Annotated in this window: 56 protein-coding genes, 2 tRNA genes and 1 riboswitch (2 of these 59 cut by a window edge); of the genes, 32 read left to right on the top strand and 26 right to left on the bottom strand. The window is 36.5% G+C overall.

The genetic code is table 11. The annotated features are described in order from the left end of the window. Positions 1 to 384, bottom strand: partial view of a pyridoxine 5'-phosphate synthase gene (locus tag IW15_RS07145; protein WP_034710231.1) — the 5' portion only. 336 nt of this gene lie to the left of the window's left edge; only the first 384 of its 720 coding nucleotides appear in the window; it begins with the start codon at positions 382 to 384; the stop codon falls past the left edge of the window. 162 nt (positions 385 to 546) lie between these two features. Further along, a complete protein-coding gene (locus tag IW15_RS07140; RefSeq protein WP_034710230.1) occupies positions 547 to 1,809 on the bottom strand; it encodes a mechanosensitive ion channel family protein in 1,263 nt (420 codons plus the stop codon). Between the two features lie 252 nt (positions 1,810 to 2,061). On the opposite strand from IW15_RS07140, the gene IW15_RS07135 reads away from it, so the two are divergent. The 3 genes from IW15_RS07135 (at position 2,062) to IW15_RS07125 (ending at position 4,332) form a co-directional block, all read left to right on the top strand. Further along, positions 2,062 to 3,243, top strand: coding sequence for a carboxypeptidase-like regulatory domain-containing protein (locus IW15_RS07135; RefSeq protein ID WP_034710229.1), 1,182 nt, complete (start codon positions 2,062 to 2,064; stop codon positions 3,241 to 3,243). Between the two features lie 76 nt (positions 3,244 to 3,319). Then, positions 3,320 to 3,811: a DUF456 domain-containing protein gene (locus IW15_RS07130; protein ID WP_034710228.1), complete on the top strand. Its 492-nt coding sequence runs from the start codon at positions 3,320 to 3,322 to the stop codon at positions 3,809 to 3,811. A gap of 11 nt (positions 3,812 to 3,822) precedes the next feature. Next, the gene (locus tag IW15_RS07125) at positions 3,823 to 4,332 is read left to right on the top strand and encodes a hypothetical protein (RefSeq protein WP_034710227.1); all 510 of its coding nucleotides are present in this window, start codon (positions 3,823 to 3,825) and stop codon (positions 4,330 to 4,332) included. Here the strand turns inward: IW15_RS07125 and IW15_RS07120 are convergent. From IW15_RS07120 to IW15_RS07110, 3 genes are read right to left on the bottom strand one after another with little or no spacing between them, the layout of a single operon-like run. Then, entirely contained in the window at positions 4,319 to 4,960 is a 642-nt protein-coding gene (locus IW15_RS07120; protein ID WP_034710226.1) for a uracil-DNA glycosylase, read from the bottom strand. The two genes, IW15_RS07125 and IW15_RS07120, sit on opposite strands and share 14 nt — an antisense overlap. 28 nt (positions 4,961 to 4,988) lie before the next feature. Beyond that, positions 4,989 to 5,291, bottom strand: coding sequence for a hypothetical protein (locus tag IW15_RS07115; protein ID WP_034710225.1), 303 nt, complete (start codon positions 5,289 to 5,291; stop codon positions 4,989 to 4,991). A 44-nt stretch (positions 5,292 to 5,335) separates the two neighbouring features. Next, positions 5,336 to 5,845, bottom strand: coding sequence for a GNAT family N-acetyltransferase (locus tag IW15_RS07110; RefSeq protein WP_034710224.1), 510 nt, complete (start codon positions 5,843 to 5,845; stop codon positions 5,336 to 5,338). Positions 5,846 to 5,931: 86 nt separating this feature from the next. Here IW15_RS07110 and IW15_RS07105 point away from each other — a divergent pair, with 86 nt between their 5' ends. Beyond that, positions 5,932 to 8,079 carry an endonuclease MutS2 gene (locus IW15_RS07105; protein WP_034710223.1) on the top strand — a complete coding sequence of 716 codons (2,148 nt, stop codon included), beginning with the start codon at positions 5,932 to 5,934 and terminating at the stop codon, positions 8,077 to 8,079. Between the two features lie 55 nt (positions 8,080 to 8,134). Here IW15_RS07105 and IW15_RS07100 read toward each other — a convergent pair whose 3' ends face one another. Continuing rightward, positions 8,135 to 9,217 carry a GEVED domain-containing protein gene (locus IW15_RS07100; protein ID WP_034710222.1) on the bottom strand — a complete coding sequence of 361 codons (1,083 nt, stop codon included), beginning with the start codon at positions 9,215 to 9,217 and terminating at the stop codon, positions 8,135 to 8,137. A gap of 235 nt (positions 9,218 to 9,452) precedes the next feature. Between IW15_RS07100 and IW15_RS07095 the strand changes: the two genes are divergently transcribed. Both IW15_RS07095 and IW15_RS07090 read left to right on the top strand, forming a co-directional pair. Then, positions 9,453 to 10,253: a hypothetical protein gene (locus tag IW15_RS07095; protein WP_034710221.1), complete on the top strand. Its 801-nt coding sequence runs from the start codon at positions 9,453 to 9,455 to the stop codon at positions 10,251 to 10,253. 52 nt (positions 10,254 to 10,305) lie between these two features. Next, positions 10,306 to 10,485, top strand: a riboswitch (cobalamin riboswitch). 113 nt (positions 10,486 to 10,598) lie between these two features. Continuing rightward, positions 10,599 to 10,982, top strand: coding sequence for an acyl-CoA thioesterase (locus tag IW15_RS07090; protein ID WP_027385876.1), 384 nt, complete (start codon positions 10,599 to 10,601; stop codon positions 10,980 to 10,982). A 150-nt stretch (positions 10,983 to 11,132) separates the two neighbouring features. Here the strand turns inward: IW15_RS07090 and IW15_RS07085 are convergent, their stop codons facing one another. After that, complete coding sequence (locus tag IW15_RS07085; RefSeq protein WP_034710220.1) at positions 11,133 to 11,723, bottom strand: HD domain-containing protein; 591 nt, start codon at positions 11,721 to 11,723, stop codon at positions 11,133 to 11,135. A 1-nt stretch (position 11,724) separates the two neighbouring features. Then, a complete protein-coding gene (locus IW15_RS07080; protein WP_034710219.1) occupies positions 11,725 to 12,414 on the bottom strand; it encodes an FG-GAP repeat protein in 690 nt (229 codons plus the stop codon). A gap of 124 nt (positions 12,415 to 12,538) precedes the next feature. Here IW15_RS07080 and IW15_RS07075 point away from each other — a divergent pair, with 124 nt between their 5' ends. The 6 genes from IW15_RS07075 (at position 12,539) to IW15_RS07050 (ending at position 18,736) form a co-directional block, all read left to right on the top strand. After that, complete coding sequence (locus IW15_RS07075) at positions 12,539 to 13,879, top strand: cytochrome P450 (RefSeq protein ID WP_034710218.1); 1,341 nt, start codon at positions 12,539 to 12,541, stop codon at positions 13,877 to 13,879. A gap of 211 nt (positions 13,880 to 14,090) precedes the next feature. After that, on the top strand, positions 14,091 to 14,420 hold the full coding sequence (locus tag IW15_RS07070; RefSeq protein ID WP_034710217.1) for a PadR family transcriptional regulator: 330 nt from the start codon (positions 14,091 to 14,093) through the stop codon (positions 14,418 to 14,420). Between the two features lie 10 nt (positions 14,421 to 14,430). Next, on the top strand, positions 14,431 to 16,152 hold the full coding sequence (locus IW15_RS07065) for a PspC domain-containing protein (protein ID WP_034710216.1): 1,722 nt from the start codon (positions 14,431 to 14,433) through the stop codon (positions 16,150 to 16,152). Positions 16,153 to 16,471: 319 nt separating this feature from the next. Beyond that, complete coding sequence (locus IW15_RS07060; RefSeq protein ID WP_034710215.1) at positions 16,472 to 17,071, top strand: 1-acyl-sn-glycerol-3-phosphate acyltransferase; 600 nt, start codon at positions 16,472 to 16,474, stop codon at positions 17,069 to 17,071. Between the two features lie 43 nt (positions 17,072 to 17,114). Next, the gene (locus tag IW15_RS07055) at positions 17,115 to 17,546 is read left to right on the top strand and encodes a PaaI family thioesterase (RefSeq protein WP_034710214.1); all 432 of its coding nucleotides are present in this window, start codon (positions 17,115 to 17,117) and stop codon (positions 17,544 to 17,546) included. A gap of 221 nt (positions 17,547 to 17,767) precedes the next feature. After that, entirely contained in the window at positions 17,768 to 18,736 is a 969-nt protein-coding gene (locus IW15_RS07050; RefSeq protein WP_034710212.1) for a chorismate-binding protein, read from the top strand. A 107-nt stretch (positions 18,737 to 18,843) separates the two neighbouring features. Here the strand turns inward: IW15_RS07050 and IW15_RS07045 are convergent, their stop codons facing one another. From IW15_RS07045 to IW15_RS21920, 11 genes are all read right to left on the bottom strand, one after another. Next, complete coding sequence (locus IW15_RS07045; protein WP_034710211.1) at positions 18,844 to 19,044, bottom strand: hypothetical protein; 201 nt, start codon at positions 19,042 to 19,044, stop codon at positions 18,844 to 18,846. A 5-nt stretch (positions 19,045 to 19,049) separates the two neighbouring features. After that, positions 19,050 to 19,652 (bottom strand): MarC family protein, encoded by a 603-nt coding sequence (locus IW15_RS07040; protein ID WP_034710209.1) that lies wholly within the window; start codon positions 19,650 to 19,652, stop codon positions 19,050 to 19,052. Between the two features lie 44 nt (positions 19,653 to 19,696). Further along, on the bottom strand, positions 19,697 to 21,433 hold the full coding sequence (locus IW15_RS07035; protein WP_034710207.1) for a BatD family protein: 1,737 nt from the start codon (positions 21,431 to 21,433) through the stop codon (positions 19,697 to 19,699). Then, a complete protein-coding gene (locus tag IW15_RS07030) occupies positions 21,433 to 22,176 on the bottom strand; it encodes a tetratricopeptide repeat protein (RefSeq protein ID WP_051881818.1) in 744 nt (247 codons plus the stop codon). The genes IW15_RS07035 and IW15_RS07030 overlap by 1 nt, the downstream gene beginning before the upstream one ends. Before the next feature lie 100 nt (positions 22,177 to 22,276). Continuing rightward, positions 22,277 to 23,284, bottom strand: coding sequence for a vWA domain-containing protein (locus IW15_RS07025; protein ID WP_034710206.1), 1,008 nt, complete (start codon positions 23,282 to 23,284; stop codon positions 22,277 to 22,279). After that, the gene (locus tag IW15_RS07020) at positions 23,284 to 24,282 is read right to left on the bottom strand and encodes a VWA domain-containing protein (RefSeq protein WP_034710204.1); all 999 of its coding nucleotides are present in this window, start codon (positions 24,280 to 24,282) and stop codon (positions 23,284 to 23,286) included. The genes IW15_RS07025 and IW15_RS07020 overlap by 1 nt, the downstream gene beginning before the upstream one ends. Continuing rightward, positions 24,275 to 25,171 (bottom strand): BatD family protein, encoded by an 897-nt coding sequence (locus IW15_RS07015; protein ID WP_394331239.1) that lies wholly within the window; start codon positions 25,169 to 25,171, stop codon positions 24,275 to 24,277. The genes IW15_RS07020 and IW15_RS07015 overlap by 8 nt, the downstream gene beginning before the upstream one ends. Before the next feature lie 61 nt (positions 25,172 to 25,232). After that, positions 25,233 to 26,096, bottom strand: a complete 864-nt coding sequence (locus tag IW15_RS07010; RefSeq protein ID WP_034710202.1) for a DUF58 domain-containing protein — start codon at positions 26,094 to 26,096, stop codon at positions 25,233 to 25,235. A gap of 53 nt (positions 26,097 to 26,149) precedes the next feature. Then, on the bottom strand, positions 26,150 to 26,608 hold the full coding sequence (locus IW15_RS07005; protein WP_034710201.1) for a GNAT family N-acetyltransferase: 459 nt from the start codon (positions 26,606 to 26,608) through the stop codon (positions 26,150 to 26,152). Further along, positions 26,608 to 27,612, bottom strand: a complete 1,005-nt coding sequence (locus IW15_RS07000) for an AAA family ATPase (RefSeq protein ID WP_034710200.1) — start codon at positions 27,610 to 27,612, stop codon at positions 26,608 to 26,610. Before IW15_RS07000 ends, IW15_RS07005 begins: the two co-directional genes overlap by 1 nt. Positions 27,613 to 27,853: 241 nt before the next feature. Further along, positions 27,854 to 29,149 (bottom strand): hypothetical protein, encoded by a 1,296-nt coding sequence (locus tag IW15_RS21920; RefSeq protein WP_131368517.1) that lies wholly within the window; start codon positions 29,147 to 29,149, stop codon positions 27,854 to 27,856. 136 nt (positions 29,150 to 29,285) lie between these two features. Between IW15_RS21920 and IW15_RS06990 the strand changes: the two genes are divergently transcribed. From IW15_RS06990 to IW15_RS06960, 7 genes are all read left to right on the top strand, one after another. Further along, the gene (locus tag IW15_RS06990; protein WP_034710199.1) at positions 29,286 to 30,623 is read left to right on the top strand and encodes a peptide-N-glycosidase F-related protein; all 1,338 of its coding nucleotides are present in this window, start codon (positions 29,286 to 29,288) and stop codon (positions 30,621 to 30,623) included. Between the two features lie 368 nt (positions 30,624 to 30,991). Next, a complete protein-coding gene (locus IW15_RS06985) occupies positions 30,992 to 31,462 on the top strand; it encodes a DinB family protein (RefSeq protein ID WP_034710198.1) in 471 nt (156 codons plus the stop codon). 1 nt (position 31,463) lies between these two features. Beyond that, positions 31,464 to 32,219, top strand: coding sequence for a 23S rRNA (guanosine(2251)-2'-O)-methyltransferase RlmB (rlmB, locus tag IW15_RS06980; protein WP_034710196.1), 756 nt, complete (start codon positions 31,464 to 31,466; stop codon positions 32,217 to 32,219). Between the two features lie 164 nt (positions 32,220 to 32,383). Continuing rightward, positions 32,384 to 33,433, top strand: coding sequence for a DUF6263 family protein (locus IW15_RS06975; RefSeq protein WP_034710195.1), 1,050 nt, complete (start codon positions 32,384 to 32,386; stop codon positions 33,431 to 33,433). Positions 33,434 to 33,458: 25 nt separating this feature from the next. Further along, positions 33,459 to 33,683, top strand: coding sequence for a hypothetical protein (locus IW15_RS06970; protein ID WP_034710194.1), 225 nt, complete (start codon positions 33,459 to 33,461; stop codon positions 33,681 to 33,683). A 30-nt stretch (positions 33,684 to 33,713) separates the two neighbouring features. Next, positions 33,714 to 36,248, top strand: a complete 2,535-nt coding sequence (locus IW15_RS06965; protein ID WP_034710193.1) for a YfhO family protein — start codon at positions 33,714 to 33,716, stop codon at positions 36,246 to 36,248. A 36-nt stretch (positions 36,249 to 36,284) separates the two neighbouring features. Further along, positions 36,285 to 37,595: a glycosyltransferase family protein gene (locus IW15_RS06960; protein WP_034710191.1), complete on the top strand. Its 1,311-nt coding sequence runs from the start codon at positions 36,285 to 36,287 to the stop codon at positions 37,593 to 37,595. Here the strand turns inward: IW15_RS06960 and IW15_RS06955 are convergent. Together IW15_RS06955 and IW15_RS06950 are read right to left on the bottom strand one after the other, a co-directional pair. Next, entirely contained in the window at positions 37,588 to 38,229 is a 642-nt protein-coding gene (locus IW15_RS06955) for a hypothetical protein (RefSeq protein ID WP_034710190.1), read from the bottom strand. The genes IW15_RS06960 and IW15_RS06955 overlap by 8 nt on opposite strands. Positions 38,230 to 38,324: 95 nt before the next feature. After that, positions 38,325 to 38,738: an EVE domain-containing protein gene (locus IW15_RS06950; protein WP_034710189.1), complete on the bottom strand. Its 414-nt coding sequence runs from the start codon at positions 38,736 to 38,738 to the stop codon at positions 38,325 to 38,327. Between the two features lie 57 nt (positions 38,739 to 38,795). Between IW15_RS06950 and IW15_RS06945 the strand changes: the two genes are divergently transcribed. The 4 genes from IW15_RS06945 to IW15_RS06930 all read left to right on the top strand — a co-directional run bounded on the left by IW15_RS06945 (position 38,796) and on the right by IW15_RS06930 (position 43,884). Continuing rightward, positions 38,796 to 39,761, top strand: a complete 966-nt coding sequence (locus IW15_RS06945; RefSeq protein ID WP_034710324.1) for a YpdA family putative bacillithiol disulfide reductase — start codon at positions 38,796 to 38,798, stop codon at positions 39,759 to 39,761. 237 nt (positions 39,762 to 39,998) lie between these two features. Continuing rightward, positions 39,999 to 40,757, top strand: a complete 759-nt coding sequence (gene bla, locus IW15_RS06940; RefSeq protein WP_034710188.1) for a subclass B1 metallo-beta-lactamase — start codon at positions 39,999 to 40,001, stop codon at positions 40,755 to 40,757. Between the two features lie 219 nt (positions 40,758 to 40,976). Then, positions 40,977 to 41,855: an AraC family transcriptional regulator gene (locus IW15_RS06935; RefSeq protein WP_034710187.1), complete on the top strand. Its 879-nt coding sequence runs from the start codon at positions 40,977 to 40,979 to the stop codon at positions 41,853 to 41,855. 88 nt (positions 41,856 to 41,943) lie between these two features. Beyond that, positions 41,944 to 43,884, top strand: coding sequence for an oleate hydratase (locus tag IW15_RS06930; protein WP_034710186.1), 1,941 nt, complete (start codon positions 41,944 to 41,946; stop codon positions 43,882 to 43,884). Between the two features lie 76 nt (positions 43,885 to 43,960). Here IW15_RS06930 and IW15_RS06925 read toward each other — a convergent pair whose 3' ends face one another. Both IW15_RS06925 and IW15_RS06920 read right to left on the bottom strand, forming a co-directional pair. Then, entirely contained in the window at positions 43,961 to 45,154 is a 1,194-nt protein-coding gene (locus IW15_RS06925; RefSeq protein ID WP_051881833.1) for an MFS transporter, read from the bottom strand. Positions 45,155 to 45,286: 132 nt separating this feature from the next. Then, positions 45,287 to 46,960, bottom strand: coding sequence for a glutamine--tRNA ligase/YqeY domain fusion protein (locus tag IW15_RS06920; RefSeq protein WP_034710185.1), 1,674 nt, complete (start codon positions 46,958 to 46,960; stop codon positions 45,287 to 45,289). A gap of 173 nt (positions 46,961 to 47,133) precedes the next feature. On the opposite strand from IW15_RS06920, the gene IW15_RS06915 reads away from it, so the two are divergent. Both IW15_RS06915 and IW15_RS22720 read left to right on the top strand, forming a co-directional pair. After that, positions 47,134 to 48,261, top strand: coding sequence for an alpha/beta hydrolase (locus IW15_RS06915; RefSeq protein ID WP_034710184.1), 1,128 nt, complete (start codon positions 47,134 to 47,136; stop codon positions 48,259 to 48,261). 428 nt (positions 48,262 to 48,689) lie between these two features. Beyond that, the gene (locus tag IW15_RS22720) at positions 48,690 to 48,851 is read left to right on the top strand and encodes a hypothetical protein (RefSeq protein WP_165585164.1); all 162 of its coding nucleotides are present in this window, start codon (positions 48,690 to 48,692) and stop codon (positions 48,849 to 48,851) included. Here IW15_RS22720 and IW15_RS06910 read toward each other — a convergent pair. Both IW15_RS06910 and fbp read right to left on the bottom strand, forming a co-directional pair. Then, the gene (locus tag IW15_RS06910; RefSeq protein WP_034710183.1) at positions 48,848 to 49,864 is read right to left on the bottom strand and encodes an o-succinylbenzoate synthase; all 1,017 of its coding nucleotides are present in this window, start codon (positions 49,862 to 49,864) and stop codon (positions 48,848 to 48,850) included. The genes IW15_RS22720 and IW15_RS06910 overlap by 4 nt on opposite strands. Next, positions 49,865 to 50,881 carry a class 1 fructose-bisphosphatase gene (gene fbp / locus IW15_RS06905; RefSeq protein ID WP_034710182.1) on the bottom strand — a complete coding sequence of 339 codons (1,017 nt, stop codon included), beginning with the start codon at positions 50,879 to 50,881 and terminating at the stop codon, positions 49,865 to 49,867. Between the two features lie 322 nt (positions 50,882 to 51,203). Between fbp and IW15_RS06900 the strand changes: the two genes are divergently transcribed. The 7 genes from IW15_RS06900 (at position 51,204) to IW15_RS06870 (ending at position 56,876) form a co-directional block, all read left to right on the top strand. Continuing rightward, positions 51,204 to 52,442 carry an aspartate kinase gene (locus IW15_RS06900; RefSeq protein ID WP_034710181.1) on the top strand — a complete coding sequence of 413 codons (1,239 nt, stop codon included), beginning with the start codon at positions 51,204 to 51,206 and terminating at the stop codon, positions 52,440 to 52,442. A 23-nt stretch (positions 52,443 to 52,465) separates the two neighbouring features. After that, a complete protein-coding gene (locus IW15_RS06895) occupies positions 52,466 to 54,307 on the top strand; it encodes a lysophospholipid acyltransferase family protein (RefSeq protein ID WP_034710180.1) in 1,842 nt (613 codons plus the stop codon). Between the two features lie 107 nt (positions 54,308 to 54,414). Continuing rightward, positions 54,415 to 54,487 (top strand) — tRNA-Phe (locus IW15_RS06890). Positions 54,488 to 54,600: 113 nt separating this feature from the next. Then, a tRNA-Phe gene (locus tag IW15_RS06885) sits at positions 54,601 to 54,673 on the top strand. A gap of 198 nt (positions 54,674 to 54,871) precedes the next feature. Next, positions 54,872 to 56,047, top strand: a complete 1,176-nt coding sequence (locus tag IW15_RS06880) for a thioredoxin family protein (RefSeq protein ID WP_034710179.1) — start codon at positions 54,872 to 54,874, stop codon at positions 56,045 to 56,047. Further along, positions 56,048 to 56,665 carry a DUF3575 domain-containing protein gene (locus tag IW15_RS06875; RefSeq protein WP_228384316.1) on the top strand — a complete coding sequence of 206 codons (618 nt, stop codon included), beginning with the start codon at positions 56,048 to 56,050 and terminating at the stop codon, positions 56,663 to 56,665. A 4-nt stretch (positions 56,666 to 56,669) separates the two neighbouring features. After that, positions 56,670 to 56,876 carry a hypothetical protein gene (locus IW15_RS06870; RefSeq protein WP_034710178.1) on the top strand — a complete coding sequence of 69 codons (207 nt, stop codon included), beginning with the start codon at positions 56,670 to 56,672 and terminating at the stop codon, positions 56,874 to 56,876. A gap of 87 nt (positions 56,877 to 56,963) precedes the next feature. On the opposite strand, the gene IW15_RS06865 is transcribed toward IW15_RS06870, so the two are convergent. Beyond that, on the bottom strand, positions 56,964 to 57,671 hold the 3' portion of the coding sequence (locus IW15_RS06865; protein ID WP_034710321.1) for an exo-beta-N-acetylmuramidase NamZ family protein. It continues 489 nt past the right edge of the window; 708 of the gene's 1,197 nt are visible here — the last part of the coding sequence; the start codon falls outside the window, past its right edge — the gene reads right to left on this strand; its stop codon occupies positions 56,964 to 56,966.

Raw genomic sequence — 57,671 nt, 5'->3', positions numbered from 1 at the left:
GGTACGGATGCCGGCATTTTTAAATTCAGCAATCACATCTACAAGAAAATCATACTGCTTCTTGGTATCCCAGCCTGCATTGGAGGTAATGGCGTCATCAGCATCCGGAACCAGTGTTACCTGTTCAGGTTTTACTTCCAGGACCATATCGATAAACTGACGGTGTGGATTTCCTTCAATATTAAATTCTGTTGTCACCAACGGCTTCAGGTCATAAACATCTTTTCTTGTGATATGTCTTTCATCGGGTCTTGGGTGAATGGTAATTCCCTGCCCTCCAAATTCCTGAATTTTTACGGCAGCCTCTGTTACGCTTGGCGTTTCGCCTCCTCTCGCATTACGTATTGTCGCAATTTTATTGATGTTTACGCTTAGTTTTGTCATTGTTATTTAAGATGATATTAATGTAAGATGGAAGATTAAAACAGAAATTTTCATTACAGACTTCTAATTTCAATCTACTCATTTATTTTAATTATTTATTATTGAAAACGCTCATGAGTAGACAAGGAATCTTCCTGCTTCTGACGACCAGCTTCCTGCTCTTTATACTTTTACACTCACCTGCATTACCTGCAGATCAAATTCTTTGGAAGCGACCAGTAAATGGTCGAAAATATCCGCCTGGATCTGTTCAAAACGTTCCCATTTGGAATCATTGGCAAAACAATAAATTTCCAACGGCAATCCCTGAGGAGTTATATCCAGCTGACGCACCATCATGACTCCTTTTTTTTCTACATCAGGATCATTTTCTATATATTTCTGGGCATAATATCTGAAAACTCCAATATTCGTTAGCTGTCTTCCATTCACAATCTTATCCTTATGGGCCAGCTTTTCTTTTTCTTTTCTGATCTCAATACTTTTCCCCTCCAGATATTCGGAAATCAGATTAATATCTTTCAACCGCTCAATTTCTTCATCATCTAAAAATTTAAAGGAATTGATATTAAAATAAATAGATTTTTTAATTCTGCGGGTATTGGATTCAGACATAATCTGAAGGTTTTTTATTTCAGTAGTCAGCAAATCATAGGTTGGAATCGTGGAAACCGTTTTATCGAAATTGGTGATTTTCGTAGTTAAAAGACTTATATCAGAAATATTTCCTTCTATATTATATTTAGGAATACCAATCCAATCCCCTACTTTCATGCTTTTGGAAGTAGCAACGTGAAGACCGGTAACAAACCCCAGAATAGTATCTCTGAAAACCAGGACCAGAACAGCCGTTATAGCTCCCAGACTTCCTAAAATGGTTCCGCCCTTGATGCCAAAAATCACACAGATTCCCACTACGGTAAGGATAAAGATTCCAAAAATCTTAACCGATTCTGAAATAGCGTTTAATGCCATTATCTTATAGTAATCCTGCTTGATGACAAAATAGTTCCTCAACGCGGTTAATGCCCTGAATAACATACCTGCGATAACAAAAATAATAGCTACGCTTACGATTACGCCTAAAAATTCAAAACTTTTAGGATGTCTCCAGAATACAGACCGCAACGCAGTTTCTGCAAAACTCAATGCTCCCAGATGAACAATGGAATTCGTTATTCTTGATTGATAGATTGATTTTAAAACCGGAAATTTTTCTTTGTCAAAAAAATATTTAAAAACGGTATTGACCAGAATTTTAAAAAGAAAATCCAACAGATAAACCAGTCCTGCTAAAAATACGAACTTAAGGATAATCTGACAGGTCAATGCCAAATCACTCGGCACATTATCTCTGACGAAATAATGGATCTTGTCACTTATATCCTGCAAAAAATCTTTGGTATCTTGTAGTTCGTCTTTCATGTACAGCAAATTTAGGAAATTAACGTTGGTTTTAATTAAAACTTAACCATCAATTTTCATCCCAAAATGATTTCTTTTTTTATTATTTATTGAAAATTATGAAATCCTCTTAAACTTTGATGAATAAATGGAAAATTCGCCAAAAATCAGTAAACAAAATAAATAATATTAAAAGTTTATCACATTTTATGATTTTATATTTAATTATTTATTAAATTTGGTTAAAACTAAACAAACCAAAATCAATTAGATATGAGAAAACACTACTTATTTATTTTGTTGTGTGTATTCACACTTTTAACGAATTGTACAGGAGGTGAAGATCCTGCAATAGTTTCCGAAAATATAGGTCCGGCGGTGATAAAAACCGGAAAACTTACCGGAACAGTGATATCACAAAACGGCGCCAAACCTATTGGAGGTGCTTCCGTTTTCACTTTTGATGACAAGTATAAAATCTACTACACCACTTCTGATGCAGACGGTAACTTTACGTTGGAAGCTCCGGTTGGAAATCGCACCATTCATATTCAAACAGGGAATGGCAGCAACTTCCGCTCTGAAATTTCCGCGAGTGTAAAGGATAATTCAACTGTAAATCTAACAACGACTCAAACCAAACTGAACCAGGTTGCAAAAATTGCTTATGTAAAAGGATCGTATGATAAAATCGAAGATATCATTCAGACTTTGGGGTATACTGCTACAGCAATTACCAATAACGATCTTGCGAATTTAACGACGATCTCACAGTATGATATTATTTTTCTTAATTGCGGCTCAAGAAATTATTATGTAAATCAATCACTTTATCCTGCAATTGATGCCAATTTAGCCACTTTTGTTGCTAACGGCGGAAGTATTTATGCTTCAGACTGGGATGTTGCTTATTTAGTAGGTGGTACAGACAATACTTCCAACTGTTCACCTGCAGGTGGATTTGTTCCGGACACAAAACTCTGCTCTATGAATCAGGGAAGCCAGGGCATTGTTCCGGCAGTAGTAACCAATACAGCGCTTTCTTCAGCATTAGGATTTACTTCATTTAACATCGATTTTGATCTGGGAGCGTGGCAGAGAATTACAAACTATGATCCCAATTATTGGGAGGTATTAGTTAAAGATACTTCAAACAGTGCCTTGATGATCAGAACCAATCATTTTACAACCACAGGTGCTGCGACTACTCCGATAGGAAATGCTCCAACATCAACATTTGTAACGGTTTGCATTACACTGCCGGGAAATATTCAGGTTAGTATTTCAGTTCCTCAGGTATTGGTTCCTTATCTGGTAGCATTGGGCGCAACAGTAGGACCTTGCTCAGGGTCTTCAAACAGCGGATATATTTATTACACTTCTTTCCATAATCATGCTTCAGGAAACATTGGAAATGCGGGCGTAATTCTGCAATATGTAATCTTAAACTTATAATAAAATTTTTAACTTAAACTGAAAGGTGGCTTTTTTAAGGCCACTTTTTTTTATCTTGCATGTATATATTTTAAGAATGGACACTGCACTTATTAATCTTCTCTGTCTTATTTTACTGTTCCTGGGAATGCTGGGAACATTTCTGCCCGTTTTACCGGGCCTATTATTAAGCATCTGCGGATTGTTGATTTATAAATTCGGGACTGATGCCGATCTGCCTATGATCTACATCTGGGCATTTGGGATTCTTACGGCAGTTTCTATCATTTTAAGTTATGTAATTCCTGCTAAAACCAATCAAAAGTATGGCGGAACGCGCTGGGGAAGTATTGGTTCTATTGTCGGAACTATCGTCGGAATGTTTCTTCCTATTCCGCTAGGATTTTTAATCGGAATGTTTGCCGGAGTTTTCATCGGAGAACTTCTTCACGACAGCAAAGACATGAATAAAGCCCTGAAATCTACCAAAGGAGCCTTTATTGGCTTTATTTACGGGACAGGATTCAGCCTTGTGGTTGGAGTGGCAATGTTTTTGGTGGTAGTACTCAATATGATTGGTCTCATTTAAAAAAGAAAATTATGCTACATAAAACCCTATTAATCAGCCTCGGGTTATTAACTCTGGCTAACTGTAATGCTCAAAAGGAAGCTAAAAATGCCACCGGAGTACCTGTTACCCATAATAATTCCCATCCAACAAAAACTGCTCAGAACAAAATAAATGTGATTTACTTTAACGAAGGGGAAAACAAATTCCTCAAAGAATATGACATGAATGTCACCTTTAAGGGGATATCTGAGGACAGCCGCTGTCCTCAAGGCGTCAACTGTATATGGATAGGTGCTGCGGTAGCACAGGTAGAAGTAATGGGAGTGGCAACAAGACCTACGACATTATCCCTTTCCACCATAGAAAAAGCTGATCGAAATTATCATCAGTCAGAATATTTTAACGGATATACCATTTCATTGGCAGAAGTAACGCCCTATCCTACTTCCGAAAAAGACTCAAAAGCTCTTCAGGGAAAGTACAGAATCGGAATCATCATCAGCAAGGAAGATATGCAAAAAGGATCTACCACGAAATAGGTTTCTTTCCTTTTGAAATCAGATATTCATTAATTTTTGAAAAAGGTTTGCTTCCGAAAAATCCTCTGTATACAGAAAATGGTGACGGGTGCGCCGATTTAATAATAAAATGCTTAGCCGGATCAATGAATTCAGCTTTTTTCTGTGCAAAAGCTCCCCACAAAACGAAAACTACATTTTCTTTTTTATCGGAAATTTCTTTAATGATAAAATTGGTAAATGTTTCCCAACCGAGATCTTTGTGGGAATTGGGTGTATGGGCACGCACTGTTAAGGTAGCATTCAATAACAAAACTCCTTGTTTCCCCCAATCGTCAAGTTCTTTGGAAGTTCTTACGACTCCAACATCATCTTTCAGTTCAATAAAAATATTTTTAAGAGAAGGAGGTGCGGTTACCTGTTCAGAAACAGAAAAACACAATCCATTGGCTTGAAAATCATTATGATAAGGATCCTGCCCGATGATTACGACTTCAATATCATCAAAAGGAGTAATCTCCAGCGCTCTGAAAATCTGATTTTTAGGAGGGAAAACTTTTGTGGTTGCGTATTCATGCTTTACTTTTTCCCACAGGGTGGTAAAATATTCGGTGCTTTTTATGGGAGCTAAAATATCGGTCCAGGTCATGCGTATTGATTTGATAATTTGAAAATATTTAATTTATAGGTATCAATTCTAAATATTGATCTTTTCCAAATGTGATATAAAATAATGCCAAAAATGGATTTCTCCCACTTAAATTAAACCTTAAAGTTTCATCAGAATTTATTTTTAAATTAATCGGATTCGAACGGCACCAATCAATCTTAGCTCTTAATCTATGTTCTCCTTCCTCAATCTCAAATTCCTTGGATTCACCATCCGCAATATCTCCTATTTTTTTATCATCCAAATAAATTCCGATTGATCTCAGTTTGTTTGAATATTCTGATGAGCGATTGATAATTATTTTTGCCATTTTTACAGTAATAGATTTAATAAACTCACTTACAAATAACAAAATTATACGTTTTTATTCAAACTAAAAATAATATTATCAGGAAAACCTTCATCCTTCCTCCCCTCTTCCAACACAAATTGATGCTTTAGAAGAAGTCCTTTCGAATTTTCATTGAACTTATTGGTCATTGCAACAATTTCCTGCAATTGTAAAGTATTAAAAGCAAAATGTAAAACCGCAGCCAATGCTTCCGACATAATTCCTTTTCTGTGATACTCAGGTAATAATTCATATCCTACTTCTGCTTGTATTCTGTCTTCGGTAAATTTCCAAAGACAAATAGTTCCGATAAGATTCGGCTGGTCTTTTAAAGAAATTCCCCAATAAAAAGTCTCCTTATTTCTGGTTCTTTCTTTAATGGTCAAAATAAACTGCAGGGCATCGTAATTATTTTTCGGAGAATTTCTCTGAACAAATTGATTGATCACTTCATTGCTTCGAATCCGTAAAATATCTTCAACATAGCTTTCATTAATTTCTTTTAAAATCAAACGGTCTGTTTCTATTTTCATATTTCAAATGTACTAAAACCATCACATTCAAAGATTATCTCAATTTCAAATTATTGCATTCATAATTTTCTCACTAAATTTGCATTGTGTATATAAATAAAGAAGATTTAAACGAATTAGAGTTTCCGCAATTGCTCGCGGAAATTTCTCCTTTGGCCTATTCTCCGAAAACGAGAGAAAAAATTCTTCAACTTCGTCCCATGGAAATTGACGAGGCAGAACTTTCATTGAAAAAAACGTCCGAATATCTGTCGAGTTTTGAAAGTTCAAATGCGATTCCGTTTGATGAATATGAAGATATCGAAAGTGAGCTGAAGCTAATGCTGATCGAGAATTACCGTCTTGAAAATAATGCTTTCATCAGAATAAAAACCATCACGGAACAAATAGGAAAACTGAAGAAGTTTTTCCCAACCATGCCGGACACCTTCCCTAATTTAATGGGAGATGCAGCGGTACTGGAATTCAGAAAAGAAATCATTGATAAGGTTGATAAGGTCTTTAACCGTTTTGGTGAGGTAAAAAGTGAAGCTTCCCCCATTTTAAAAACATTGAGAGCAGAAATCCAGCAGGCTAAAAAAGCCATTCAGGAAAATTTCAACCGTGTTTTATTTAATTATGGACAGAGTGATTTTCTGGATGATATCCGGGAAAGTATTATTGAAGATCAAAGGGTTTTAGCAGTAAAATCTGCCTACAAAAAAAGAGTTCCGGGAAGAGTGCTCGGACTTTCTAAAACAGGTTCTATCACGTATATCCAACCGGACAGCGTGGTAAAACACTATTTCAAACTTCGTGAAGATCAGGAGGAGGAAAAGAAAGAAATTGATAAAATTCTGAGAAATCTTACGGCAGAATTATCGGAGTTCCAGCCTCAGCTATGGAAATATCAGAAATATATTTTTGATCTTGACCTTACGAGAGCCAAAGCCAAATTTGCAGAGATGATTAATGGGATTTTACCCAAGATCAACCGTCATAAAACGCTGCGGTTAAAAGATGCCTATCATCCTTTGTTATGGCTGAGAAATAAAGTGGAAAACAAAACGATTTTCCCGCAAAGTCTGACATTGACGGATCATAACAGGATTATCTGTATTTCTGGGCCGAATGCGGGTGGAAAATCAATCACGCTAAAAACAGTCGGATTGTTGCAGCTGATGATCCAGAGTGGCCTTTTAGTTCCTGTACATCCAAAATCTGAAATGTTTTTCTTTAAGAAAATAATGACGGACATTGGGGATAACCAATCGATCGAAAACCATCTTTCCACTTATTCTTCAAGATTGAAGAAAATGGCAGGAATCATCCGTGAATCGGATGCTGATACGCTGTTACTGATCGATGAATTCGGAACAGGTTCTGATCCTGAATTGGGTGGTGCCCTCGCAGAAAGTTTCCTTGAATTTTTCTACGACAAGAAAAGTTTCTCCATCATTACCACGCATTATACCAATATCAAACTCGTAATAGAACAACTTCCAAATGCTGAAAATGCTGCAATGCTGTTTAACGAGGAAACATTGGAACCATTGTATAAACTTGAAGTGGGACAGGCAGGAAGTTCATTTACGTTTGAGGTTGCTGAGAAGAATAAAATCCCAAGATTTATTATTCATTCTGCAAAGAAAAAAGTAGAACACGACATCGTGAATCTGGATAAAACGATTGTAAAACTTCAGCAGGAAAAATATGAGGTTGAAAAACTGAAAACGGATCTTGCGGAACGAAAAGAATCTGTGGAAGACAAGCGAGATAATCTCCAAAAACTTAACGAGCAGCTTCAACAAAAACTGTTCAGCTTTCAAAAGCTGTATGAGGATGAACACCGCAAACTTCAGTTCGGAAATAAGATCGAAACTTTTATTGACAGCTATGTAAAAGGGAAATCCCGAAAAGATGTGGTCAAAGATTTTGTAAAACTGTTGGAACAGGAAAAATTCCGTAAAGTAGGTGCCGATAAAGATGAAACGAAACGCATGCAGGTGGTAAAAAGGAAAATCACTCAGCAGCTGAAGAAAGAAGACGTCATTGAAAAGATTGCCGAAACCAACGAAAAGATTGAAGAAAAACGTAAAAGCGACCGTGAAATCTGGATGAAAATCGGCCAACGGGTACGTATTACGGGAAGCACCAGTGTGGGAACCATAGAAAAGATCTCAAAGAATAAAGTTATCGTGAATTATGGAACATTCAAAACCACGATTAATGCTGATGAACTGGAAAGGATTTAATGGTTTACAAACTATTTTATAAACAAAAAGCGCTGATGAATCAGCGCTTTTATTGTTATTTTTTAATCAATTTTAATCGTTTAAGATTTTCTTTATTTTTAATCTGGATAAAGTAAACTCCTTTTGCAAGATGGCTGATCCTAATTGTACCATCAGAAGTTTTTCCTTCCATCGCTTTTTGTCCTGCCGCCGTAAAGATTTCAAAATCTGCTTGCGAACTGACCCCGGAAATATGGACAACATCTGAAGCAGGATTAGGAGATATGGTTATTATCTCTTTGAATGCAGCGGTTTCTTCTACGGCAAGCGTATGGCTTTTAAGTATTACCCCATAATCTTCTACCTCTCCATACATAAATGTACCACATGAAGGAATACTAACAGTCTGACTGGAAATTACCCTCATGGTAACTCCACAAGGTGAAATGGTTGAAATGACAGACAATGCTGGAATATTAAATGTAGAAGTAACAGTAGATGTTGTACTCAAATTGGTCAACAGTAAAGCTTCGGAAGACTCAAAAATTCCATTGCCATTAAAATCTATCCATGCCCGAACTGCAGCTGGCGTTGGAACACCAGCGGACCAGGTCTGACTGACAGAAAGTTTATTATTAGCAGTCCCCAGTTCGAACTGTATTTGGCGCGTAGGATCACTCCTGTAATCTGTATAGTTAGAGGCACCGGAATTACTGATCATCTGCGGAAGTCCTGCGGAAGGAATAACCGTTACATTAGAAATATGCATCACACTGGTGTCTGAAGAAGCTGCTGTACAGTAATTTAAATAGGTTGAAAAAATAACAGAACCTGAATTACCTCCTGAAATGACATCAATAACCTGAACTTCATAAGCTGTGCATGACTGAAGACCTGCCAAGGTATATTGAGTATTATTGATTACCTGTATGGAAGCCCAGGCACCAACCCCACCGGGTCTGTATCTTATCATATAATCCGTGGAACCGGGAACAGGATCCCAGGTTACTTTTCCAGCGCTCGTGGAAATATTCGATACGGCAACATTTGTAGGAGCAGTAAATGATTTTTCAACACAAATTTTATCAGCTACAGTTTTGGCCTGAAGATGTGTCATTACCGGTAATAAAAGGAAAAGATAGAGTAGATTTTTTCTCATAGTTTTCGATGGTTATAAATTTTTCTGAAAAATAGTTTAAAATCCAAATATAACCACACTTTTTAGTGAAATATTATACTTAAATTGAATTTTGTTAATTTATTATCATAAAATCAGAAATTGCATCATTATCTTAACTTTTCAGATTATCCTTTCAAATATGGCATTAGAATTATGATTTAGATACCTACCGAAAAGCATTTAATTTATATATTTGAAGAGTCAAAAATTTTTCATGATGATTTCTGTAAACAAAGCATTCTGTGTATCCATTTTCAGTGTTTTTTCTTTGGCTTCAGTCAAAGGCCAGCAAAAAGTTCCTTTTGGAGTAGTAAAAGCTGAAGAAGGATATGCCAACGTACGTGTTCATAAAGATAACTACAGAAAAATTGTAGACAAGATCCGTATGCGCAAAGGGGATGTTTTTGTATATGTAAAACCAGCTCCGGGAGAAACGGAATGGATATGGATTAAATATCCTGAAAAACAGGATGCTGACAAGCCTTTTGTACGGTATGAGGATCTCGACAAAGAAGGTATGGTGAATAAAGAACGTATTGCTTTTATAGACCAGCTGCCTCAATACACCCCTTCAAAATCCAAAAACGGAAGATCACTCATTTTTGTAGACAATAGCAATCCGAAAATACCGACTGCGCAAAGAAGTAAAGTAGTCATCGATGTATATCCTTCGAATGCCGGCTACCGTAAACAGGAGAAAGATGCCAACGGAAATATTCTTACGATTGATAAAGTAAAACCATGGGGAATCAGCAACGAACTTCCTGAAGGAATGACGGAAATCAAATCCATAAGGGTTCAGCAACCGGGCCGAGGTTCTGTTTTTGTACGGGAGGCCATCAAAAATATGTTTATGCCAACCATGGATTTCAATAATGTCGGAGTAACCGCACTGGACAACGATCATATCTTTTTGTATATGATTAATGGAACCGGAGAAAACAGGTATACTTCACTTTGGACCATCAAAGAAGGAAGAGTCATCAGCCAGATTATTTATAAAAGTCCGGAATAATACTTCGTTATATTCTTATTATTCTTATTTTTGCCACTGAAAAGCATCATGCTTATTCATCATAGAAATGGGTTCTGCTTAACCGCAGATTAAAAGGGAACTGTGTGAAAATCACGGACTGTCGCGCAACTGTAAGTAACTAAAGTCTTGATCAAAAAATCCACTGTGCACGCCATGGGAAGGAGATCAGGATGTTACAAGTCAGGAGACCTGCCTCTTTCGTTATACAAGAAACTTTCGCGGTTTGAAGTTTATTGGTCTGATGGATTGTTCAGGGATTTCATTATTCCTGTCTATATTCTGTTTGTCCCGATACTGTTCATTCTGCATTAATTAATAATGAATATGACTACAGAAGAAAGAATTGAAGCATCCGAAACCAGAATTTTTAAAGCGGTTTTCCCCAACACAACGAATCACTACGATACTCTTTTTGGAGGTACTGCCATGCAGCTAATGGATGAAGTAGCCTTCATCACCGCCACCCGTTTTGCAAGAAAAAGAGTGGTAACAGTAAGCAGCGATAAAATAGATTTTAAAAAACCGATTCCTGCAGGAACTATTGTGGAGCTGATCGGAAAGGTATCCCACGTAGGAAAAACGAGTATGAAAGTAAATGTTGAAATCTACACTGAGCAAATGTACTCTTATGAAAGAGAAAAGGCCATTGTAGGAGATTTTACTTTTGTGGCGATTGATGAATTTAAAAAGCCTATTCAGATCTTGTAAGGATTTATTTAACAATAATGTTATAATCCTTTAGTCACTGTAAAATACTATATAAACCTGTATGAAAAGTGCACTCTAAAATAAATTCTAAGAATCAGTTTCGGCGGCCTTTGGCCGCCGAAACTGATATAGAATAAAAAATTCCTACAATTATTTCAATACTTTTTCAGTATCCAGGCTTTTGATCAACAATAACTGAAAAGCTTCTCCCATTTCATCAGAAGCTCTGGTAATGGCATTTTCAAGCATATTCCGGATTTGATTTTCGGTTACTTTAGCTTCGGTCCAGCTTTTCCCGGAAGTATGGGAATTCAGAATAAAAGGCATAATACGGTCTATAGCACAGGCAAAAATAGCATCTGGAGTTTCCTCTTCTTCAAATTCAAGCCATAAATTAAAAAATTCTGAACGTAAAGGTTCATCCAAAATCCCGAAAATATTTTGTGCTGATTGTTTCTCTCTTTCAAACTTACCGATCATCGCTTTTTCATCAAAAAGAAAGGTGTCACCTGCTTCAATCTCCACAAGATCATGAATGGAAAGCATTCGTATTACCCTTAGTAAATCAATATCTGCTCTGTTTTTCGCATAGGGAAAAAGAATCTGTGCCAGAATAATAATCTGCCATGAATGTTCAGCCGTGTTTTCTCTTCTTGAATCATCAGCATTGTAATTTCTTCTCTGTACATTTTTTAAAGCATCGACTGCTAAAATAAAATCAATTTCTTTCTGTATTCTCATCTTATTTTCCTTTATAATATTCTTTTACCGTATATTTCTTTGTTTTGGTAACCCATTTATTGTTTACTTTTTCTTTGGTCGTCACTTGTACAGTTTCTTCTTCGCTGGTATCTTCTATTTTTTCAAATACTTTATCCAGGCCTTTATTGGGAATTACGGTGTATTCGGTAGTGAAAATCCTGCAGCATCCTGATTTCCCGTAAGCAATGAGGCGTTTGCGTTTCGCATCAGTTTCAAACATATCCATATTTACCGTCGCGAGTTCGGTAAGTCCTTTACTGAGCACAAATTGTTTTTTTGTAGAATTGAATACATAGACATCATGAGAAGCACTTCCGTAATTACCCATGTTTCCGTTTCTGACAGCTACATCTTCGGTTCCGTCAAAATTAAAATCCCCAAAAACTAAGGGACTTTGATCTGCATCCAGCCGAATATTCGTTCCGGAGACTGGTTTTTGATTTTCATTGATCCTAAAAACCAGATCTTCTGAGATAAGAGACTGGATTTTTTTATTGTTTTTATCCAATAAATCAATTGTGGCCTTTCCTTTACACTGATCGGTATCGCAATTTTCAACGTTGATTATGACATTATATTTTTTTGAAGAAGCGTTTACTTCAAAATGATTTTGTCCCCAAACAACGACTCCCAAAAACATAAATGGTAATAAAAATCTGTAATGTGTCATACGTATATTTTAATTTATACTATTGTAAGTAATTATTTCAACTCAACATTACAAAAATAAGGGTTTTGATTTCAAAGTTAATTTATATAAAAGATTAATTGTATTTTTAATAGAAATATACAAGATGAATTCAGAGTTTAATTATCCGCCAGAAATTACAGGAAAAAGAAAGGTATACTCCTTGTTTAAAGGCCTTAATCACCCGTTAGAAGTTATCAGCGGAAACCATCAGTCTTTAGGTGATAATTATTATATCAAAGCAAGTTTCACCGATAAAAATTTTATTTTTTCCCAGGATAAAGAATTCGTTGAATATATTTTAAAACAGAATCACAAAAATTATCAAAAATCAGAAATACAATCTGTCACATTAAGCAAATACCTCGGAAAAGGCTTATTGACAAACAATGGAAAAGACTGGTTACGACAAAGAAGACTGATTCAGCCTGGGTTCAGTAAGGTGAAAATTGCCAATCTGGTTTCCATTATGGAAGAAGAGATTGATACCTCTCTAGAAGTATTCAAGACCGAGCATGATGTAGATCTGTATGATTTTTTTCATTCTCTTGCCTTTAACATTGTTGCTAAAACACTTTTTAGTTCTGATGTTGACGAAAATACCGTGGGCGAATTAAGTAAAATCATTACAGAAATACAGGAAGTGTTCACCAAAGAAGTTCGTCTACCTTTTTACACCAGTATATTGAATATCTTTGGCGTAATTGATAAAAACATTGAAAAAAGTAAAGCAGCAAAAGCTATTATTCAAAGTATTCTAGATAAAAGAAGAGCTTCGGAAGAGGAAAAAAATGATCTGCTGGATATGCTTATTCAAACGAGATACGAAGACACGCAGCTTCCCATGTCCGATGAACAGCTCGTTGATGAAATGCTCATTCTTTTTATTGCAGGTCATGAAACAACGGCTAATGCTTTGAGCTTTATCTTCTTTGAAATCAGTCAAAATCCAAAAGCTGAAGAAAAAATAAAAAAGGAAATAGAAAACGAAGGAGAAATGGTTTTTACTCCAGAAAACTTAATGAAGAAATCCTTTACCGTCAATGTAATCAAAGAAGGAATGCGTCTCCACTCTCCGGCCTGGGCAATTGATCGGGAAGCGTTAGAAGACGATCATTTTAAGGAATATTCCTGGCCAAAGGGCACTTTGATCATCCTCTACATCAGCGGCCTTCATAGAAATCCAAAATATTGGGAACATCCGGACTCTTTCATTCCTGAACGTTTTGAAGATGAAAATGCTAAAAACTTTGCTTATTATCCTTTCGGAGCTGGTCCCCGGCTTTGTATCGGTGAACATTTTGCCATAATGGAAATGGCTCTTATCGTTCGTAAATTCTATCAAAAATTCACTTTTATATCAAATCAGAAAGAGTTGAAGAAAAAAGCTCTTGTTACATTAAGACCCATCAGCTTAAAAGGTAAAATTATTAGCATTTTGACCTAATTTTTCAAAATATTCCATTCTATAAAGGTAGCACTTAAAAAAAATATAACTGATTTTCAAATAGTTATGTATTATATTTATAATTTTACACTACTTTGTATTGCATAATACCATTTTAATTACATATCTTTGTAATGTAAAATAAGAATAGACTCAACTAGCTAGGGGTCATGATTCTAAAAATTACACTAATCAACAAAACTTATAAAAGATGAATACTGAAAATACCAAAGCGCAAATGCGAAAAGGAATTCTGGAATTCTGTATTTTAAGTCTCATAAATAACCGTGAAATGTATGTTTCCGATTTAATAGATGAACTGAAAAAAGGAAAACTGGATGTAGTGGAAGGAACCCTCTACCCTCTTTTAACCAGATTAAAAAACGGGGAGTTTCTTTCTTACAGATGGGAAGAATCTACAGGAGGACCACCCAGAAAATATTACCAAATAACAGAAAAAGGCAAGTTGTTTTTGGACGAACTGCAAAATACCTGGAAAGAATTAACAGATTCTGTCAACCAAATCACTCAAAAAATTTAAAAACAAAGCTATGAACAAGACACTCTCAATAGGACTCGCAGGTTTTTCTTTTACGATAGAAGAACACGCATATATAAAGCTCAGCGATTATCTGAATGCACTGAGAAGCTCTCTGGATGCTTCTGAAGCAGATGAGGTAATGCATGACATAGAAATAAGAATGGTTGAAATCTTCAGAGATTCTTTAGGAAAACGTGAAGTAGTGAATGATTCAGACGTAGAAAGAGTTATTGCACAAATCGGAACTCCAGAAAAAATTGAAGAACAGGAAGAAGCCTATTACTCTGAAAAGAATACTAAAAGCAATACTAACAGCCAGGGAACGGCATACAGCGATAAAAAGCAGTTATTCCGTGATCCTGAAAGACAGAAAATTGCAGGGGTTTGTGCAGGTTTAGCCCATTATGTAGGAATGGACATTACCGCTATGAGAGCCATCTGGCTAGGGGTTTTCATATTAGGAATCTTTACAGCGGCTATCTCCTCTTCATTAATTGCTTTACTTTACATTATTCTCTGGATCGTATTGCCAAAAGCAGAAACGGCTGCAGATTACCTGAAAATGAAGGGAAAGCCTATGAACTTCGATAATTTGAAAGATGAGTCTAATAAACTGGTTCAGTTTGCAAACGAATCTACTCAAAGAGTCGGAGAGATTTATAACGAAAATAAGCCTTACATCAACAATGCAGGAAGCGGTATCTGGAATATCATCAAATATGTAGTGGGAGGACTATTTGCCTTAATGGCTTTAGGAAGCATTGTAGGAACATTTTTCATCGTTGGACTTTTCGGAATGGACAATGATTTTCCGGGAGCTAACCAGATTCGTTTTTATTTTGACGACAATGGAATGGATAAGGTGCTAACAGCGATGATGATTATTGGAAGTTTGATTCCTGTTATTCTATTCAGCTTGTTAAGCATCAAAATATTCTCGCCAAAAACTAAACTTAGAAATATTGGCTGGGTATTGGGAGCATTATTGCTTGCTTTGATTGCCTTAGGTTCTTTCTTCGGATTAAATATGGCAAAAAAGGAAATGTTCCTGAAAGGCCACAAGGAAGATACTGAAGAGATTGCGATCAACACCACTTCCGACAGTTTATATGTTGATGTAAAGCAGATCGCTATTCCGCAAAACTTTATAGGCTATGAGGACGATCTGTATTCGGATAAACAATCTGTTTTTGAAAAAGATTACATCTATATGGAAGTTACCAGAAAAGCAAACATCAAAACACCTTATCTGGTTATTAAAAAGGATGCAAAAGGATATAATATGCCTCTTCAGATTAATGTGCCGGTAGAAATTTCAGGGAATAAGATCATACTGCCTAATTATGTAAAATACCCATACGCTCACAGATTCAGAGATTACAGTATCAATTATGAGCTGGTAGTACCTCAGAATACGGTAGTAATTCCAATGAAAAAAGATGCTATCAGTTTTGACGGAGACCTGAACGGAGACGGTATCGACGATGATGACCAGGAAAGAGATCAACAAGGGAATATCAGAATCGAAAAGAATAAAATTTCCATTAACGGTTCTACTATTGAATACAATAATGATGATAAAGACAGCATCATCATCAATGGAAAAAAAGTTCCCAACTCACAAGCGGATCAGGTAATTGATTCTATGAAATCCAATATCAAGAAATTGAACAAGAACGTAGACATCAAAATCAAAGAAGGAAAAAACGAAATTTCCATAAAAACTAAATAACGAACTGCAGAGAGTGGCAGAAGGTGTGGATGGAGGACAACCGTTTGAAATTCACACTCTTCTTCTCTCAGAACAGAACAAAAACATGAATATTTTGTTTACTATGTTAAAAAATTATCATACCTTCGTATAATTATTATTTTAATAACCAAATCAATAAAAAAAACACCTCAACCATGGTACAAGTTGCACTAGAAATTGTAATGAAGATCGCAGATTTAATCAGCGGTTTGTTTTAAGAGCGATAATATTTCAATATATTTGTAAAGTATAACCAGATTGGTTATGCTTTTTTTTATTTTAAATTCAAAAGAGATCTATGAAAAAACTAATAGGCAAGCTGGTGCTGAAAATGATAGGTTGGAAGGTCGTTTTACAGGGCGATGTCAACAGTCTGAACCGATGTATTCTTGTGGTAGCACCACATACGCATAATATGGAGTACATATTAGGAAATTTAGCCTACTGGTCTTTGGAAAAACCCTTAAAAATTATCATTAAAGATGCTCATACTAAAGCATGGTATGGCAGTGTAGTTAGAAGCTTAGGAGGAATAGGGATCGACAGAACCCAGAAAAATGATCTCGTTAACTTCGTTGCTCAGCAGTTTGCCAAGGAAGATTTCAGTTTAGTCATCACACCCGAAGGTACCAGGAGCTGGGTTCCGAAATGGAGAAAAGGGTTTTATCATATGGCGTTAGCCGCAAAAGTGCCTATTGTACTGGCTGCCGGAGATTTTAAAAGGAAAATAGTGTATTTAGGATATACCATTCCTTATGAAAGAATCGCCTCTGTCCCTTTTGTTGAAATTATGAAAGAAATCGAAGACTACTATATCAAAAACGATATTAGTCCAAAAATTCCTGCCAACTGGAATCCGAATATTATGGGTACAGGAAATGACAACGAGAGCAATTAGAAGCTAAATTAATCATACTTATAATTAATTATCACTGATACAGATGAAAGGCCAGACTAAAGAAGAACTTCTTATATTTTTAAATAACTGGGGAGAAGACATAACGCTAGCAAAAACACTCGAAATAGAATTTATTGACATCGATACCGAAAACGAAACCCTTACAGCGACTATGCCTGTACAGCCAAAGGTTCATCAGCCTTTCGGAATTCTGCATGGAGGTGCAAGCTGTGTACTCGCAGAAACTCTGGGTTCAAGCCTATCCAATATCTTCATTGACGGAACTAAATATTATGGAGTTGGAACCAACATCAATTCCAATCACCTAAGAAGTAAAAAAGACGGAATCGTAACGGCTACGGCACGTTTCATCAGAAAAGGAAAAACCATGCACGTTTCTGAAATTGAAATTCGTGACGAAAAAGGTATTTTAATTAACCATACAACAATGACTAATAATATCATCAATAGATAGTCAGTGATCATAAAAACAATAAAAAGACTCAAAAAATTGAGTCTTTTTTTATGGACTTATTAACCCTAAAATAAGTTCACACTAAATGGGAACATTTCATTAAAAAACAGCTCATTTGATTTTGACATTTTTAAGACTAGTAATACCTTTGCTGAAAGAAAAATCAACATGGGAATTTCCTGTATTATTTCCAACTAAAGATTTTCAAAAGTATCGTACTCATGATTTATTTCAAACTCCCTTTCAACGAAAAACTATATACAACCAATCAAAAGCCAGGAACAGATCATGTGAATTTTTATTCATTTGACGGACTGAGGCAACTTAGTTTTGAAGGAGATTTTATTGAAGCAGATCCCGTTCAGTTTGAACAGGTTATCATTACTAATGAATCAGTCAAAAAGGACGACAGCCGTTTTAATCCAGAATCAAAAGACGAATATCTTCAGACTTTGCAGGAAGTCATTGAAGTGATCAAAGAAAATGAGCTTCCCAAAATAGTTCTCTCCAGACGAAAAATTTTCAAAAATTTTAATCATATCGATTATAAGGAAAGTTTCAAAAATATGTGTCAGGCCTACCCTAATGCATTCAGATATTTATTTAATGATGGCGAGAACGCCTGGATGGGTGCCTTTTCTGAGGTATTGGGGAAATTCAACAAGAACACCCATGAATTCGAAACCATGAGTCTTGCGGGTACGCTGCCGGTCTCAGAAGACTGGTCGAAAAAAGAAATTGAAGAACAACAACCTGTTTCCTCTTACATCCGGAACATTCTGGAAACGTATGCAGAGAACATAGAAGTGTCAGAAACCTACGACCATATTTCAGGAAACATCAAACACCTTCGGACGGATTTCAAAGTAACTATTCAACCGGAAGATCTGGATACCATTATTCATGAGCTACACCCTACTCCGGCTGTATGCGGTATTCCTAAAGATTTCTGCAAAAAAAATATACAGCAGTTTGAAAAATTTCCGCGTGAATTCTATGCCGGATATATCAAAATTGAAACTGATGATACCGTACAGTATTTTGTGAATCTCCGCTGTGCTAAATTATATCAGGATTCCGTTCATGTATTCGTTGGAGGTGGAATTACAACACAAAGCAATCCGGAAAAGGAATGGACTGAAACAGAACTTAAATCTGAGGCAGTATTAAAGAATCTGGTTATTTCCTAAACACAGCTTAAGTAGAATCTTTTTTGCAAAACAAGGATGATAGGTATAAAACAAAACCTCTTTCAAGTGATTGAAAGAGGTTTTTATATAGGAGTATTCTATTAAAATTATTTTTTTATCTTCACTCCGATCTGGCTCCATGTATGCAATACATACAGTACAATAAGGCCGATAACTGCTGAAGCAATTGAAAATACAAACTTCAAATTGTCTTCAGATAAAAGATCTGTGCTCCAGTCTAGTGCGTACACATTAATTGCGGTAAAAACTACAAAAACTACTAAAAATACTTTATAAAACTTCTGCATGATTCTTAAAAATTAATATAATTCTGCACCAATTGTGCAAAGTTTGCGGTAAATAATTTAATGGAAATCGCCAAAAGAATAATTCCGAAAACTTTCTGAAGGATTGACAAAGTTGCCTCTCCCATTTTATTCTCCAGCCATTTCGCTGATTTCAGCACCAAATATACGAAAATTGTATTGAGAATAATCCCAAAAATAATATTAATGTCATGGAATTCAGCTCTCAGAGACAAAGTAGTGGTTAAAGTTCCTGCTCCAGCAACCAGCGGAAATGCGATAGGAACAATGGAAGCCGCCTTTGCTTCAGTAGTTTTGTTGATTTCTATTCCCAGGATCATTTCCAGTGCTATGATAAAAATCACAAAAGCTCCGGCAATAGCAAAGGAATTTACATCCACACCAATCAGCTTAAGGATCTTATTTCCTACAAATAAGAAAACAATCATGATGGCTCCCGCAGTTATTGAAGCTCTACCCGCTTCGATCTGCCCGAATTTTTGCTGTAAACTTACCACAATAGGAACAGAGCCGATAATATCGATAACGGCGAAAAGAACCATAAAAGAGGTCATAACTTCTTTAATAGAAAAATCATTGAAAACTTCCATCTCTTCGTTTTTAAATATTTCGCAAAAATATGAAAAAAAATTGATTATTTGCTAATTTGAGAATAGAAATTAACAACTGCTATTAAAAGCTCATCCATTGATTCTGAAGATTGTACCGGAGAATACTTTACAAGCTGAATTCTTTGCAATAAGCTTCTGTATTCATCAGCAATAGAAGCACTTTTATGACTTTCCAAATAGGTTGCAAAATCTTCTGAAGAGGTCTGAAGATACTGTTTTCTTATGTCAAGATCCAGTTCATCCAGGGTTTCAAAAAACTTTTGATAATCTCGGTTATCTTTAAGATTTTCTAAATAACTGAAATAATCGTTAACATCCGTTGTAAGCTTTTCTCTTATTTCCTTTTCTGTTTCAGCAACAGAACCAAGAGATTTAGGCTCTACATTTTCTTTAACTAAGGTACGCTTTTTTTGCCATGTCTTAAATAAAAGATAGGCAATGAATAATCCTAAAAGAATAAAGATATTGGTTAACAGGATATTCCAGTGGAACCTGCTTTTTTCTTTTACTTTCAGTGATGTGGTCTTCAAAACAGGAGTATCCACCGTTTCTAAAAAGCTGTTCGTGTATTCATTTACTTTTTCAACCGTTGAACGTGATTCCAGGATCTGCTCATGAGAAAATGCATTTAATGCCAAGGTTTCCTGACCAAGGTCTACATATTCTTTACTGGCAGGATTAAAAAAGGCAAACTGTTCTGTTTTAATGGCAATCGCTCCTGCCTTTTTAGGAATCACTACATAATTCGCTGAAATTTCTCCTTTGATTCCTGTTGTTCCCGGACTTACTTTGGAAGTGATTTTAGGGGCAAAAACATCATAATCCGGAGATGCCGCAATTTTCGGAAGTTCCATGTCTGACAGGTTTCCTTCACCTGAAACTTTAATCACCACATTCAGAGGTTTCTTGATTTCAGGTTTCTCTTTAGAAGCATTATACACACTTACATTAAAATTTCCCACGGCATTTTTAAAGCCTTCGGGAGATCCTTCCGGAAGTTTTCTAACATTAAGCTTTACTTTATTGGAAACAATTTTATTTTTATTGGCAAATGAACTTACTGAAGCTGATACAGAGGGAACCTCAACATATCCAGCTTCATTAGGAAATACCATGAATACAGCTAACACCTGGGAAGGCATATTTCCGTACCCGGAAGGATCAATTTCAGACTTAACAAAACTCACCGGATGTACATTGATATTGTCCTGTTCCGGAAGACGGATATTTTTCACCTTCCTTAAATTGTCCATATTTTTAGAATAGACTCTCAGAACGGCAATGGTAGGCTGATCCTGGTAGACTTCCCTGTCTTCGATTTCCATGTTCAGATAGACGTCATTCAATGTATTACTGGCGATGGGTTTCTTTTCTACATCCTTTATAAGTACATCAAAAGGTTCTGTTTTATAGATCTTATTATTGATGGTAACCAATACGGATCCTATTTTTATTTTCCCTTTTTTCTTGGGTTCAAGGGCAATTCTGGAAATTTTCTGGGTGATGAGGGTATTGGTCGCAGGATCAATGAATGTATTGGTTACAGATCCGCTTCCAATGATATTGAATTTTGACAAATCCGGAAGCTGTAAACCAGTCTGCTGTACAAGATCACTTCCGTTAAGTTCTAAAACAATGGTAAGATTAACAGGTTCTTTTCCGCTGTAATCGTTTTTATCAGATTCAAGAGACAGATTTACCTGTCCGTAAGAAATTACGGATGCGAGGATAAATAATATGTAAATAAATCTGTTCTGCATTACCAATCCTTCTCGTTGCTTTCAGGCATCGAATAAGAATTTTTGTTTAAAATTCTTCTGGCAGTCTCTTTTTCTTTTTCGTTTACTTTATCTAGAATTGCATTTTCAAGATTTTTCGGCATTTTACCTTCCTCATTCTGGTTTTGCTTAGGAGTATTCCCCTGATCGCTTTTCCCTTCATTCTGCTGGCCATTTCCCTGATCCTGCTTTTGATCTTTTTTATCACCTTTCTGATCATCTTTATTCTGATCATTACCGCCGCCTTTTCCTGAATTGTTCTGTTTATTTTGATTTTGCTGCTGCTTTTCTTTTTCTTTCAGCTTGGCAATCTCATAATTCTTTCTGGTGGCTTCATTGTAAGGATTCTGTTTGAGAGCCTGCTTGTAATAATCTGCCGCTTTTTCCGGCTGATTCATCTGCATGTATGTATTGCCCAGATTATGAAGTGCTGCCGTTTTATCAGGAAGGGTCTGAGAAAGCTTTTGCGCCTTATCAAACTCTGCCTTTGCTTCTTCATACTTTTTATTTTTATACAGTGCGTTCCCTAAATTATAATGTGCTGCAAAATCTTTTTCATTAGTTTTTATAGCTTCCATATACTTTGAAGAGGCACCATCATAATTTTTACCATCAAATTTTTGATTGCCTTCGTGTACCAAAGTCCGATAATTTTCCTGCCCAAACAAAATGCCTGAGAATGAGAAAGCAATAATAAACGATAAAAATAAAATTTTAGTATTCATCAAGTGCAAAATTATTCCTTTATATGTTAATAAACAGACTTGTATTTGTTAAAGTTCGGTTAAAGTATGGATTCAAATTCCTGAAAAATAAGGCCGGAAGCTATACATTAAAGTCTCTTTTGGGATTTAAAATAAAAATCAAAAAGAAAAAGAAGATAGATACTCCCAGAAAGTACTGATAATAGTGATTGGCATTTTGTGATTCTACCAATGTTTCAGAGGAAGATGATTTTCTGTTGACTGCATCAATAATTTTATTGGGAGCTTCATTCACATTGTTGCCATCTATATATTCTCCTCCGGTAGATCCTGCCATTTTCTTAAGCGCTTCCGTCTGTCTTTTAGAGATCACAGTTTCGCCGTTCATATCTGTTTTATAACCCATCAGCTGGCCGTATACATATTCGGGAACAGGAGCACCTTCATCAGAGCCTATTCCAACTGAATTAATGGTTATTCCTTCTTTATTCGCCAGTCGGATTGCTGCATTGTCATTTCCTTCGTTATCTTCACCGTCACTTAGCAGCACCACTTTCCTTGATCCTTTATCTACATTTTTAAATTTCTCTACCGCAGCCTGCATACCTTTCAGGAAATCCGTTCCCTGAATCTGCATAGAATTGGTTTCCACTGCGCTTACATAAGTTTCTGCAGAACTGTAATCTGTAGTTAAGGGCATGATAGAAGTAGCCTGCCCCGCAAAAATTACAATTCCGATTTTGTCATTCTTCATTTTCTGCATCGTACTGATCATGACATTTTTTGCTTCCAAAAGACGGCTTGGATCAATATCTTCTGCATTCATAGAATTGGAGACATCGAGCATGAAAATCACATTGTTCAACCTTTGCTTTGTTTTCACTTCTTCTGAACCACTTAACAGATCAATAATTGAAAATATTAAAAACAGCGTAGCAAGAAGATATAAAGCCGGAAAAAACTTCGTAAATCCTGATTTTTTTTCAAATAAGCTTTCATGAAACTGGCTGTCTGCAAAAACCTCTCTTTTCCTGTTTTTCCATTTCAGAAAACGGACCAAAAGAAATCCTAACAGCGGCAGAAGCAACAGTAACAATAAATACCAGTAATTTCCTAAAGACCAATTCATCAGCTTAAAAATTTATAAAATACCCATCTTAATATTGCGTCGAAAAACAGCATTCCTAATGCTATCCAAAGGAAAATTTTAAAATATTCATCGTAGTTATAAAGCTTCGAAACCTTTACATCCGATTTTTCCAATTGATTGATCTCGTCATATACTTCTTCCAGGCTGCTGTTGGAAGTCGCTCTGAAATACTTTCCACCGGTAGTCTGTGCAATTTCACGCAGTGTATTTTCATCAATCGTTACTTCACTTTCCGTAAAGATAAGGTCTCCAAAAATATCCTGCTGTGTAGGCATCAGCGCATATCCATTGGTTCCGATTCCTATCGCGTAGACTTTAATATCATTATTTTTTGCCAGTTCTGCAGCAATCTGAGGGGGGATCGCATTCTGAATATTGCTGACTCCATCCGTCATTAAGATCACCACTTTGCTTTTCGCTTTACTTTTGATCAAATGATTCACAGCTACAGAAAGTCCTTCTCCGATTGCCGTGCCGGGCTCAAGACCTGCTGAATTGAGGTTTTTAATTTCATCAATAACTACCTGGTGATCTGAGGTAACGGGTACTTTGGTAAATGCTTCTGCGGCATAAGCCACCACCCCTATCCTGTCATTGGGACGCTTCTGTACAAATTTCACCGCAATATCCTTCAATGCCGTGATACGGTCCGGTGTAAGATCCTTTGCAAGCATACTGAGGGAAACGTCTATTGACAACATAATGTCAACGCCTTTGGTATCGTCTCTGTTCTGCGAAATGGTAAAAGTTCTTGGTCTCGCCATAGCGATAATAAGAGCGGAAAGAATAATATACTTTGACATCTTCAACAGCACAAGCGCCGCCTGAATACCTCCACTTCCCTCCATATTCTGTACGGTGGGAACTTTTATGCCTTTCTTCTTCTGTTTCCCCGCATCTTTAATGAAGAGTGGAATAAACAGCAGGAAAAGCAGTAAAAACCAAGGGCTGTAAAATTCAAAATCAAAATCAAGCATCCTTTCTTAAGTTTTCGAATTCCAAATCTTTTGATGAACGCTTCACAAACTCACGGATATCTGTAAAATCTTTCTCCATAGCAGATTGATCCGGGAAGCTTTTGGCAAATTTCACCAAATCTCCTCTTAAAAATACATCCTCTACTATTTTTTCGTTTTCCTGGGAAATCGTATTATTTTTTTTCATTAACTGAATCAGATCATCGGTAAGAAGAACATCGGCAGGCAGCTGATACTGCTTACTGATGAATTTTCTGGAAATATCAATCAATTCAACATAGAATGAACGGTAATCTCCTCCTTCGATGTATTTTTTCTTTTTTAAAGAATCCAGTTCTTTTAAAGTCTGGTTAGTGGCAATAACAGGGTCGCTTTTTGATTTTCTTCCCCATTTTACAAACATAATAATCGCAATAATTAACGCAATCAGTGATAATGCTGCTAAAACATACCATTTGTACAGTTCCCAGTAATCTTTTGCTTCAAGCTTTACCTGTTTATTATTCATGATATCATTAATCTGATCTGCCTTTTGAGCGGTATTAATGACCTCAATTTCATAGGGAATTGTTTTTAAAATCTTGCCTCCAACATTGAATTCCAGCTCCGGAATGGTGAATTTACCTTCGTCATAGACGGAAAACTCAATCTTCCTTTCGTACGTTATGTAATTTTCCCCGATGTTGTCTTTAATTTCTTCAAAATGAAAAGGCAGTAACTCATTTTTGGGTGCTGAAGTAACCGGCCGCCTGTCAAGATTATCAATCCTTATAATGAGATGATTTATCTCCCCCAAAGCAATCGTACTCTTCTCGAGTTGGGAAGAAAGAATCTGTGAAAATGCATTAGCACAGATAAAAAAAGACAGTATTAAAAGTATTTTTTTCAATTTCAAACAATAATAATTTTTGGCTTACGCCTGTTTTGTATACGGATGGCCCTGTTATCCATTATTTCTTCTGAAAATAATTATACAGCAGTTTGGAATAATCCTCACCGGTATTCACATTCATAAAACTTGCCGAACTGTTGGCAAAATCTTCTTCCAACGTTCTTATTTTCTGCTTCTGGGCCTCTGCAAAAGTATACCTCCATCTTGCGTTGGATGTATTGGCCCAAACCTGTTTTCCAGTTTCCGCATCATAAAGAAGAGCATATCCCACATCGGGAATCTCATTATCTTTTTCATCATAAATCCTCATTCCCAGCATCTGATGCTTTTTTGAAGCAACACGGAGTATTTTGGAATCATAGGCATCTTCAAAATCTGAAAGAAGAAAAACCAGGGATTTCCTTTTGAAAACTCCCATCATGTATTCCAGTGCTTTGTCAATCTGAGAGACGGCCGGAACATAATCCGCCGTTAAAATATTGCTGATGATCGACAGGATATGTTTTCTGCCTTTTTGCGGTGGAATCACTTTATATACTTTATCCGCAAATAAGATCAATCCCACTTTATCATTATTCCCCGCTGCTGAAAAACCTAAACTTGCTGCAATTTCTGCAACGTATTCTCTTTTCAGCTGGTTTTTTGTACCATAGTCCATCGAAGCTGAAATATCCACCAGGATCATCATTGTCAGCTCCCTCTCCTCCTCCATTACTTTTACAAATGGCTCCCGGAAACGGGCTGTTTTGTTCCAGTCGATCCTTCTGATCTCGTCGCCAAACTGGTAAGGACGGACTTCCGAAAAAGTCATTCCCTGTCCTTTAAAAGCACTGTGATATTGTCCCATCAGAGAAGCTTCCGTCTTCTTACGAGTCCGGATTTCTATCTGCTTTACTTTTTTTACAATATCTTTAATCTGCATTGTTGGTTGACAGTTGTTGGTTGTTAGTTTTTGGCTCTTGCCTTTTAATTATTTTACTCTTTAAATTCAATCGATACATTAAACCATTCATCATCGAATTTTGGACTGTATTTTCTGTAAAAATTAATCGCGGGCTCATTCCAGTTCAATACCTGAAAAACCATTCCGCTGTATTGGTTTGATTTCCCGTATTCCAGCGTGGCGTCAAATAAATTCTTACCGATCTGCTTTCCTCTCAGTCTTTCTGTTACAACCAGATCCTCCAGATACAATCTTCTTCCTTTCCATGTTGAATACCGGTCATAATACAATGAAATCCCTACAATTTCTCCATCGAATTCCGCTACAAAAGCTCCCCAAACGGGCGATGCTCCAAAGCCGTCTTCAATAAATTCACCTAGTGTTAAAGTAACTTCATGCAAAGCTTTTTCATATTCAGCCAGTTCTTTGATGAGTGCTAACATTGAAGCACAATCCGTTTGAACAGCTTTTCTAATAATAACTTCACTCATTAGGGTGCCTGAATTTTTGCTAAAATCCTGTTGACGATTTCCTCTGTTGTAATTTCTTCTGCCTCAGCCTCGAACGTTAAACCAATTCTATGTCTCAACACATCTTTAGCAAGCTCTTTTACATCTTCAGGCACAACAAATGCTCTCCCTCTTAAAAAGGCGTACGCTCTTGAAGCAATCGCTAAGTTGATGGATGCTCTTGGAGAAGCTCCGAAACTGATATAGTTTTTAAGCTCAGAAAGGCCATAATTTTCAGGGTAACGGGTGGCAAAAACCATATCCAGAATATATTTTTCAATCTTTTCATCCAAATAGATCTGGTTGATGAGTTCTTTTGCCTCTACAATATCCTTAAGGGTAATCACAGGATTGATCACCGGTTGATGGGACGTGGAAACCATTCTCATGACGGTTCTCTCATCTTCAAATTTCGGGTAATCGATGGTGCATTTCAGCATGAAACGGTCACTCTGTGCTTCAGGCAGAAGATAAGTTCCTTCCTGATCGATCGGGTTCTGCGTGGCCAGCACCAAAAATGGTTTAGGAAGCTTCATCGTCTCGTCCCCGATGGTTACCTGTTTTTCCTGCATCACCTCCAGCAATGCGGACTGTACTTTTGCCGGGGCACGGTTAATCTCATCTGCAAGAACAAAGTTCGCGAATACGGGTCCTTTTTTTATGGAAAAATCATTGTCTTTGATATTGAAGATCATGGTTCCCACTACATCAGCAGGAAGAAGATCCGGGGTAAACTGAATCCTCGAAAAATCACCATGAACAGCTTCTGCCAATGTTTTTATGGCCAATGTTTTAGCCAATCCGGGAACTCCTTCCAAGAGAACGTGACCGTTACCCAAAAGACCTACCAAAAGGCGGTCGATCATGTACTCCTGACCTATAATAACCTTGTTGATTTCCTGTCTAAGAAGAGAAAACAAGTAATTCTTTTCCTTTACTTTCTCTGTTAGTTGACGAATGTCTTCTGCTTGATATGTATCTGGCATAGCTTGATTTAAAATAATTGGTAAATTTCTAATAAATACTTGCATTAGTCAACACAATTAATGCCATTTTTGAGTTAAAGTTTGTTAAATATTCTAGTATTGGCAACATATAGAGCCTTACTTCCTAATTGGTAAAATCAATTGAGGCTGCAAAAGGGATATTGCAGATTTTTATCAACAGTGAATTGAATCAGTATTATGTACACTGAGAAATTATATATCAGAATTTGAAACCGAGGTATTACAGTTTAGTGATGGTAATGGTAAATGTATCTTCCGGCATATCTTGCGTTTCTTCATAGGATCCTACATTCACAAAATAATCAGTTCCTGCGGTGGTTGTAATGGTCATTGTTTCTGCTGCTGCGGCACCTCCACTATCTGCTGTACCCACACATGCGAGGTTTCCACAGGCACCACTGTAAATATCCAGCTGGGGATCAAAAGCACTTCCTGCAAGCATCGTTATTTTAACGGTATATTGACCGCCGTCTCCGGTGAATTTAAACCAGGTTCCATCATTCATAGCATCAGGACAGGCATTAATAAATCCATTGTTGTTGGTCGCAGATATTGCATCACTCTGGGTATACGTATAAGGAAAAACCGATGCTACTAAAGCTCCGGAACATGCATCATTTATCGGTACAGGAGGAATCGTCTTAAAAACGGCCTCTGCACAGCCTGAAGATTGAGTATTTCCTGAAACAGCAGTTACTTTTAAATAATAATTGGTATTGGGAGCAAGAACTGTTGATGGAGAAAAACCAGTAGCCGTTACTGTTTGCTGATTGATAACATCAGTACTTCCCGGACTCGTTCCCAATGAAATTTTGTAAGAATCTGCCCCGGAAACAGGAACCCATTTAATATTCGGTGATAAGGAAACGAACTGGGTATTGTTGAGCGGATAAAGGAGTAAAGGACATGAAGGAGTAGCACTGGCTGTTAATCCTGAAAATGTAATTGCCGATTTGTAATCAGCTCTTATTCCACCGGGAGGAGAGGCTGGATCAACGACCGCACGATCTCCTTTATAATACAGCGTTGAATACGGAGTATATGGATATACGTGAAATGCTTCATCAAAATTATTAATATCAATACTTTGAGAATTTTCTTTTGCAGCAACAACTAAGTTATCCGTATTATTATAAGCAAACGGTGTGGTAAAAGTGACTTCCACCCTATTGTTATTTTTAGTCACACTTCCTGCATACACCTGAGTCAGCTGTGAAATGGGAATCCAGTCCGCACCGGATGTAAAAGCCGTCTTTGAAGTATGCCCCAGATAAACGGTCCAGTCCGAAGAATCTCCAATAGTAGATGACGGATCTGTATAAAATACAAGACCTGTGATATTTCCTGCTGCACTGGCATTTATTTCCTGCTTAGGATATAACTGCTGCACATAGGAATAGGAAAAAAAACTACTTACGGGTGCTGTTCCGACATTTGTGCTTCCAATATTTAAATTGATTTGGGCATTGAACATGCATGCCGCCAATAACAAAGATAAAAGTAAAATTTTTTTCATCTACTGATAAATTAATGTTGAACAATGGGCTAATTTAATGATAAATTTTCAATATTTCAATTAAATGTGATTTTTTAAAGAGATACACCAATACTTTAGACTTATATTTAATATATTTGTGATAAATACCGATCATATGTATAAAAAGCTATTTTTTCTGAGTCTTTTTTTTGCCGGCCTTTCCCATGCACAGACTACCTCAAGAATGGATGTGATTTCACAAGCCACCTATTATGACGGCTATGCAGCTACGGTATCCAATCCTGTTCCCACAGGTCTCATCAGGCTGTCCAATGCCAGATATGCCCGAAAGCTTACCGATGCAGAACTTGATTCTTTTAAAGCAAAAATTGCCATGAGGGTAACGATAGGTGCTCTTTGTGATAATTATGACCGTCTGGGAAGCGTCTATCTGGCGATGGTTCCCAAAAATCAGCCGACTTATACCATAGATGATACTACGGTAAAAAGAATTGAAATAGGCCGGTACATTACTCCTTTTATGAATAAAAACCGCTCTCCTCTGGAGGTTCCCTATACCTATAATTTAAGCAATCTGTATAATGTATTTCATGATACAGCATTACGCAACTCATATGATCTGTATATGGAACTGGATGTTTTCGGTGTTCCTTATGCTGCCCAAACTGAAGTGGCAGGATGCTCTGGCAGGAACGATGTTTTTTCCGGAACACTTACTTTTTTTTCAACAGATACGGGAGCCACATCTACCGATTATAATCAACTTCTTCCTTTATTAAGCAACAACAGACTTAATAACTACAACAGCACTGATGTTGCCGGTGAAACGGTAAGAATTGTAAACTTCAACCTATCAAATCCGGTTACCAATGCCCGCTTTTTTGTGATTTCTACTCCGCATGGTGCCAATAGCGGCGGTGAAGAATATGTAAGAAGACAGAATTACACCTATATGGATAACGTACAGGTTCTTACCTACACTCCGGGCGGAACTTCATGTGAACCTTACAGGATATACAATACGCAGGGTAATGGAATTTATGGTGCAGTTCCGAAAACATTTGATGACTGGACTTCATGGAATAACTGGTGCCCGGGGAATGCTGTTCCGATCAGAGGATTTACCTTACCTACTATGACTGCCGGAAATCACACCCTCAAACATACAATTCCAACGGCTGTTTTTAATCAACAGCAGGGAGATGTTTATTTATCTGTTTATATGCAGGGTAAAGGCAGTACTGCTCTTGATGTGAAGGACATTAAGACGATAGACGTCAGTATTTACCCTAACCCAACCTCTGATTTTGTTACTGTACAATCAAAGGTAGATGTAATGTCACTAACAGTTTTCAGTGTTGACGGAAAAAAATTATCAGAAAATTATAAAGAAAACAGAATTGACCTTTCAACGTATCCAACAGGAGTTTATTTTGTAACGATTGCCTTAAAGGACGGAACTACTTTTAACCATAAGATCATTAAAAAATAAAGAAAAATACATGAGTTAAACTTTAATAGAAGTTTGACAATATTGAAACTACGTACTCTCAGTACTAACATTTAAAAATATAAAAAAACCTCCTCTTGAATCTCATAGGAGGTTTTTTTATATGATCAACTCTATATTTGAAAATCTTAACCTACTATCTGCAAAAATCTGTAAATACAGTAAACAGGCATGATTCCCAAAAGCTTACAGACAGATAGGACAAAGAAATTCCATTTCTGAAAAATCGGTTGCCTGCATAACATATTTCCTTTACAGAAAACCTGAAATAATTTTTCACCTTAATTTTTCAATCAAAAATTGTCATTTCCAGTTTATTAAACTATTTTTGGTGATTAAAATTTTGTAAAATGAATTATCATTTTCAAGCCCACAGACAGGTAAGAAGAAACCTCCTGGATATCCTTCAGAACACTTCCCATGAAGATCTGCTGCTGATCCCGGACGGCTTCAACAATAATATGTATTGGAATATTGCTCATACAGTTGCTACCCAGCAATTGCTGCACTATTACCTGAGCGGCAATCCCTTCAGAATTGATAAATACTGGATTGAAACCTATAAAAAAGGAACCATGCCGAATTTAAATGTTCAAAAATCTGAAGTGGAAGACCTTGAATTTCTTTTAACGGAAACTTCAAAGACCTTAATGAAAGATTATGACAGCGATTTCTTTTCAGATTACACTCCGTACACCACCAGTTTCGGAATGGATCTTAAAAGCATTCAGGATGCCATTATCTTTAACAACATGCATGAAAGCCTGCATTATGGATATGCTATGGCACAAAAAAGAGCAATTTTAGGAGAAAAATATTAAAATGACAGACAAAAAAGACGATTTTATTTTCGGACTTCGTCCCGTGATAGAAGCTATTGAAGCAGGAAAAACAATTGACAAAATCTTTGTACAGAATGCGTTACAAGGAGAGATTTATGCAGAACTGAAAACGAGTTTATCGAAACATAAAATACGTCCTAATTACGTTCCTGTTGAAAAACTGAACCGTTTTACAAGAAAAAACCATCAAGGGGTGGTCGCTTTTATTTCAGAAGTTCCGTTTCATAAAGTGGAAGATATTGTTCCTCAATTATTTGAGCAGGGGAAAACGCCATTTCTATTAATTCTGGACAGACTTACCGATGTAAGAAATTTCGGAGCGATCTGCAGAACGGCAGAATGTGTGGGAGTAGATGCCATCATTATTCCGGAAAAAGGAGGTTCTCCTATTAATTCTGATGCTATAAAAACTTCTGCGGGAGCTATTTACAATATCAAAATCTGTAAAGAAGCTAATCTTGCCCACACAGTAGATTTTCTTCAGCAAAGCGGCATCTCTGTATTTGCAGCCACTGAAAAGGCACAAAAATTGATTTATGACGTGAGTTTCACAGAACCTTGCGCTATTGTAATGGGTAATGAGGAAACCGGTATTTCTAAAGAAGTACTTCATCATGCAGATGAAAAAATAAAATTACCTATTGAAGGAAAAACGCAGTCATTAAACGTTTCTGTAGCATGTGGAGCCATTTTATATGAGGCGATGAGACAGAAAATCACAGCGGTTCCTTCTTAAAAATTGTACCTGTTTTATTTTCTGCTTTATATTATTCGCAATAAGGATCATAATGAAGAAGGTGGATGGTATTTTGAAATGAACTGGATGAATTTTCACAAAGAAAAACGGTAGTTATCACAGAAAATATAATAAAAATAGTAGTAAAAATTAAAAAAAATCAAATGAAAAACATAGCAGCATTAATGCTTATATCATCTATTGCACTGGTGTCTTGTAAAAAAGAAACAAAGACCATCACTAAAGTAGATCCTAAAACAGGAAAAACCGTAACCGTAGAAGTTCCGGCTGATTCTGTAGCAAAAGTAGCAGAAAATCCAGCCATCAAAGACTCGTTGGGAATCTATACTCAAACATTTAAGCTTGAAAAAGGAAAAACATATCCGTTAACAACCTATCAGAGGGATACAAAGACGATGACGGATCCTCAGGGAAAAACGATTAACGGAACCAGCGAGGCTACCGATGAGATGAATTTCACCGTGGATGACATCAAAGGAAACGTATACGATCTTACTCTTAATCTTGTTGGAAAAAGAAATTCTCAAACCGCTCAGGGAAAAACGGTTATCGTAGATACCAAACTTCCAATTCCGAAAGAAGATGATCTTAAGATGATCTGGAACATCAACAAAGCTCTTACCGGGAACAAACTTAATATGAAAATGGACACGAAAGGAAATGTAATTTCTATTACAGGTTTCGACGCCATTTATGCTAAGGTTTCCAAAGCAGTAGGAACTCTTGTGAAGGAAGCTAACCAAAGAGAAAGTGTAGTAGCAAGCCTTAAAGAAAGTTTCAATGAAAAAGTGTTGAAAGACCAATTTTCTAAAAACCTTACGATTATCCCTAAAAAAGGAGCTAAAATAGGTGAGAAATGGACGAATACTGAAAATGCAGACCCAACCGGAAGCATTAAAGTAACGTCAAACTATGTGTTGAAAAGCGTAGGAAACGGTGTAGCGGAAATCTCTGTAACCGGAGGAATCCCTAAGAAAACCGAAAAGAAAGCACAAGGCCCGATTACCCACAGCATGAGCAGCGAGCTTGTTCAGAACGGGACTGTGAAGTTTGATCAAAATACAGGATGGATCACCAATCAGAATATCACCGTAAAAACCACACAAATTGAAAGCATTTCGGACGGAAAACAAACCCAGTCTATGAAAAGCGTTTCAAACTCTTCTGTTATGGTAAATCCTTCTGCAAAATAAGGTTGAAGTTTTAAAGTAAAAAATTATGAAGTACATTCTTGAACTGGTACTCTCTGCTATTATTATTTTCTTTGTCTGGAATATTCTCAGAAGAATTTTCTTCAAGACATTTTACAGTTATCGATTCAACAATAATCATAACAAGCAGCAGGATCTCCACAACTCGAATAAGACTACCAAGCCGAACCTGAAATGGGACGCGGAAACGGTAGACTATGAGGAAGTAAAAGAAAGTAAAGACAAAAGGTAAAATACCCAGAAATAAAAGATAATAACCAGCATGGCGAAAAATAAAAACTTAATTTATATTGCAATTTCATTCGTTGTATTTATAGTTTTAGCCTTTTTATATTCCACTCCTGTTTTTACAGGGAAACAGCTTTTCCAGCATGACATCGTTCAGTACAGAGGAGGCGCAAAAGAACTTCTCGACTACAGAGCAGATACCGGAAACGAAACCTATTGGAGTGATTCCATGTTTGGCGGAATGCCAACCTATCAGATGGGAAGCCAGTTTAAAGGGGATATCATCAAAAAGATTGACAGCAATCTTAATTTCCTGCCAAGGCCGGTTAATTACCTATTCCTGCTTTTTGCAGGTTTTTTCCTGTTGGGGATGGTCGTGGTAAGAAATTGGAAGTACGCCCTTCTGGGAGCAACTTTCTTTGGATTGTCCACCTATTTTTATATTATTATTGCCGCAGGACACAATGGTAAAGTAAACACCATTGAATATTTTGCCCCGCTGCTAGCCGGAATTTTACTGGTCTATATCCGGAAAAAATACATTCTCGGATTTATCGTTACGACTCTGTTTATGGGGCTGCAAATTGCTGCCAACCACCCGCAGATGACGTATTATCTGTTTCTGGCATTAGGATTCTTATTCATTTCTGAATTAGTAAGAGCCATCCTTAAGAAAACGCCAATGAAGCACTTTCTAATCTCATCAGCGATTATTGCAGGCGCTTGTATCATCGGGGTAGGAATGAATGCTCAGAGGATCATGGCTAACTCCGAATACATCAAAGAAACCGTTCGTGGAAAGCAGATTCTGGACACGGAAAGCCATACGTCAGGCAAATCAGGGCTGGATAAAGGAAGCATCTTAATGTGGAGCTACGGAAGGCTTGAAACCTTGAACCTTTTTATCCCAAGATTAATGGGTGGCGGAAGCCAGGAAGTGGAAGGAAAAGAGATGATGAACAAAGTTCAGGAAATGGTTCAGGAGAATGTGAGTTCACAGGCTGAAATGGACAGGATATCAAAAGGATTCGGCGGAATGACTTATTGGGGAGACCAGCCCGGAACTTCAGGACCTGCCTATCAGGGTGCTGTGGTATGTTTTCTTGCACTGTTAGGCTTCTTTTTTGCCTCCAAAAAATACCGTTACTGGATACTGGGAGCTTCTATTCTAACCATATTATTGGCTTGGGGAAGTAACTTTATGCCTTTATCGGATTTCTTCATTGATTATGTTCCGTTCTACAGTAAGTTTAGAGCACCATCTTCTATTTTGGTAGTCGTGGAATTGTTATTCCCGCTGATTGCCATTATTGGATTATATAAATTCTTTACCGATGAAAAGCTTACGGAAGAGTATAAAAAGAAAATCCTTCTGTATGCAGGTGGCGGAACTTTAGGATTTGTATTGATTCTTTTAATTTTCGGAAAATCGTTGCTTGGTTTTTATACCGACAACGAAAAACTATACTTCCCTCCTTTCCTGCTGGATTATCTGACGGAGGAAAGATTTAAATTATTTAAAATCGATGCAATCAAAGCATTCATTTATGTTGCGATAACCGCTGCAGTTTTATTCCTGGCTATGAAGCAAAAGCTAAGTCAGAATATTGCTTTAATCATTATTGGAGCAGTGAGTTTATTTGATCTGTGGACCGTAAATAAACGCTATTTAAATGATGAGAATTATGTAGATAAGGTATTTGCTGAAAATCCTTTCCAGACGGAAAGTTCAGATCTTATGACTGAAAAAGTGGCTGAAAACCCCAATCTTGCATCAATTTTATCAAGTGTCAACGTTAACAAAACCCTTGAGACCATTGCTGAAAAAGATAAAACCCATTATAGAATTTTCAATAATATTTTAGGGACATTTAGTGAGACGAATACCTCTTATTTTAAATCATCGATCGGTGGATACCACGCCGTGAAACTGAGAAGATATGATGATGTCATCAATGAATATTTTCAGGTGATGGATTCTGTAAAGGTTCCTAACATCCTTAATTTGCTGAATGCAAAATATTGGGTGGTAGGCGGACCGGAGCAGCCTCAGGCAATGCCAAATCCAAAAGCTAACGGAAATGCATGGTTTGTAAGCGATCTGAAATTTGTAAATACCCCCAACGAAGAAATTAAATCTATCGGAGTGATCGAGAGTAAAAGAACTGCAGTGATTGCTTCTTCGGATAAATCCTACTTTACGAACAAAACGGTTCAGGCAGATTCTACAGCATCTATTAATCTGACCAAATATCAGCCGAATGAATTGGAATTCAGATCAGAATCAAAAACACCGCAACTGGCTGTGTTTTCTGAAATTTATTATCCTCACGGCTGGAAAATGTTTGTTGACGAAAAAGAAGTTCCTTATGTCAAAGCAGATTACCTGCTCCGCGCTGTACACGTTCCGGCGGGAAGCCATCACATCAGAATGATTTTTGAACCTGAGGTGATTGAAAAAGGAAAATGGATCTCCTTGTTATGCTTCGGACTTTTCATCGCCTTAAGTGCCTTTGGGATTTACTGGATAAATAAAAATAAGAAGAAAGAAACTATAGCAAAAGCCTAACGAAATTGTATTCATACGGTTCTTAATTTCTTATCAATGGAACAGAAGAAAATACTGATTATCACCTATTACTGGCCTCCTGCGGGAGGTCCTGGTGTTCAAAGATGGCTGAAGTTTGCCAAATATCTTCCTGATTTCGGATGGAAGCCGGTAATTTACACCCCTGAAAATCCAAGCTATCCGTTGTTGGATGAAAGTTTATTAAAGGATATTCCGGGCGATCTGGAAATCGTTAAAACTAACATCTGGGAACCGTATCAGCTGGCAGAAAAGCTTAATAAAAGTAATAAAAAATTTAAAGCCGGCCAGTTTGATGTAGGCAGTAATCAAAGCTGGAAATCAAAGCTTTCGATTTGGGTGAGAGGTAATTTTTTCATTCCCGATGCCAGAGTTTTCTGGGTAAAACCTTCCGTAAAATTTCTGGAACAGTATTTAAAAGAACATAAGATTGACACGGTTGTGACTTCCGGGCCACCGCACTCAATGCATTTAGTCGGTTTAAACCTTAAAAAGAAACTTCCCCATCTAAAATGGATTGCCGACTTCCGTGATCCATGGACGGAAATATCGTATTATAAACATTTAAAGCTGACTAAAAGTTCGGACCGTAAACACAGACTGTTGGAAAATACAGTCTTCAACAATGCAGATATTACCCTGGCTACCAGCTATACTGACGCTGAAAATTTCCGCAGCCATGGGGCTAATGCTTTTTGCATAACAAACGGCTTTGACGAAACAGATGCTTCTGCTCCACTCCATATGACGACCGGAACAACAGGGCAATCCGGAAAGTTCACTTTAAGTTATATCGGTGTTTTGGAACAGCTCCGCAATCCTGAAAATCTTTGGAAAGTACTGGATGATCTGGTACAAACCGATACTGATTTTGCCGAACATTTTACCTTGAAATTCGCAGGTAGAATTGATGATAAGATCTTACAATCTATAGAAAATTCAGGGATAAAAAATCATATTCTGAATTTAGGGTATCTTTCTCATGACAAAGCTATTGAGGAGATGCAGCAATCGGATATCCTGCTTATTACCAATTTCCCTAATGAATCTTCAAAAGGGATTATTCCCGGGAAAATATTTGAATATCTGGCCACAGGGAAACAGATTATTTCCTTTGGACCTGCTGAAGCAGATGTTTCCAGAATTCTGGATGAAACGGGTGCCGGAAAGCATTTCAGCTATACCGATTCTGAATCTGTAAAGCATTTTATCCTGGAAAAGTTCGGATTGTGGAAAAAGGGACTTCTTCTTGAAAATGCTCAGAATATTGAACAGTTCTCAAGAAAAAATCTGACTAAAAAACTGGCTGAAATTTTAGAGTTTAAATAGTCCATTGATCGTTAATGACGGCGATCAGGTAGTATTTACCCTGAAATTCATCAAACACGAACCGGAGCGTTTTCCAATCCATTTCGCCATTCTTTTCAGTGCCTTTTATATAATTTTCGGTGAAGTCTTTTTTAGGATACATCTCTTTAAGATTATTCAATGAATTGCCTTTTCCCTGAAAGGTATTGACTGAATACTTACCTGATGTAAAGTCTTTGGAGAATACCCACTGGTTTAAATATTCATTGATTGTCACTTTATAGGCATCACCTGAGCCATCATGTGCTCCCCAGGTAAACAGGGTTTTCGTAGGTTGAAATTGTTCAAATTCAGCTTTGGAAAAATGTTTGTCTTCCTTTGGGTTTATAAAGGCATACATAGAAAAAGTGATTCCTTTTTCAGGATGGATAAAAGAGGCAAACGTTTTATAATCCTTAGCTTTCAGCGCTTTTAAAATATCATTATTGGTTTTCTGTAAAGCGACTTCCTTCATTGTTTTATTTTGAAATTCAATGTTGGTTTCTGTTTTTATCTGAGCCGTGGAATCTCCCGTTTGGGTAACTTTCTGCTCCGGATTTTTCTTACAGGCAATGACAAGACTGATTACAAATATGGAAGTGATTAATTTTTTCATTTTTGACCATTTAATGATAACAGGCACCAAAACTGATGCCAGCTTTCAACATATATCATATTGAAATTCACATTAAAATCCTGATTTTCTAAAACTTACAGCATTCTATTTTTAATGAATTGAAAATCTTTTTCAGGAATTTCTAAAAACCCAAACCGAAAAGAAAAGCCCCATTTCTTTTTATCAGCAATGAAATCTAATTGTTCAATAAGAGGAATAATCGATGTTTCTGCACATTCATAAAAATGTACATTTCTGCGAAACGGCTGGAAATCCGAAGACATCATTACGCCCTGGTACATTTCTTCATCTTTAATCTCCCCTATTGCCGTAAAACACTGGCATTTTTCATCTTTCTCAAAATACCGTTTGGGTGAGTAAAAAATAATCCAATCTCCGGTTTTAAGTCTTTGTAAGGAAGCTGCTTTTCCGTGATTCGCCTGCATGAATCCGCCTTCTACTCCTTTTTCAACATGATCTTTGGAGGCAACAGCTATATAATATTTCATTTCCTGATATTCATAATTTCAATGAAAGATAAGCAAGTTTTTCAATATCTTAGCATCATGGAAGTGTTAGATATTCTCATTGTCGGAGCCGGTCCCATCGGTCTCAACTGTGCTCTTGAAGCTAAAAAAAACAATCTTACCTATGTAATTGTAGAAAAAGGAACCATCGTCAATTCATTATACAATTATCCTTTATACATGCGGTTTTTTTCTACAGCTGAGAAACTGGAAATTGACAACACTCCTTTTATATCGACTGCTCCCAAACCCGGCAGACAGGATGCACTGGAATATTATCAGGGCATTGCCCGGCAAAAAGACCTCAACATTCATCTGTATGAAAAGGTCCTGAAGATTTCAAAAAACAATGATCTTTTTGATATTGAAACGACAAAATCAACTTATCAGGCCAGGAATGTAATTATTTCGACAGGATTTTATGACATTCCGAACACAATGAATATTCCCGGAGAACATCTTCCGAAAGTAAAACATTATTATACGGAACCTTATCCTTATGCCAGACAAAAAATAGTGGTGGTGGGTTCCAGCAATTCAGCAGTGGATGCAGCACTGGAAACGTACCGGAAGGGAGCTCAGGTAACGATGATTATCCGTCATTCTGAGATTTCAAAGAATGTAAAATATTGGGTGAAGCCAGACATTGAAAATAGAATTGCTGAAAGAAGCATTACCGCTCATTTTAATTCAGAGCTTATAGAAATCAAAGAACACACTGTTGTTTTTAGGGACGAACATCATCAGATCCATGAAATTGAAAATGATTTTGTATTGGCCATGACCGGATACCTTCCTGATTTCGATTTTTTAAGAAATTCAGGAATTGATCTTCAGGGAGACTGCCTGAACCCGGTTTACAATTCTGAAACTATGGAAACCAATGTTAAAAATCTATACCTGGCAGGCGTGGTTTGCGGGGGTAAGGATACCCATCTATGGTTTATCGAAAACTCAAGGATGCACGCTGACTTGATCGTCAAAAATATTCTTTTACAACAATAATTTTTCGTTTTACGAGATAAGATTTCATCCTTCATATCATACCGGAAAATAGGGGGAATTATCATATGAATTTTTCGTAAATTTTCTTATTCAGCCTTTCCAATTTGGCCATTTTTCAATAATTTAGTCCAATTAAAAATATTTACGATTTGTGTTCGAAATTAAGTTTTCGTTCAATGCATATCGTATTTCAATAGTATAATTCCGGTAACAAAATCTTATCAAAAAAATCGAAAAATGAAATTGATTATAAGAACTTTATTCATCATTGTATGCTCTTTAACTGTATTGAATTGCAATTCTCAAAAAAAAGAATCTTTCCAGCCTAAGGTTGTATACCAATCGAATGATCTAACTATAACTCAAATTTCTGAAAACTCATATGAACATACTTCTTATCTAAAAACTCAGGATTTTGGAAATGTTTCCTGCAATGGTTTGATTGTAAGGAACAATAATGAAACAATTATTTTTGATACAACCACCAAGGATAAAAGTTCTGAAGAGCTGATCCAATGGGTAACCGGAACTCTTAACTGTAAGATAAAGGCCATTATTCCGACTCATTTTCACGAGGATTGCCTGGGAGGTCTTAAAGCGTTTGATGATCATCATATCCCCTCTTATGCATCTGTAAAAACAGTAGAACTGGCTAAAGAACATCATGTTACCGTTCCCAAAAACAGTTTTAATGATGCTATGGTACTAAAACTTGGTAATAAAGACGTTATTGCCAGATTTTTCGGGGAAGGACATACCAAAGATAATGTTATAGGATATTTCCCCAGCGAAAATATCATGTTCGGAGGCTGCCTGATCAAAGAAATAAATGCGACCAAAGGATATCTAGGAGATGCAAATGTTACGGCCTGGTCCGGGACAGTAGAAAAAATTAAGAAGCAATATCCCAATGTGAAAATCATTATTCCGGGGCATGGAGATTATGGAAACAGCAAATTGCTTGAGTATACGATTAATTTGTTTAAAACTAAATAAAACATATTTTATAAAGATATAATTAAACCATCTTATCGATCTAAATAAATCCGTCTCATTGGTTGTGAGACGGATTTATTTTATTTAAAAATGTTTCAATACATGAAATATTTCAATATAATCATTCGAAAAAGCTTTAATAAATTCGTAAATTGCAGTAACAGCTATGCTATAATTGTATATTCCAGATCAATTCGCTAAATCAAATCAATTCTTAAGATGGTAACCTACGAAAATTTACATGATACCCTATCATTTTACAGCATTGACTGCCGCCAATCTTACTATATTTCATCCGGAAAACCCATTTTTAATTTCCCTGATGCTCCTTTCAGAATGGATTATTACGCATTATGTGTTTGTATTGCAGGAAAAGTAACTATTGAAATAGATAATGAAAAATACCATATCGGAAGCAACACTTTTCTTATCGCAGCTCCTTCCACCATTGTCCGTTTTGTAGAAACCAGTAAGGATTTTAAGATGAAATTACTGTTTTTTGATAAAAATTTCCTGCTTAAAAATATATCCAATCCTTTCATTATTGAGAAAATGAATATCTTCTGCAAAGGATCCTACAGCATTGCCACTACTTGTGATAAAAATGCTTCACAGCTGGTTACCCTACTTGAATACCTGGAAAAAAAATCAAAAGAGAATGGTAAATTTACAGAAGAAATCATCCGTACCATTATTTTTAATCTGTTATTGGAAGTTGCAGAAATCATTAACCGGGAACAGCATATCTATCCTGACCAGGAAGACGCAAAAAAAGATCTTTACCTTAGATTTAATAGGCTTGTACAGGAAAATATCCGGCAGTACAGAACGGTGCAGCTGTATGCTGATAAGCTCTTTGTTTCCAGTAAATATCTGATAGAAGTCGTGAAAAAGGCAAGCGGAAAAACACCTCATCAGGTGATTGATGAAATATTACTGAAAGAAGCTTACATTATGCTTGGGAATTCCGCCATTACGATCTCTGAGATTGCTTTTGAATTACAGTTTAATTCGGCATCTGCGTTCGGCCGTTTCTTTAAAAAACATACTTCCTGCTCACCTTCCGAATACCGCAACAAAGAAAACATACAGTCCTAAGAATTTGGGGACGACAATTCTGACATTAGGGACATAAGATCACTGCTGAATGGAGGTACCTTTATATTGTTAATTAAAACAATACAAAATGAGTATAATCAATTCAAAATTCGAAAAAGTTTTAAATGCTTCTACTGAGTTCGGAAAAGTAAACCACGAACCGGATTCAAGCAAAGAAGTTCAGATTAACACCCCTGAAAAAACAATGCCTTTTTCAGACCAAATCGGAAACTACCAGCGTAATAAAGGAATTCCTACAAAATCCTATGAAAACAGTAAAATTTATATTGTTGGAAGCGGTATTGCAGGGATGTCCGCAGCATATTATTTTATCCGGGATGGTCATGTGCCCGGCAAAAACATCATCTTCCTGGACCAGTTGAATGTAGAAGGCGGATCTTTGGATGGCGCCGGAAATCCTGAAGACGGCTACATCATCCGTGGAGGCCGTGAAATGGATATGACGTATGAAAACCTTTGGGATCTGTTTCAGGATATTCCCGCATTGGAACTTCCGGCTCCTTACAGTGTCTTGGACGAGTACCGATTGATTAATGATAATGATCCCAACTATTCTAAAGCGAGACTGATTCATAATCAGGGAGAGATAAAGGATTTTAGCAAATTCGGGTTGGAGAAAAAAGACCAGCTGGCTATTGTAAAGCTTTTATTAAAGAAAAAAGAGGATCTTGATGATCTTACGATTGAAGATTATTTCAATGAAACTTTCCTTAATAGTAATTTCTGGTTCTTCTGGCGTTCCATGTTTGCTTTCGAAAACTGGCACAGTTTACTGGAATTAAAACTGTATATGCATAAGTTCCTGCACGCAATAGACGGAATGAAAGACTTCTCTTGCTTGGTGTTCCCTAAATACAATCAGTATGATACATTTGTCACTCCACTGAAGAATTTCCTTATTGAAAAAGGAGTACAGATCCAGCTGAATACGTTGGTAAAAGATCTGGATATCCACATCAATACAGAAGGAAAAACAGTAGAAGGTATCATTACGGAACAGGATGGTAAAGAAGTGAAAATTCCTGTAGGTAAAGAAGATTATGTGATCGTAACAACAGGTTCTATGACGGAAAATACCTTTTATGGGGATAATAAAACGGTTCCTATCATTGAGATTGATAACTCCACCAGCGGACAAAGTGCCGGCTGGAAATTATGGAAAAACCTGGCTGCCAAATCTGAAGTATTCGGACATCCTGAAAAATTCTGCAGTAATATTGAAAAATCTTCATGGGAATCTGCAACGTTAACGTGTCGTCCTTCTGCCTTTACAGAGAAATTAAAGGAATTATGCGTTAATGATCCTTATTCCGGAAAAACCGCTACAGGAGGAATTATTACGGTAACAGACTCTAACTGGGTCATGAGTTTTACCTGCAACAGACAGCCGCACTATCCTACGCAACCCGATGATATTTTAGTGGTTTGGGTATATGCCCTGCTGATGGATAAAGAAGGAAATTACATCAAAAAAACAATGCCGGAATGTACCGGAGATGAAATTTTAGCTGAGCTTTGTCATCATCTCGGTCTTACTGATAAGCTTGATAATGTGGTAGAAAATACGATTGTACGTACTGCATTTATGCCGTATATCACGTCCATGTTTATGCCGAGAGCGAAAGGTGACCGTCCAAGAGTCGTTCCTGAAGGCTGTACCAATTTAGGATTGGTTGGACAGTTTGTGGAAACCAATAATGATGTGGTATTTACCATGGAAAGTTCTGTGAGAACAGGAAGAATTGCAGTGTATACTCTTCTCAACCTTAACAAACAGGTACCGGATATTAATCCACTTCAATATGACATCCGCCATTTACTGAAAGCAACTCAGGCATTGAATGACTATCAGCCATTCCTTGGAGAGGGCATTTTAAGAAAAATTCTGAAAGGAAGTTATTATGAACATATCCTGGTAGACCGTCCTGAAGAAAAAGAAGAACATGAGTCTTTTTTTATGGAACAGATCAATAAGTTCCAGGACTGGATTAAGGGAGTAAAAAGCTAACTTATATTCATGCTTAAACAAAAAACAGGACCTGCAACGGGTCCTGTTTTTTATTGATTATAGGTAAACTTCCGTATTAACTAATAATATTGACTTCATTTTCACCATCGGCAGTTTTATCTTTCAGCATCCAGGGAATGATGAAGTAAAAGGCAATGGCAATCAATACTGCCAGCGCTCCGGTTCCTATCCATAAAGTATTGAAACCATACTTTTCTGCGATTAAAGTTCCTATATAAGGGGTGATCACAAATGCGATGGAAAACGATATCCCGTTAAGTCCCATATAGGCTCCTTTATTATTTTTACCCGAACGCAATGCGGTAATGGTTGCCATAAAAGGCAGCGTCCAGATCTCGCCGATACAAAGGATGGTCATCGATACCATAAGCGTAATCATGCTGTAATCGAACGCCAGCATTGCATAAGAAAACCCACAAAGAAATGTCCCCAGAAACAGCGCAAATCCAAGCTTGAAATACTTTTCTGCAATCTGTACAAATGACATTTCAAGCAGAACAATCAGGAATCCGCTGTATCCTAAAATATATCCGATATTCTGCTGGCTTATATGAGCAATATCTTTGTAAAACATCGTCAGGGTACTGAATAACTGGAAAAAACAGATGGAAAACAGCATACAACATACACAGTAAATCATGAATTTACCATCTTTGTAAGGTGAATTTTCTTTTTTCACTACAATTGCCTCTTTTACTTTCTTCGCTTTTCGTACTGCTAATTTATTGCGCTTTCTGAAGAACCAGATGTACATCAAACCTGCCAGCAGAGCCCCTAAAGCATTACTGAAAAACAAAAACTCATATGAAATAGCAGACAGAATTCCACCCAACGCAGGACCAATAGAAAAACCTAAATTCACGGCCATACGGTTTAATGAAAATGCTCTGGTGATATTTTCAGGTTTTGCATATTTGGTAATGGCAACCGAGTTGGCAGGACGGAAAGTCTCGCTCACAATACTCTGCGCCAGAATAATACCCGCGAGCCCTACTTCCGTTCTGAAGAGCGGTATCATGCAGAATAAAGGCACACTGAGCAGCAAACTCAGGTATTGTACATGGTATTCTCCTATTTTATCCGTAATCATGCCTCCCAGCCATGACCCGAGTACAGAACCGATCCCGAAAAAGCTTAAAACAATTCCCGAATTTTCTATACTAAAATGCAGCTGGCTGATCATATAAACTCCCAAAAACGGAAGTACCATCGAACCCGATCGGTTAATGAGCATTACTAATGCCAGCATCCAGCTTTCCTTGGAAAGCCCTTTAAATGAACTTGTATATATACTTATTAATTTCACAACTTTAACTTTTTTAATAAAAAAAACAGGGCTTACAAAATAAGCCCTGTTCCTTTATATGAATATAAATAGATTTTACTCCGGCTTATAGGAGTCTTTTAATGTCACAGTACGGTTAAACACCAAATTGGTATCCGTGGAATCCTGATCTTTCGTAAAATATCCAATTCTTTGGAACTGAAGAGGTTCTCCCACAGCAATTTCTTTTAAATTAGGCTCAGCGAATCCTTGAATAGTCTTTACAGATTCAGGATTAATGAAACTTAAGAAGTCCACATCTTTCTCAGCATCAGGCTGTTCTACCGTAAATAAATTTTCGTAAATTCTGACATCCACAGGAATTGCATGTTTTGCAGATACCCAGTGTAATGTACCTTTTACTTTTCTCAGACTTTCTTCTGTTCCGCTTCCAGACTTACTTTTCTCATCGTAAGTAGCAAAAATGGTGGTAATTTCCCCATTTTCATCTTTCTCTACTCTTTCTGCTTTAATAATGTAAGCAGATTTCAAACGGACTTCACCTCCGATTTTTAATCTAAAGAATTTATTGTTCGCTTCTTCTTTAAAGTCTTCACGCTCAATATATAATTCTCTGGAGAAAGGAACTTGTCTTGTTCCTGCATTCTCCTGTTCAGGATTATTTTCAGTCTCCAGCCATTCTTCATTTCCTTCAGGATAGTTTTCAATGACCAGTTTTACAGGGTCTACTACTACCATCACACGTTTAGCCACTTTATTCAGGTCTTCACGCACACAGAAATCAAGCAATTGAATCTCAATAAGATTCTCTCTTTTGGCAACTCCTACTTTCTCAATAAAATTCCTGATGGAAGTCGGCGTAAATCCTTTCCTCCTCATTCCGGAAATCGTAGGCATCCTCGGATCATCCCATCCGGTTACTGCATTTTCAGCAACAAGCCTTTGCAGTTTCCTTTTGGAAGTAATCATATAAGAAACATTCATCCTTGCAAATTCTCTTTGCTTCGGCGCTACCTTAGATTCGTCATACACCTGATCCAAGTACCAGTTGTACAATGGCCTGTGGTTTTCAAATTCTAAAGAACACAATGAATGTGAAACTTGCTCTAAATAATCAGACTCTCCATGAGCCCAGTCGTACATTGGATAAATTTTCCAATCTGTCCCGGTTCTGTGGTGAGGTCTTTTTAAAATTCTGTACATCACAGGATCACGCATATTCATGTTAGGTGAAATCATATCGATTTTCGCACGAAGAGACATGGCGCCTTCTTCAAACTCACCGTTTTTCATCTTTTCAAATAAATCTAAAGATTCTTCGATAGGACGGTTACGGAACGGAGATTCCACTCCCGGTTCGGTAGGATTTTTTCTCTGCTCGGTAATCACCTCAGACGGCTGTTCATCTACATATGCTTTTCCTTCTTTAATCAGTTGTACAGCCCAATCATAAAGCTGCTGGAAGTAGTCTGATGCATACAATTCTTTATCCCACTTGAAACCCAGCCATTCAACGTCTTTTTTAATAGAATCTACAAATTCCTGTTCTTCTTTCTCAGGATTCGTATCGTCAAAACGCAGGTTTACAGGAGCATTGTATTTTTCACCCAGCCCAAAATTAATGCAGATAGCTTTTGTATGCCCTACATGCAGATAACCATTCGGTTCAGGGGGAAAACGGAAACGGATCTGATCTCTCTTCAAACCGTTTGCCAAATCATCTTCTATAATTTGCTCAATAAAATTGAGTGATTTTTTTTCTTCTTCCATTACGTTAGCTTTAATAACTTATACAACAAGATCATTTCTTGTACAAGAATCTGCAAATTTAAGAAATTCTCAGGGTTTATGAAAATGCAATATTCAAAAAATACTGTGTTAATTATTAATTATTTTCTTTCAAATAACAATAAAAATACTTAATTTCACAAAAACCAACTCCCATGTCTGTTTTTATTTTAAGTAACAGAAAGATTGTCCGTCACAAGGGTGAAAAAGAAGATTCATTCTCTAATGATGAATATTCTATCCCCAATTTTAGAATTGCAAAATGTGATTTCGACGGGTATAAAGACGCCAATCCAACCAGGAAGAAAAAGGATTATACCAACAGAAACATTCTTGATTACAAGCTTTTTTCCGAACCTGAAAAACAGGGATATGAAGATGTTCTGGAGGTTTTATTAAGTGAAAAAGGCCTGAAAAAATCAAATCTTACAGCCGATAATCTCGGCGGAACCCAGCGAATGTTTTATGAATTGTATAAAAACATGTCTTCCACAAAAAAGAGAAGTGATGTGTTACTCTTTATTCATGGGTATGCTTATGATTTTGATGATGAATTAAAAGCTATTATCGATCTTAAGAAATTGTTTATAGATCAACCGGAATCTCCCATAGAGCATATTTTATTCGTAAGCTGGCCGGCTTCCAGCAGCCTTGTTCCCCTCACCTATTTTGACGATAAAGCTTCCAGTATTAATTCCGGGACTTCTCTGATGAGGCTTTTTTATTTTTACACCCAATTTTTAAAAGATATATTTTCGAACCGTGATTTGGTTCCGTGCAATCAAAGAATCCATTTAATGGCACATTCTATGGGAAACAGAGTGCTCCAAAGCATGCTGTACAGCTTGAAAAGGGAAAATATATTGCGGGTGATCGATCAGGTTCTTCTGCTGAATGCCGATGTTACCTATAAAGTTTTTGATGATTCTGAAGATTCATTTAATAAGCTTCCATTACTGGCCAACAGAGTTTCCATTTATTTAAACAGGAAAGATACCATCCTCGGAATTTCACAGTTTACTAAAAATATACTGACACCAAGATTGGGTAAAAATGGTCCCGGTGACATTGAAGCCCTAAAAGATATCGTTTCTGTGATCGACTGTACTTTTATTGATAATGACTTAAAAAAGACCTTAAAATTCGAAATTGGAAATCATTGGGGATACTTGTCCAGCTCGCAGGTTCAGGATGACATTTTCCAAAATCTGAATGGAATAGACCGTAATCTTATCACGGGCAGAAGAAAAGAAACTGAAAATATTTTCACAATTATTTCTTAAAGATCATTAAAAAAAACATGATGATTCATTTCATATGTTAAAAATTCTTATAGAAATATAGAATGGCATAAAGATTGTAAAATTCACCAAACAAAGACATTCAAGTATCATGAAAAAAGTTAAAAAAAATTTTTCTTATATATTAAAATATATTAAGAAAGCGATTTTCATAAAAGATGTAATTTAATACACAAATTACTAACCCGTAAACACTAAGATTATCCGACTCTAAAACTACTATCTCCTACCCATTTCCTACAACCACACCTAATAACGCTCCAGTTTATTAGGCTTTTTCACTTTCACTATATACAGATTTTTGTTTATTAGAAAGTTAATTCCATTAACGTCGCGTTAATTTTGGTTAAAATATTGTGTAATAAGAAAAAGAAATTGATATTTACAATACTAATCAATAAAATATTATTATGAAAAATCTAAATGAAAACATGAAAAAACTTAAAAAGGGAGAATTAAAAACAATCAAAGGAGGTATAGCACCCATAGGATGCAATAATTGGAACCCACTTTTAAGATGCTGCAGAGCCTGGGATGAAGAGCACCAGAGTAACCCAACATGCGCGAATTAATTTTCCCTTATCACTTTAAACCATAATAATTCATTATTGAGTTCTAAACTCGATTCTAAATTATTAACAAATAATGATCCGGTGCCCAATCCCTGCGGCATCGGATTTTTTTTCGTGAATGTGTATTGTGCAATAGCATTCAACCCCAAATTACTTTCCAAGGCAGAGGTAATCCACCATCCTATTTTTTGTTTTTCAGCAAGGGCAATCCATTCATCTGAGCCTGTAAAACCGCCTATTAAAGAAGGTTTTAAGATAATGTACTGCGGTTTAATTGTCTTCAGGAGTTTTTCCTTTTCCGAACGATCTGTAACTCCTATCAATTCTTCATCTAAAGCAATCGGAGTAGGTGTTTCAGCACATAATACGGCCATATCTGCCCAGTTTCCTGCTTTGATAGGCTGCTCTATCGAATGGATCTCAAGGTCTGCCAGCTGCTGTAATACAACTTTTGCTTCTTCCGTACTAAATCCACCATTAGCATCCACACGCAGTTCTAATTTTTCTTTGGAAAATTTTTCTCTTAATTTTTGAAGAATTTCATGTTCGGATTTCCAGTCGACTCCTATTTTAAGTTTAATACAATGAAATCCCTTATCCAGCTTATCCTGGATCTGCTCTTCCATGTACTGAATATTCCCCATCCAGATCAAACCGTTGATCGTAACTGAGGAAATCCCTTGGGTAAATTCACTTGGAAAATAGAGATTATCTCCATGTTTCAGATTTAAAACAGCTTGTTCATAGCCTATCCAAATGGATGGAAATTCTTTTAATTCTTCTTTTAAAAATTCCGAATCCTGATCGATATTCCGGCAAAGCCACTGCAGCTTTTCTTCATAATCTGGCCTGTCATCAAAACTTAATCCTCTGAAAATGGCACATTCGCCCATTCCCTTTTTACCGTTCTCAGAAATTTCGAGAACAAAGGTTTCCTTTTCATGCAAAACGCCACGAGATGTTCCACTCGGGCGCTTGAATTCTAATATGTATTTATAATATTCTGCTTTCATTTATTTTACGCTGTCTATCCGCATAAATTCTTCCGCTTTTTCTACCATGTCTACACTTCCACAGAAGAAAGGAATTCTTTGGTGAAGTTCTGTAGGTTCCACTTCCAAAATTCTTCTGAATCCGTCTGTTGCTTTTCCTCCGGCCTGTTCTGCTAAAAATGCCATTGGGTTACACTCATATAAAAGTCTTAATTTCCCGTTAGGTGATTGAGAATAAGACGGATAAATATAAATCCCTCCTTTCAGCATATTCCTGTGGAAATCCGCAACCAGAGAACCGATATATCTTGACGTGTAAGGACGGTCTCCTTCTTCCATCTGGCAGTATTTAAGGTAATTTTTCACTCCCTGAGGGAATTTAATATAGTTTCCTTCGTTAATGGAATAGATCTTACCTGTTTTCGGGAACTGCATATTTGGATGAGAAAGATAATAAGTTCCCAATGATGGATCTAAAGTAAATCCGTTCACTCCGTTTCCTGTTGTATACACAATCATTGTTGATGAACCGTAAATAACATATCCGGCTGCAATTTGATTTACTCCTTTTTGCAAGAAATCTTCTAATTGAACTGGTGTACCTGGTTCGCTCACTCTTCTGTAAATTGAGAAAATTGTTCCCACTGAAACATTGACGTCAATATTTGAAGAACCATCTAACGGATCGATCAATACAACATATTTACTTAAATGACCGTTTTCACCACATTTAATGTCAATAAAATCATCATTTTCTTCAGAAGCAATACCACAAACCACTTCTCTTTGGGACAACGCTGTAATAAAAATCTCATTGGCGATCACATCAAGCTTTTGCTGCTCCTCTCCCTGAATATTTTCATTTCCTGCTTTTCCAATGATATCTGCAATTCCTGCCTTGTTTACTTCCCTGTTTACCACTTTCGAAGCTAGTCTTATTGCACTTAGCAGACGAGAAAATTCTCCTGTAGAATATTGAAAGTCGTCTTGTTTATCAATAAGAAATTCTCCTAAAGTCTGTAATGGTTGATCTGACATATTTTACTTTTTACGATTTGCTCAAATTTCGTAAAATTTATCACAAAGAAAAAGAATTTCTCATAAAAGAATCTATCCCCTGTATATCAATAGAATACACTCATAATTATCTTAATTTTAAAAAAATAATCCTTAAATAAATGCCCAAATTAAGTCTCCGGGACAAGATAATTTCAAGAATCTTCATTTATTTCATATTTTAATGAAATCTTAATTCCCCGATATCGTCCAGCTATTTCATATCTCGTTGTAAATTTATAATTTTGACGTCCGTAAAAAACTCATATAAATTTTATCTAACAATTTTATTTATAACAAATTAATGAAAGTTTTCAAGTTTGGTGGAGCATCTGTGAAAGATGCCGAGAGTGTGAAAAATGTGTCTATGGTATTGGAAAGCCAGGGATTCGCTAAATGCTTGCTGGTTATTTCAGCAATGGGCAAAACGACGAATGAACTGGAAAAAGTCGTAAACCTTTATTTCAAGAAGGATCACTATCAAACTGAAATTGAAAAAATAAAACAAAAACATATCGAGATCTCGCAAGGATTATTTCCTGAAAACCATGCTGTTTTTGCTGAAATCAATCTTTTTTTCGATGATATCGTTTCTTTTTTAAGAAGAAACAAATCTCCTAATTACAGCTTTGTGTATGATCAGGTTGTAAGCTGTGGAGAAATGATTTCCACTAAAATTCTAAGTGAATACCTGAATGAAATTCAGTTTACCAACCAATGGCTGGATGCCAGAGACTATATCAAAACGGATAATTCTTATCAGGAAGGTGTAGTAGACTGGAAGAAAACGGAAGAATTCATGTCTATTTTAAATCCTGAGATCTGCTATGTAACTCAGGGCTTCATCGGTTCCGATGACAATAACTTTACGGTAACTTTAGGAAGAGAAGGATCCGACTACTCTGCGGCTATTTTCGGATACTGCTTGAATGCAGAGGCGATGACCATCTGGAAAGACGTACCGGGAGTTATGACAGGAGATCCGAGAAAATTTAAGGATGTTACCTTGCTTTCGAATATTTCTTACGAGGAGGCTATCGAAATGGCATACTACGGAGCCAGTATCATTCACCCTAAAACATTACAGCCCTTAAAACAGAAAAACATTCCTTTTTATGTAAAATCTTTCGTAGATCCTACAAAAGAAGGAACCAAGGTTGGAGCTTCAGAAAAAAACCAACACGAGGAAACTTATATCTTAAAAGAAAATCAAACGCTGTTAAAAATCTCAACCCGGGATTTTTCATTCATTGCAGAGGATCATATGAGTTTAATTTTCGGATATTTGTCAAAATATAAAATCAAAGTTTCTTTGATGCAGAATTCTGCAATTTCATTAGCTTTATGTCTGGAAGATAAATTCAATACTATTGAAGAGCTTAATGAAGAACTTCAGAAAATTTTTAAGACTGAAGTGTCCAAAAATGTATCTTTATTTACCGTAAGAAATGCGAAGAAAGATAACATTGATAAATTTTACCATGAAAAGAACGTATTATTGGAGCAGATTTCAAAAAATACACTTCAAATGGTAACACAATAATATATAATTGCGACTAAACACACATGAGTTTAATTTCGAAAAATGATTTAATCAAAGCTTCCGGCTTGAATAAAATAGGATTCCTAAAGAACCCAGTAGCATCTGCTGTGATGAGCATTGCTAAAATAAATGAAGTTAATAGACTATACGATAAACTGAAGGACAAGGAAGGTAAAGATTTTTTCGACTCATTTGTGAGAGAGAGAAACCTAAGCTATATCGCTTTTGAAGAAGATTTGGCTAAAATCCCTAAAACCGGACCGTTTATTTTGGTTTCCAATCATCCTCTTGGAGCGATTGACGGGATATTGATGTCCAAAGTCTTATTAGAAGTACGTCCGGATTTCAAAGTAATGGGCAATTTCCTTTTGGAAAAAATAAAGCCTATGGAACCGTACGTTATTTCTGTAAACCCTTTTGAAAACAGAAAAGAAGCATACAGCAGCTCTTCGGGAATGCGCGAAACATTAAAGCATTTACAAAACGGAGGCTGTATCGGTATTTTTCCTGCTGGAGAAGTTTCCAACAAAAACAATCCATACGGGGAAATATTAGACAGAGAATGGGAAAAACCAGCGCTTAAGCTTATTAAAATGGCAAAAGTACCGGTAGTTCCTATGTATTTCCATGCCAAAAATAGCCGTTTATTTTATCAGGTTTCAAAACTACACCCAAGTTTACAAACCCTGATGCTTCCTGCAGAAATGATGAACGACAGAGAGAAACCTATCCGGATTAGAATCGGAAGACCTATCAATGTAAAGGCTATGGAGGAGATGGAGAATATTGAAGAACTGGGAGAATTCCTGAAACGTAAGGTTTACATGATGAAATCTTACTATGAAAAGAGAAAATCTCTTGCTCAGGCCATCAACCTTCAAAATCTATCGGTTAAATTTCCTTTGCTCAGAGAAGAAAATATTGTTCAGAATATCATCGATGAAACTCCGAAAGAGGATATTATTAATGATATCAGCAAACTGAAGGGCACCGATAAAATGCTGTTCAGCAACGGTAATTACGAAATTTATTTTACCACCTATGAGGAAATCCCTTCTGTAATGAGGGAAATCGGACGTCAGAGAGAACTTACATTCCGTGCTGTGGGAGAAGGAAGCAATCTTCCTTTCGACCTTGATGAATATGATAAACACTATCATCATCTTTTCCTTTGGGACAGTACTGCAGAAATGCTGGTGGGAGCCTACAGAATGGCTTTAGGGAAAGAAGTCATGAAAAAGTACGGTATCAAAGGCTTTTATACGAGTTCTTTATTTGAATTTGAACAGGATATCCATCCGTTCTTTAAAAAAGTAATTGAAATGGGACGGGCTTATATCTGCCAGGAATATCAGCAGAAGCCTCTTCCCTTGTTCCTTCTATGGCGGGGAATTGTGCATGTATGCTTAAGAAACCCTGACCATAAGTTTTTGATGGGTGGCGTGAGTATTTCCAATAAGTTTTCGGAGTTTTCAAAATCTTTAATGATTGAATTCATGCGTTCGAATTACTATGATTCTGCCGTGGCTCAATACATCACCCCAAGAAATGAGTATAAGGTAAAACTTCGGGACCGTGATAAAAACATCTTTTTTGAAGAGATGGAATCCGACCTTAACAAGCTGGATAAGATTATCGATGATCTTGAACCGGAACTGAGATTACCTGTTTTAATAAAAAAATATATTAAACAGAATGCAAAAGTGATCGCATTCAATGTGGATCCCAACTTTAATGATGCGATTGACGGACTGATGTATATCCGGATCAGTGATCTTCCCGAAAGTACGATAAAGCCTGTATTGGAAGAGATGAGCGAGCAAATTAGAAAGGAACAGGAAAATAATCCGGCTGAAAATCAGTAAGTTTTTATATTTGTTTAAAAAAAATTAGGTTAATACTTGCTTCATATACGAAAACTTACTACTTTTGCATCACTTTAAAACAACGAAGTAACAAACAAAAATATAATGGTTTCTTAGCTCAGTTGGTAGAGCAATGGATTGAAAATCCATGTGTCCCTGGTTCGATTCCTGGAGAAACCACAAACTGCCTTTACGGAGGCAGTTTTTTATTCCAAACTGCAAAAACAGTTGTCTGGTATAGAAAAAAGTATTATTTTTGCAACCACCTTAAAAGTAACAAACTTACCATATAAGGTTTCTTAGCTCAGTTGGTAGAGCAATGGATTGAAAATCCATGTGTCCCTGGTTCGATTCCTGGAGAAACCACAAACCGCCTTTTATAAAGGCGGTTTTTTTGTGTATATATTTTCAATAACAGATATAGCTTAAAAGTATTCACGTAACTTCAAAAGGGATCAGAGACAACGTCCAGTCTTAAAATTAGTTAATATAAGCTTATCCCTCTTAAATTCATAGCCTATCTTTTTAAAATTAATTATCTTCGCGTACAAATTTTAAATAAAAATGAAGAAGATCATCTCCGGAATATTTGTTTTCTTATCTCTCATGATATTCTCTCAGGAGGCTATGCAGTTCCAGGATTTACCCTTTAAGGATATTATCGCAAAGGCAAAAAAGGAAAACAAGCTGGTTTTCATTGATGCATACGCTTCATGGTGTGGCCCATGTAAAATGATGGAAAAAAATATCTTTACCCAAAAATCGGTTGGAGATTATTACAATACCAATTTCGTCAATGCAAGATTTGATATGGAAAAAGGGGAAGGAAGAGAAATTGCTGCCAAATTTGGTGTACGCTCTTACCCTACTTATCTTTTTCTTAATGGTGACGGAGAGCTGATCTCCCAAAATTATGGTTATATGGAAGAAAGCATGTTCCTTTCCATGGCGCAGGACATCAATTCCCCAAACAATAAAAAAGGATCTTTAAAAGACAGATTTGCTAATGGAGAAAAAGACCCTGAATTTCTGATCAATATCATGAAATTGAATTCTACTACCGATTACGAATTTGCCAAGAAAGCTTCTGAAAGGTATTTTGAAAATAAGAAGAAAACTGAAGTACTTTCAAAAGAAGAAATCGGCTATATGTTGTTCTTTTTAAAATCTGTAGAAGATGCCAATTATAATGCTTTCGTTTCCAGAAAAGCAGAGATCATTAAATATCTTCCTGAAGACACCTACAAAGAGTTTGACAATCAGCTTAAATTATCAAAGGTAGCAGAGCAGTCTATTGATGACAAAAATAAAAGAATCAACGATGATTATTTTATGAAAACTGCCGAACCTTTAGTGGGAAAAGAAGCTGCAACGGTTAGGCTTAACCAAATGAAGTTAAGTTACTACGAGCAGACCTCCAATTTCCCTGAATATGAAAAGGCTGCATTGGAATATTATAAAAAATCTGAAGCATTTGAACCTAATGAACTCTTAAAAGCCGCATGGATCTTCAGTGATCATGTTAAAAATCCTGCTTCCTTAAAAAAGGCTTCGGAATGGGCAGAGAAATCTGTAATGGCAGGTGAAACTGCTGAAAATACTTATATTCTGGCAAAACTCTATTTCTTAACAGGAAACAAAGAAACGGCAAAAAATTACGCAGAAATGTCTAAAAATATGGCTGTGCAGGCTAATAAAGATGCTAAGCTTGCAGAAGAACTATTGAAGCAAATAAAATAAATGATGAAACATACACTATTGACAGGCTTTCTTGTCCTATTTTCGACAGGAACATTAATGGCACAGGAACAGGAAAAAAGCCTTTACATAAAAGGAAATGCAGCATTTGCTCCACTAGGAATACTTAATGTAGCAGTGGAAAAACAACTGACTCAAAAAATTACATTGCAAGGGGATGTTTTGATTTCTCCTTGGAAATCTTTTGCAGGACATGAACTTCAGTATTATTCTGTTTCTGTAGAGGGGAGATATTACTTTAACGAAGCTTTCAAGCATTGGTATATTGGGGCAAATATTGCAGGAGCAGCGTTTACTACCCAAAAATGGAATTACTGGAATGATCGAACTTTTGTCACAGACAGTGGAGAAGTGTTTACAAACTCTAATATTTACCAAAAGGGATATTCGATAATATTTGGTGTAACAGGAGGATATCAGTTCAAAGTATCTGATCGTTGGAATATTGATTTATATGCATCCATAGGATCTTCGCAAGACTTTTATAAAGGATATGAACGCGGGACCGGCCAGCGTTATGATAGTGCTCAAAAATTCAATAAAAGTGGCGAGATTATGCCTTACAGAGGAGGTGTAATGATATCCTACAAATTAAAATAATCTCATGAAATTATTCGGAAGAAATCACCTTATCATCTCAGCTATCACTTTTGTGATTGTTTTTTTAATGAATTATCTGGGAAATGAACAACCTGATAAACTTCAAACAGCATTACTAATTGCTGTTGCAGGAGTTATAGGATTATCAATCGGTCTTCTTATCTTTAATAAAGGGAAGAATGACAATACTCCACCACCGGATTTTGATTAAACAGATAGCTGATTTCAGATAACAAACTTGCCATCACAGGGTGGTACGATTAAAAGAATATATTAAGTAAGTAATTTTATTACTTACTTAATTTTTGTACATAACATATTGAGCTCTTATTTTTTCGAATTTCTCCAAATCTTTTTTCCATGAATCTTTGATCTCCGAAATTGATTTACCTGCAATAATCTGTTTTCTCAATTCGTCAGTTCCGGCTAATGTATCAAACCATAAATTTTTCAGGAAAAACCCCTGGTCCGGATTTTTATAATCTTTATAGGCTTTAATAACCCATTCCAGATTTAATTCACGCAGATCTTTCTGGTAATTAGAAAGATTCTCACCATAGCATAATTTTCCGTTTAAGAAAGGATCTTTGGCACCGGAGTTCGGCTTTGGAGTAAACTGATAAGGAAGGTCTTTCGTCCAGGGAGATCCATAGAGCTGGAAAGGCAGCCCCGTTCCTCGTCCTACAGAAACCTGGGTTCCTTCAAAAAAACATAAACTTGGATATAGATTGATAGATTTATCATTGGGAAGGTTAGGAGAAGGTTTATCCAAAATAGGATACCTTTTCATTTTTTGATACCCCTGCATCGGGATAACCGTATATTTAGCCTGAACTCCTTTGCTCAGCCATTTTTCACCATTAACCATTTTTCCGTACTCTCCTATGGTTAGTCCATATACGACAGGGACTTCATGCATTCCCACAAAGCTTGCCCATTTTTTCTTCAATACAGGTCCATCTGTATACCCGTCATGAGGATTTGGGCGGTCCAGTACCAGCACTTC

The organism is Chryseobacterium soli, assembly GCF_000737705.1.
In the GTDB taxonomy this organism is placed as follows: Bacteria; Bacteroidota; Bacteroidia; order Flavobacteriales; family Weeksellaceae; genus Chryseobacterium; species Chryseobacterium soli.
This window is presented reverse-complemented; position numbering and strand designations above follow the sequence as displayed.

Bases quoted from the DNA above. Each gene is read 5' to 3' on its own strand.
- IW15_RS07140 (WP_034710230.1), bottom strand. From the start codon at position 1,809: ATGAAAGACGAACTACAAGATACCAAAGATTTTTTGCAGGATATAAGT.
- IW15_RS07135 (WP_034710229.1), top strand. From the start codon at position 2,062: ATGAGAAAACACTACTTATTTATTTTGTTGTGTGTATTCACACTTTTA.
- IW15_RS07130 (WP_034710228.1), top strand. From the start codon at position 3,320: ATGGACACTGCACTTATTAATCTTCTCTGTCTTATTTTACTGTTCCTG.
- IW15_RS07125 (WP_034710227.1), top strand. From the start codon at position 3,823: ATGCTACATAAAACCCTATTAATCAGCCTCGGGTTATTAACTCTGGCT.
- IW15_RS07120 (WP_034710226.1), bottom strand. From the start codon at position 4,960: ATGACCTGGACCGATATTTTAGCTCCCATAAAAAGCACCGAATATTTT.
- IW15_RS07115 (WP_034710225.1), bottom strand. From the start codon at position 5,291: ATGGCAAAAATAATTATCAATCGCTCATCAGAATATTCAAACAAACTG.
- IW15_RS07110 (WP_034710224.1), bottom strand. From the start codon at position 5,845: ATGAAAATAGAAACAGACCGTTTGATTTTAAAAGAAATTAATGAAAGC.
- IW15_RS07100 (WP_034710222.1), bottom strand. From the start codon at position 9,217: ATGAGAAAAAATCTACTCTATCTTTTCCTTTTATTACCGGTAATGACA.
- IW15_RS07095 (WP_034710221.1), top strand. From the start codon at position 9,453: ATGATGATTTCTGTAAACAAAGCATTCTGTGTATCCATTTTCAGTGTT.
- IW15_RS07090 (WP_027385876.1), top strand. From the start codon at position 10,599: ATGACTACAGAAGAAAGAATTGAAGCATCCGAAACCAGAATTTTTAAA.
- IW15_RS07085 (WP_034710220.1), bottom strand. From the start codon at position 11,723: ATGAGAATACAGAAAGAAATTGATTTTATTTTAGCAGTCGATGCTTTA.
- IW15_RS07080 (WP_034710219.1), bottom strand. From the start codon at position 12,414: ATGACACATTACAGATTTTTATTACCATTTATGTTTTTGGGAGTCGTT.
- IW15_RS07075 (WP_034710218.1), top strand. From the start codon at position 12,539: ATGAATTCAGAGTTTAATTATCCGCCAGAAATTACAGGAAAAAGAAAG.
- IW15_RS07070 (WP_034710217.1), top strand. From the start codon at position 14,091: ATGAATACTGAAAATACCAAAGCGCAAATGCGAAAAGGAATTCTGGAA.
- IW15_RS07065 (WP_034710216.1), top strand. From the start codon at position 14,431: ATGAACAAGACACTCTCAATAGGACTCGCAGGTTTTTCTTTTACGATA.
- IW15_RS07060 (WP_034710215.1), top strand. From the start codon at position 16,472: ATGAAAAAACTAATAGGCAAGCTGGTGCTGAAAATGATAGGTTGGAAG.
- IW15_RS07055 (WP_034710214.1), top strand. From the start codon at position 17,115: ATGAAAGGCCAGACTAAAGAAGAACTTCTTATATTTTTAAATAACTGG.
- IW15_RS07050 (WP_034710212.1), top strand. From the start codon at position 17,768: ATGATTTATTTCAAACTCCCTTTCAACGAAAAACTATATACAACCAAT.
- IW15_RS07045 (WP_034710211.1), bottom strand. From the start codon at position 19,044: ATGCAGAAGTTTTATAAAGTATTTTTAGTAGTTTTTGTAGTTTTTACC.
- IW15_RS07040 (WP_034710209.1), bottom strand. From the start codon at position 19,652: ATGGAAGTTTTCAATGATTTTTCTATTAAAGAAGTTATGACCTCTTTT.
- IW15_RS07035 (WP_034710207.1), bottom strand. From the start codon at position 21,433: ATGCAGAACAGATTTATTTACATATTATTTATCCTCGCATCCGTAATT.
- IW15_RS07030 (WP_051881818.1), bottom strand. From the start codon at position 22,176: ATGAATACTAAAATTTTATTTTTATCGTTTATTATTGCTTTCTCATTC.
- IW15_RS07025 (WP_034710206.1), bottom strand. From the start codon at position 23,284: ATGAATTGGTCTTTAGGAAATTACTGGTATTTATTGTTACTGTTGCTT.
- IW15_RS07020 (WP_034710204.1), bottom strand. From the start codon at position 24,282: ATGCTTGATTTTGATTTTGAATTTTACAGCCCTTGGTTTTTACTGCTT.
- IW15_RS07010 (WP_034710202.1), bottom strand. From the start codon at position 26,096: ATGCAGATTAAAGATATTGTAAAAAAAGTAAAGCAGATAGAAATCCGG.
- IW15_RS07005 (WP_034710201.1), bottom strand. From the start codon at position 26,608: ATGAGTGAAGTTATTATTAGAAAAGCTGTTCAAACGGATTGTGCTTCA.
- IW15_RS07000 (WP_034710200.1), bottom strand. From the start codon at position 27,612: ATGCCAGATACATATCAAGCAGAAGACATTCGTCAACTAACAGAGAAA.
- IW15_RS21920 (WP_131368517.1), bottom strand. From the start codon at position 29,149: ATGAAAAAAATTTTACTTTTATCTTTGTTATTGGCGGCATGCATGTTC.
- IW15_RS06990 (WP_034710199.1), top strand. From the start codon at position 29,286: ATGTATAAAAAGCTATTTTTTCTGAGTCTTTTTTTTGCCGGCCTTTCC.
- IW15_RS06985 (WP_034710198.1), top strand. From the start codon at position 30,992: ATGAATTATCATTTTCAAGCCCACAGACAGGTAAGAAGAAACCTCCTG.
- rlmB (WP_034710196.1), top strand. From the start codon at position 31,464: ATGACAGACAAAAAAGACGATTTTATTTTCGGACTTCGTCCCGTGATA.
- IW15_RS06975 (WP_034710195.1), top strand. From the start codon at position 32,384: ATGAAAAACATAGCAGCATTAATGCTTATATCATCTATTGCACTGGTG.
- IW15_RS06970 (WP_034710194.1), top strand. From the start codon at position 33,459: ATGAAGTACATTCTTGAACTGGTACTCTCTGCTATTATTATTTTCTTT.
- IW15_RS06965 (WP_034710193.1), top strand. From the start codon at position 33,714: ATGGCGAAAAATAAAAACTTAATTTATATTGCAATTTCATTCGTTGTA.
- IW15_RS06960 (WP_034710191.1), top strand. From the start codon at position 36,285: ATGGAACAGAAGAAAATACTGATTATCACCTATTACTGGCCTCCTGCG.
- IW15_RS06955 (WP_034710190.1), bottom strand. From the start codon at position 38,229: ATGAAAAAATTAATCACTTCCATATTTGTAATCAGTCTTGTCATTGCC.
- IW15_RS06950 (WP_034710189.1), bottom strand. From the start codon at position 38,738: ATGAAATATTATATAGCTGTTGCCTCCAAAGATCATGTTGAAAAAGGA.
- IW15_RS06945 (WP_034710324.1), top strand. From the start codon at position 38,796: ATGGAAGTGTTAGATATTCTCATTGTCGGAGCCGGTCCCATCGGTCTC.
- bla (WP_034710188.1), top strand. From the start codon at position 39,999: ATGAAATTGATTATAAGAACTTTATTCATCATTGTATGCTCTTTAACT.
- IW15_RS06935 (WP_034710187.1), top strand. From the start codon at position 40,977: ATGGTAACCTACGAAAATTTACATGATACCCTATCATTTTACAGCATT.
- IW15_RS06930 (WP_034710186.1), top strand. From the start codon at position 41,944: ATGAGTATAATCAATTCAAAATTCGAAAAAGTTTTAAATGCTTCTACT.
- IW15_RS06925 (WP_051881833.1), bottom strand. From the start codon at position 45,154: ATGCTGGCATTAGTAATGCTCATTAACCGATCGGGTTCGATGGTACTT.
- IW15_RS06920 (WP_034710185.1), bottom strand. From the start codon at position 46,960: ATGGAAGAAGAAAAAAAATCACTCAATTTTATTGAGCAAATTATAGAA.
- IW15_RS06915 (WP_034710184.1), top strand. From the start codon at position 47,134: ATGTCTGTTTTTATTTTAAGTAACAGAAAGATTGTCCGTCACAAGGGT.
- IW15_RS22720 (WP_165585164.1), top strand. From the start codon at position 48,690: ATGAAAAATCTAAATGAAAACATGAAAAAACTTAAAAAGGGAGAATTA.
- IW15_RS06910 (WP_034710183.1), bottom strand. From the start codon at position 49,864: ATGAAAGCAGAATATTATAAATACATATTAGAATTCAAGCGCCCGAGT.
- fbp (WP_034710182.1), bottom strand. From the start codon at position 50,881: ATGTCAGATCAACCATTACAGACTTTAGGAGAATTTCTTATTGATAAA.
- IW15_RS06900 (WP_034710181.1), top strand. From the start codon at position 51,204: ATGAAAGTTTTCAAGTTTGGTGGAGCATCTGTGAAAGATGCCGAGAGT.
- IW15_RS06895 (WP_034710180.1), top strand. From the start codon at position 52,466: ATGAGTTTAATTTCGAAAAATGATTTAATCAAAGCTTCCGGCTTGAAT.
- IW15_RS06880 (WP_034710179.1), top strand. From the start codon at position 54,872: ATGAAGAAGATCATCTCCGGAATATTTGTTTTCTTATCTCTCATGATA.
- IW15_RS06875 (WP_228384316.1), top strand. From the start codon at position 56,048: ATGATGAAACATACACTATTGACAGGCTTTCTTGTCCTATTTTCGACA.
- IW15_RS06870 (WP_034710178.1), top strand. From the start codon at position 56,670: ATGAAATTATTCGGAAGAAATCACCTTATCATCTCAGCTATCACTTTT.